Origin of the sequence: Paenibacillus residui, assembly GCF_042677205.1 — a bacterium.
GTDB classification, from domain to species: domain Bacteria; phylum Bacillota; class Bacilli; order Paenibacillales; family NBRC-103111; genus Paenibacillus_L; species Paenibacillus_L residui.
On record NZ_JBHTIU010000008.1, the window covers coordinates 188,109 to 244,850 of the forward strand.

The following is a 56,742-nucleotide window of genomic DNA, read 5'->3' on the forward strand; positions in this document are numbered from 1 at the left end:
AAAGTCCGAGTACCCTATTTTTTTAAAATATAAGAAAGGACGGCGATAGCTGTTTATCTCTGATTCTTGTCAAGGTATAGCTGCCCCTCAATGCTCGTTCTCGGGCTTTATTCCTCCGCTTCCGGTTCCGGCGGCTGCGGAAGAATTCGATGTTCCTTGAGACGACCGGCCCTCATTGCCGCATCACGAAGCAGGAATTCGATGTGTCCATTAACACTGCGAAACTCGTCGGCGGCCCAACGTTCCAGTACTTCGTACAGCTTGGGATCGATCCTGAGCGGGAAGTTTTTCTTGGGTGCCATTTAAGGGCCTGTCAATAAAGGCTTCCTGTGTTGATGACCGGACTTGCGGATCGATCCGACACGATGGCCACCATCAGGTTGTTGATCATTGCCGCCTTTCTTTCCTCATCCAGTGTAACGGCACCGTCGGCCTCCAGCCGGGCTATGGCCATCTGAACCATGCCGACGGCCCCTTCGACAATCTGCTGTCTGGCCGAAATGATGGCCGACGCTTGCTGTCTCTGCAGCATGGCGCTGGCAATTTCGGTAGAGTAGGCGAGGTGGGTCAATCTTGCTTCCAGCACCTCTACTCCCGCTACGGACAAGCGCTCTTGAAGCTCCGCCCCGAGCTCGCCGGCCACCTCTTCGGCATTGCCTCTCAGGGAATAACCGTCGCTAATGAAGTTATCATATGGGTATTTGCTGGCTACGTGCCGAAGAGCCGTTTCGCTCTGGATTTCCACGAATTGCTCATAATGGTCCACATCGAACATCGCTTTCGCCGTATCGACCACTTTGAAGACGATGACCGCGGCGATTTCGATCGGATTGCCTTCCACATCATTCACCTTCAGCTTGGCACTGTTGAAATTGCGGACGCGAAGGGAGATTCTTCTGCGGTTGGAGAAAGGAACGGTAATCCACACTCCGGCCTCGCGGATGGTGCCCATATAAGTCCCGAAGAAGGTGATGATCTTGGCCTGATTAGGCTGAACGACCGTAAATGAAGACATCAGAAAGATTATATCTATGGCTAACAGAAGGAGACCGGATACAATAAACTCCTGGATCAGCAAAAAGATGCTGGCGATAAACATAGCGACCAGAATCACCAATCCCAGATAGGCGTTAAATTTCCAAGCTTTCTTTTCAACCATGGTGTCTCATCCTTTCAAAAGATATTGTTGTCATTTCGTTTTGATACTTAAATGATATCACATTTTGAAATATATGTAAATATTAATATTTTCCATTTTCCTAATAAATAGACTCCTATTGCAAGTGCGGTAAAAGAGGCAGAGACCATCGAGCTTTCACTTAACCTAAGCAAATGGGAGGGTTATGGAGAAGGGATGCCACATAGGCTTCCCGGATCGCAACGATTGTTGTCCTGTGATAAGCATGCTGTGAACCATTTGACATACGGAACGGAGAAGTGCTATAACAAGGAAAATGGTCCGTAGCTCACTGCTGATGCTTTAAGCCATAGGGTGGGAATAGATTCAGTGGCGTATATGAGCGAGGACAATACTAAGGAGGGAACGGCGTTGAACCGAATTCATTCCGAGCAGGAGTTTCAAGAGCAGGTTGGGCAGAATAAACCGACGGTTGCCGTATTTAAGGCCGCATGGTGCAAGGACTGTCATTTTATCGATCCGTTCATGCCGGATGTAGAACAGGCTTATGCAGATAAACTGACCTTCGTGGAGATTGACCGGGACGAGCTGCCCGATCTATGCGAGAAATATAATATTCTTGGTATTCCCAGCTTCATCGTTTTCCGTCAGGGACGGGAAGTGACCCGTTTTGTAAGCAAACTCCGCAAGACAAGGGAAGAAATCGAGCAATTTCTGGACCGTTCCGTAGAGGTGGCCAACGCGCTTCCGTCTTGATCTTCGGGCAGCCTCCGATCTTGGACATTGCCGATAGGAACAGATAGCAGCACCACAAGATAAGAAAGGCCGGGTAAGAGAGTTCTCTTCCCGACCTTTTTTACAATTATAGGCTTTATCTTATCGGCGCCCGGCTGCTTAATGCCCGATAGCACCTTATCCGCGCCTCATCGTCCATTAACTGTTTTTGTAACGCTCATAGGCGGCTTCGTACACTTTCAAATACTTGTCCACACCCATATTCTCGACTTTTTTGACATAGCTGTCCCATTCGCTGAACGGAACGGCTCCGGTAATGAACTTGGCCTCCATTTCCTTGATCAGCGTATGAATATCGCTTCCGGTGGATTGCATAAACTCCGTTTCATCCTGGAGGAAATTGAAGCTGTACCAGAGGTCCTTAATCCGGTCGGGTTCGGCTTTCTGGCCGACGGCTATCGATTCCGGCAGCGTTTCCGAGCCTTTGAAATATTTCTCCTGAACGTATCCCGGGTAGCTGCCGCCCATCCAGGTTACATATTTCGTCAGAGCTTGATCCAGAGTCAATCCTTCCGGGTTGTTCTTGATTTCATCGACGAACTCCAGCTTGCCGTCCGGCGTTTGCGTATAGGAGACGCCTTCTTTCCCCATGAAGTAGAATGTGGCGCCCTCATCTCCGAAGAAATAATCGATCCAGCGAACCGTCGCTTCCGGATGCTTGTTATTGTTCGTTATGACGAAGGCTCCCGGCCAAACCATAGGAACTTTGATATGGGTATACAGCTTATCTCCGTGCGGACCTTCCAAAGCACCCAGCCCGAAGTAATTTTCCCCGTTAAACTGCGTTTTCGGATTCGGATTGATCGTCGCTCCGAGAATATCCTTGCCGCCCTTGGCGTACAGCTCGCTCGATTTTTGCGTAAATATGTCTTTGTCGATCAGACCTTCCGCATACAATTTATGGACATATTCAAGCACTTCCTTGTACTTCGGGTCCAGACGGAAGAAGCGCAGCTTGTTCGTCTCCGGATCCACATCGACGAACTTATGCCCCAGGCCTCTTGTGCCCACTCCCCAAGCTCCTTTCAACTGATCGATCAGAGGCTCGATTCCCGTTCCGCTATAGGGGATTTCATCCATTTGGCCGTTTCCGTTCAAGTCGGTTTCTTTTACCGCTTTTAAGTATTGGTAGAACTCCTCCGTCGTCTTCGGCTCCGAAAGGTTCAGCTTGTCCAGCCAGTCCTGCTTGATCCAGAGAGGGGTGCCGATAAGCATGGGCAGGAACTCGGGGCTGTAGAAAGAAGGAAACGAGTATATATTTCCGTCGGGCATTGTCAACGCTTTTCTCAAATCGGGATACTTGTCCAACAATGCTTTCAAGTTAGGCGCGTGCTGATCGATCAAATCATTCAATTTGAGAAAAACGCCCTGCTCACCGTATTTCGCCAGATCGGATGCAGGCATCCGGGCCGTATAGAATCCATCCGGATAATCCCCGTTGGCCAAGGCGAGATTCCGCTTCTCCGTCAAGCTTTCGAAGGGAACCAATTGAAAGTTGACTTTGATGTTCGACATCTTGGCATATTCTTTCCATACCAACGTTTCTTCGAAGTTATTCGTGTTGGTCGCCGCCTTGCCCGTAAAGAAAGTAAGCTCAATCGGCTCTTTGACGATCGGCATGCCTGTCGGATTGAAGTTGTCCGTTGTCTTGGCTTCAGACTCCCCGCCGGTCGTTGTGCCTCCTGCTGCTTCTTGTCCGCCGCACCCCTGCAGAAGACCCGCGGTCATAACGGAGGACAGCATGATGGTGATCCATTTCTTTCTTTGCATTTTTCGATTCTCCTATCCTTTGTTTAATATTTATGTTTTATATGGAAAACGTACAGTTTAGCCCTTGAGGGCTCCGATCATAACGCCTTTGACAAAATACTTTTGCAGGAACGGATACAATAGAAGGACCGGCAAATTGGCGATGACGACTACCGCATATTTGATCGCCTCCGCCTCCATCAAGGTTCTGGCGTGAGATTCGTCGCCGACATTGATCATCTGCTCCATCTGGCCTTGGATGAGAATTTCCCTAAGGAATAGCTGCAGCGGGTATTTCGCTCTGTCGGTCAAATAAATGAGCGCGTTGAAATAAGCATTCCAATGGCCGACACTGTAAAACAGGATCATGACCGCGATGATCGGCATCGACAAAGGCAGAACGATCTTCCATAAAATTTGCAGATTGGAGCATCCGTCGATAGAGGCCGACTCCTGAATCTCCCCCGGAATGCTTGACTGGAAGAAAGTCCGCATAATAACGATGTTCCACACCGATACGGCATTCGGGATTACGAGCGCCCAGAACGAATTGAGCATTCCCATTTCCTTCACAATGAGGTAGGTCGGAATCAGTCCGCCGCTGAAGAACAGGGTGAAGACCATAATCCCCGTGATCAAATTCTTGCCGGCAAAATTCGGCCTCGACAGCGGGTAAGCGGCCATGACCGTCATCGCCAGATTAATCGCCGTGCCGACCAACGTATACATAATCGTGTTCAGATAACCGGTCAGAATCTCCTGATTCTGAAATATTTTTTCATACCCTGTAAACGAAAGCGAGCTGGGAAATAACCAGATCTCCCCGTTCAGGACATCCTCGGGATTGCTGACCGAAGCGCTCAGGACAAAGACCAGCGGGTAAAGGACGATAACGGAGACGACCGCCAGCAATAGATTGATTATAATTCCGACGATCCTGTCGCCGGTGCTTTGCGCTGTCATGGACAATCCCCCTTTCTACCATAAGCTCGTTTGCTTCATCATTTTGGCTGCGCGGTTAACGAGCACCAACAGAATGAAATTCACTATCGAATTGAATAACCCGACCGCAGCGGAAAAGCTGTATTGTGAACCGAGAATTCCGCTCCGGTACACATAGGTGGAGATGACGTCCGAGCTTTCGTTGTTCAGCGAGTTTTGCATCAGAAACACCTTCTCGAAGCCGACTCCCATAATGGAACCTACATTCAAGATAAGCAGGATAACGATGGTGGGCATAATGCCGGGAAGGTTGATATGCCATATTCTCCGCAGCCTGGAGGCTCCGTCGACCCGTGCTGCCTCATGAAGCTGAGGATCGATGCCGGCCAGAGCGGAGAGATAAATGATCGAGCTCCAGCCCATCTGCTGCCATACTCCCGACAGGACGTAAACCGTCTTGAACCAGGCCGGATCGGTCATGAATGCGATCGGCTCGCCGCCGAACAGCTTGATTATCTGATTGATCACGCCATTCTGCGGGGACAGGAACATGACGACGATTCCGACCAGAACGACGGTGGACAGAAAATGCGGAGCATAAGTGACGGTTTGTACAAAACGTTTATAAAATTTGAACCGCACCTCGTTGATCATTAAAGCCAGTAGAATCGGAACCGGAAAGCCGACCAGCAGCTCGTACAAGCTGATGCCGAGCGTATTTTTGATCAGTCTCCAGAAGAAATAGCTGTCGAAAAACCGTTCGAAATGCTTAAATCCGACCCATGGGCTGCCCCATATCCCTTTGGTGGCGATAAAATCCTTGAAAGCGATCTGCACCCCGTAAATAGGAAGGTAGTGAAAAATAATGAAATAAATGAGGACCGGAGTGATCAGCAAATAGAGGTCCCAATATTGGCGAAACGATTTCAGCAGAAAAGATCGCCGCTTCTTTCTCTTATGGACCGCCGTCAATTCGGTCGAAGCTGCAGTTTCCATATGTGGTATTCACCCCCCTTCGCTCATTTCTCCGACCGGAACAGAGACGGTTGAGAAAATAATGTTTCGTCGGGAAGCGGATTTATACGCTTCCTTATCGCTTCTTTTAGCTTTTCTCGTTGTCTCCATCCGGTATTTCTTCTTTAATTTGCGGATACATGAGCATTACTTAGTTTATAGGCCAATTGTTAGGGCAGAATTAGATCGATGTGAAGGTTTGGTAAATTTCTCGAAAGAGGCGGGCTGTTTTTACAAAGCTTTATTGGAGGGAGCGATTCATTGGTTTGTCACAATTGTGAATGGAATTACAGGGGAATTATCGATATAATTGGACTTGGTATGATGTAACAGCTATCACCATGTGAGACTAAAAAGCGGGTGGCATGTCAATATGAATAAGTGGTTAAATAAAATAGCCGTAGCTTCCGCCATCGGAATGTTTATCGTTCTGTTGATGGGTGCTGTCGTAACCAAGACCGATTCGGGAAGGGGTTGCGGAGACGATTGGCCGTTATGCAACGGCAAGTTCATCCCCAGCTACACGATTGAATCGATGATTGAATACAGCCACCGGTTTGTGAGCGGTGTAGAAGGTATTCTCGTACTGGTCGCGTTCATTGGAGTGGTGAGGCTGGTCAAGCGCAAGGACGCCCGCTGGTATGCCGGCCTGGCTCTTGCTTTCACCGTTGTACAAGCCATTCTGGGGGCCATGGCTGTTAAATGGGAGCAGTCTTCGCTCGTTATGGCGCTTCATTTCGGTATTTCCATGCTGGCCTTCGCCTGTTCACTGCTTCTGGCCATCATTCTGCTTTATTCGGAATCGATTCCTGAACGGGGACCCCGGGGAGGCAACACTACAGTTCTCCCGTCGGCCGGCTTGCGCTACATGATATGGATCACGACGATATATTCTTATATCGTTGTTTATTTGGGAGCTTTCGTCCGCCATACGAAATCATGGGGAGGCTGCTCCGGATGGCCGTTGTGCAACGGACAAGTCATCCCTGAATTATCCGGGGCGACCGGTATTGTCTTCTTGCACCGGGTGGCGGCTTTGCTGCTGTTCGTCGCCATTGCCGTTATGCTGTATATGCTGCGCAGGGAACGGAAATACCCGCAGGAGCTGGTGAAAGCAGGGTATTGGGCATTCGGCTTGATCATTCTGCAAATTCTGAGCGGCGCCTACGTTACTTTTACAATTACATCGGATTGGCATCTGCTCTCCGGGCTTATCCATACTTTGCTTATCGCAGGCCTGTTCAGCATTCTTGTTCATTTAAGCGTCCGGGTGTTTCAGTACAACCGTTAATCCGGATCCCGGCAGACTATCGCATTTATGAATCGTTTATCAGGTGAGGGGGAACACTATGGCTTTCGAAAATTTGCGGGAATTTTTGCAGGTACTGCGCCAGGAGAACGAGTTGGTCGAGATTTCCGCTCCGGTTGACCCGAATTTGGAGCTGGCCGAAATACACCGCCGGGTCATCTCGGAAGAGGGCCCGGCCTTGTTATTTACTAACGTTAAGGGAAGTCCGTTTCCGGTTGTGACGAATTTGTTCGGCACCATTCGGAGGGTGAATCTGGCCTTCGGACCGAAGCCGGAGCAGTTGATGAAGCAAATTATAGGAGCCAAGGATACTTTACTGCCTCCTTCGTTCAAGGCTTTGTGGGACGAGAAGGAACTGCTGTTCGATTTGCTTAAAGTAGGCACACGGACCGTTTCCAAGGATCAGGCGCCCGTGCTTCAGGTGTGCGACAGGGATCAGCCTCTGAACAAGCTTCCGGCACTGACCAGCTGGCAGGGGGATGGGGGGCCGTTCGTTACGCTGCCGCTTGTCTATACCGAGAAGCCCGGCCAAGAGAACGATCATAACCTGGGAATGTACCGGATGCAGCTGTATGACGGAAACACGAGCGGGATGCATTGGCAGATTCAGAAGGGCGGAGGGTTCCATTATCACGAAGCCGAGAAGAATAACCGGGCACTGCCGGTTACTGTCTTCCTCGGAGGTCCGCCGGCGCTTATCGCGTCTGCCATCGCTCCGCTGCCGGAGCATCTGCCGGAATTGCTGCTGACATCGCTGATTATCGGCAAGAAGCTGAAGATGGTCGACAATCCGAACGGCGGACATCGTCTGGTCGCAGATGCCGAGTTTGCCATTTGCGGTGAGGTTCCGCCTCATATTCGGCGGCCGGAGGGCCCCTTCGGCGATCATTTCGGCTATTATTCATTGCAGCACGATTTCCCGGTGTTCAACGTGAGCCACATGTGGCACCGTAAAGACGCCATCTATCCGGCTACCATTGTCGGCAAGCCTCGCCAAGAGGATTATTATATGGGGGATTTCCTGCAGCGGCTGCTGTCCCCGGCCTTTCCGATGGTTATGCCGGCAGTCAAGGATTTGTGGACGTATGCGGAGACCGGATTTCACGCCCTGGCCGCAGCGGTTGTTCGCGAGAGCTATAGCCGGGAGGCGCTTAGCGCCGCTTTCCGGATCTTGGGCGAAGGCCAGTTGATTCTGACGAAGTTTCTGATCGTTACGGATCAGCCTGTAGATTTGTCCAACTTTAAGCTGCTGCTTGAGACGGTGCTGGAAAGATTTCGGCCAAGAACCGACTTATTTATTTTCAACCATACGTCTAACGATACGTTGGACTATACCGGGCATAAGCTTAACGAAGGCAGCAAGGCGGTGCTGGTTGGAGTAGGGGAGCCCGTGCGCACTCTGCCCGTTCAGTATTCGGGAGGAGAGCTTCCCGGTATTCGCGACGCGAGAGCCTATTGCAAAGGCTGTCTCGTCCTCTCGGGAGCATCGTTCGAGGAAGATCCCGAGCTTGCCGCCAGACTGGTCGAAACGAACGGGGACCGCTTGGCGGCATGGCCGCTTGTTATTATAGCGGATGATGCCGGAATAGTAGAGAACCAGACGGCGTTCTTATGGACGGTATTTACCCGTTTCAGCCCGGCCAGTGATATCTATGCCCGTTCCCAGACCGCCAATCACCACATCGGCTATCAATTTCCTATTGTGATCGATGCCAGGATGAAGCCCGGCTACCCGGAGGAGCTGATTCCCCGGGACGATATTGTGAAGCTGGTGGATTCCCGTTGGAAGGAATACTTTCCCGGAAACTGATCGTTCGCAGTAAGCGAGTGGATGTCTGCGGTAAGCGGTAAGTTCTGGTGGATGCAGCAGATTGCATAATAACAGGGGTAGGGAAAGTGACCGTTTAACACGATCCATCGGCAGATAACAGCGAGCGGATTCCGGATTTGCCCAGGAACCCCGGAATCCCGGCGGAATACAAAAATGGACTCGAAGTGTCCGGCACTTCTTACAATATGCAGTTAAGATTAGTTGGAAGTCCCAACAGGCTAGAGCTGCCTATCCCCGGGCTTCCGACGAGCGATCAGGCGGGAGTGACGCTTTATGCTAAGGTATTTGTTCAACCAGCCGCGCAGGCGGGATGAAGGGATTATGGGAGAGGCGATGAAGGCTCTTAACCATTATCTGCATATACAGGAAGGGAGGGTGCTGAAGGAGCGGTCGGCACTTCAGACCCAAGAGACAGATAGAAGCACCCTCTCTCTATTCATTAAAGCGGGCGGCTTCATCCGGGCGTTGGACGAGCTGGAGCAGAGTCAATATGCAGCAGAGCAATTCAGCTTGCTTGTAAACAAGCGCTATATAGAAGAGATGGATGAAGAGGAATTGGATAATTATCACAGGCATCTTTATTTTTACAAAAATGCCCTGCTGCGGATCTTCTCCATTCTGGACAAGCTGGGTTACTTTCTCGATGAACAATTACGCCTTGAAACCGAGAAAGTGAAGCAGCAGTTCTCCTATTTCACCGTCCTGCGCCGGATGCATGAACGAAGGCCTGATCTGCCCATGGATCAGCAGCTGTATCAGATCAAGGAAAGCTTCCAGCCATCGATGACGATATTGCGCAAGGAAAGAAATATGGAGACGCATTTCATGAATACCGAGCTGTTGGACGATCTTCTCAAGGCTAAGATGGAGCTGTTCCCTCCGAACCAAACCGCGATAGAAAATGTAGAGGATAAATTGCGAACGCTGGGCCAGGGGTTCGAGATGGTCTGCCGAACGTTGACGACGGCTTTTAACGGGTTAAGCCAGGAGAACCAAAGTAACGTCCGGGTGCGGAGAAGACGGGCGGAGCTTTATAAGCAATAATCTGGGTCCGGGGCTGCTTAATGGAAAGGAACTATGATAAACTTAGACTGGATGGCAATCAAGAATGGAGGCCGGTCGTTGTAAGCACTGGTCTTGAACAGGAGGTTGCGATGCGGCACGATCGAAAAGTAGCCCTCATTACCGGAAGCGCTAAAGGGTTAGGTAAGATGACTGCGGTTACATTGGCTGAGCAAGGCTGCGATATCGCGATAAATTACGTTCACAGCCGGACGGAGGCTCTGGCCTTGGCCGAGAGGCTGGAAGCGTTCGGTGTCCGTAGTCTGGCCGTTCAGGCTGATGTCTCCAGAACGGAAGATTTACGGAGAATGGTCCGGGAAGTAGAGGAGCAGCTGGGCGGAATCGATATTTTGGTGAACAATGCCGGCCCCTTTGTCAGAGAACGAAGACTCTTTGCCGACTATGATACGGAAGAAATCGATTATTTGGTGCGCGGCAACCTGTTAGGTGTTATGGAATTGGACCATATGGTACTTCCCATGATGAGGAAGCAAGGGTGGGGCCGAATTATCCATTTCGGCTTCGGGAGGGCATCTGAAGGGACCGGATGGCCTCATCGGGCGGTATATGCCGCGGCCAAAGTAGGCCTGGTGTCCTTTACCAAAACGTTGGCCGTCGAAGAAGCTCCTAACGGAATAACGGTCAATATGATCTGTCCGGGGGACATTCGCGGCGAATACAAGGAGAAGTACATTCACGAGGTGGAGCAAATTACGGATGATGAATCGCCTAGGGGAAGGCCAGGAACGGGAGAGGATGTCGCGCGGACGATCGCTTTCCTCTGTCATCCCCGTTCTGACTTTATTACCGGTAATATCATGGACATTTCCGGAGGCCTCGATCCTATCCGGGCGGTTAAAGGCACGGCACCTCTGACGCGAGGACAATAGTCGTGAAGGCTGTGCCTTCATCATTACATGCATATAACGAAAGCAGAGCCCGTTCATTCACGGGCTCTGCTTCGTTACGTATTGGATAACCTCTTCTTATGGGATTAGAATACCTGAACGACCTCTTCTATCCCTTCAACTTCCTCTATCAATGCGCGTTCAATACCGGCCTTCAGCGTGATGGTCGAGCTTGGGCAGCTTCCGCAAGCACCCATCAGCTTCAGCTTAACGATTCCATCCTCAACATCGACGAGTTCGACGTCTCCTCCGTCACGCTGCAGGAAGGGGCGGAGCTTATCTAAAACTTCGAGCACTTCATCGTACTTAGTGCTTTGAGTATTTTCGCTCATTTGCGTCATCTCCTTTCTTTATTCTATTATAATACAACGTGGGGTAAAATAAAATGGTCAGCACATATCTTTCAAAAAAGGGGGCTCCCCATGAGACCGATCATAGAATTCTGCGCAAATAATATGCATCACGGAACGGACGAAGTGATGCAGAAGCTGGAGAGTAATCCCGATTACGATGTGGTCGAATACGGCTGCCTCGGTTATTGCGGCGAATGCTTCTTGAGCCCGTATGCCCTGGTTAACGGCGAGCCGGTCTTTGCCGAAGAGGTGGACGAGCTGTATGATCTCATTCTGAATAAAATAAAAGAACAGGAAGAAATGGACAAGCTTCTCGACGATTTGTAATTGCCGGAGGCTTCATCCATTCCATCTATTCCCGGATTACCCTTTGTGGTGTTTCGATAACCAAAGCACCCCGCTTTTTAGAATCCGGGGAACTTTGCCCAGCATCACTGTCCGTTTACCCATGACGCCGAAGCCTGACTTCTTGCCGAGTGAGCCGAGGACTCCCTTCAGCTTGATTATTCCCAAGTGAGGGTCCTCCCCTTTAGCGATGGCGGCGATCACATCCGCCACTTGCTTGCCTTGGGCTTCCGCGGCCTGCGCGCTGGGGGAGAAGCTCAGGCTGGCGCAGTCTCCCACGACATAGACATCCCGGTATTGCGGGATCTGATGGTACTCGTTCAGCAGAACGCGTCCTTGCTTATCCTTGCCGACGTTTAACTGCCTGACCACCGGACTCGGTTGAATGCCTGCGGTCCATACCGTTGTATCTGTATAAATAAGTTCTCCCTGATTATAGATGACTCCATCCTCCAAACGGGTAACGGCCACCTGGTGAACCATCTCGATATCATGCTTCTCGAACCAGGTGCGGACGAAGGTCTGCAGCTTTACCGGGAAGGCGGACAGAATACTTGTCCCCCGGTCCAAAATCCGGATGTTCAGGTCCGGTCGGCTCTCTCTCAGCTCGGAGGCCATTTCTACGCCGCTCAATCCGCCCCCGACAATAGATACTTGACCATAAGGCTTCACATCGTTGACTCTTTGGTAAGTTATTCTGGTGGAAGACAAGGACTGAATGCTGTTGGAATACCGCTCCGCACCCGGAATATCATGGTACTTGTCTACACATCCCAAGGCGATAACCAGCACGTCATATTCCAGAGGATCCCGGTCCATAAAGAAGATATGCTTATGGTTCAGGTCTACCGATTCCACTACTCCGTACACTTTGTTCAATCTGGGATCGGGCGGAAATTCCACCCGAATGTCGATGTCGGGAACGGTTCCCGCGGCTAAAGCATAATACTCTGTTTTTAGCCCCTGATAAGGCATCCGGTCCACGAGTGTAAGATCGTAGTCCGGCAAGTCTTTCTCAAGCAATTGATGGGCCACTGTCAAGCCCCCGTAGCCTCCGCCAAGGATTACAACATGTTTTCTCATGAACAGAACCTTTCTCTCTTCAGTAATAGTAATGGTACCGCCATTATTTCTAACCATTATGGATAACTAGATAGTCGGTTTATTCTCTTATTGTTCAACGAAGCGGCCGATATCATTCCATAGGTAGATTCATTCCTTGCACCGCTCCGGTCGGGAAGCTTATAACAAAAGCGTTATGAGGACCGGAATGCTGAGGACATTTGAACATCAGTCTTAAAATACTTTAATTTCGTTATAGAAAGTATCCCTCTCGACCGGAATCCTTCCGGCTCCCTTGATAAGCCAGACCAGCTCATCTTTGGTCAGCCCTTCCGGCGAAAGAGCTCCGGCCGCATGGCTGATCCTTTCCTGAATAATCGTTCCGTGAACATCGGATGCCCCGAATGTTAACGCCATCTGAGTCAGCTGGGTTCCCAGATTAATAAAATAGGCTTTGACATGCGGTATGTTGTCCACCATCAGACGGCTGACGGCGATGGTTCTCATATCGTCGAAGGCGGAGACTCTCCGTTTGATCCCCGCTTTCACGCTGGCCGGCTGCACCGCATTTGGAATAAAGACAAGGAATCCGGACGTTTCATCCTGCAGCTCGCGTAAATAAATCATGTGCTGGATTCTTTCCTCCAGGGTCTCGATGGAACCGTAGAGCATTGTCGCATGAGTCTTCATTCCGAGCCGATGCGCTGCCCGTTGGACTTCCAGCCATTGATCCGTCGTTGCCTTGCCTACTCCCATCTTCTTGCGGTATCTCTCGGACAGAATTTCGGCACCGCCGCCCGTTAAGGTATCCAGTCCGGCTTCCATCAGTGTCCGCAATACTTCTTCGTAGGTAAGCCCGCTCAAACGGGAGAAAAATTCGATCTCCGCCGCTGTATGGGCTTTGAGCGTGACGGAAGGGTACTTTTGCTTCAAGGAACGGATGCAGTCGACATAGTACTCGAACGGCACATGGGGATTATGCCCGCCGGTAATATGAAATTCGCGCATTTCCGGATGGATATGCTTGTCGATATAGTCAAACATCTGCTCCCCGGTCAGCGTATACGCTCCTTCTTCCCCTTCGTCGCGGCGGAAATGGCAGAACGCACAGTGCGCTTCGCACACATTCGTAAAATACAGGCTCATATTTTGAATAAAATAGACCTTCTTGCCGTTCTTGCGGAGGTTGGCGAAATTAGCCAATTGCCCGATCGTCAGAAGATCGTCCGATTGATAAAGAAAAAGACCGTCCTCTTTAGTTAAACGTTCTCCGGCTAAAACTTTCTCCTTGATTTCCTCCATCCTCGTATCGTGGGTGGGTGTAACGATATTCACCGATTTCACTCCTTACCATTATCGACCCGTCAATAAACCCGATTTTATCTAGAGTTTCGATCGTATGGATGATAAATTTAGTCCATCTTCATTATAATCCTACATTAATAATAGGGGCAAGACACACTTCGACACTTATAAAACGCATCCAATCATGAAAAAAATACGAATTTCTCCAAAATATGCTTCCAATTATTTGAAATTTGTGTATACTAAATAATTGTGTGATTATTTTTTAAAGGTGATTAAAGGTGAAGAGTTTATTATTGGAAATGGACATCTCCGAAGAGATCGAAGATGCGCGGCAGCACATGGTTCAATTGGGCAGCCAACTGGGCTTGCTGCATCCCCGTGTAGTGGAAAGCAGCGAGAATCTGGACAGGCTTCTTCTTCGCTACTATCATTTGGAAAAGACGAAGAGTAACTGAGCCCGGTATCCGATTCTGGAGGATTATCACTTGAGACTAACCGAAAATATGGGTATACTTAATCTATAAGGGATGGAAACAATACGGTACAGATCCGACATTTTTCTCACCTTTATTTATAGCAAATGCACGTTCGGAAGGTTTGCCGCCCAGCGTAACGGCGGGTGGAATGCTAATACGCAGCAGACCTTTAGAACAGCCTCTAGCAACTAACGCTACTCTTTCCATATAGAGGAGGGACTCATATGATTAGCATCAGTGATTCGGCTGCGGAGAAAATTAAGGAACTGCTCGCGGCGGAAGAAATTCCCAATATGTTTTTGCGCCTCGGTGTCAAAGAAGGCGGCTGCAGCGGTTTTTCCTACAGCATGGGTTTCGATGACGAGCAGAGCGAGACGGACAAGGTTATGGACGTGAATGGATTGAAGGTTGTCGTCGATGAAGATAGCAACAAGTATTTGTACGGAGTTGAGATCGACTACAAGGATGTAGGCATGGGCGGCGGTTTCACCATTCATAATCCCAATGCCGTAGCTACTTGCGGTTGCGGCTCTTCCTTCAAGCATAGGGAAGAGGAAGGCAAGGCAGAGAAGTGTGACGACTGATTTCGGAACCGCCGACTGTGGTTCCAACAGCTTGCCGGCATAGGCAGGTTATGGTCGAAATACTTTGGATAAATGCAAGATGACCATTGTTGAGGAGTCAGGTAATTAACATTAGTGGTCTTAATGAACAATGCCTCTCAGGCTGGCGGGGATAACTCCAAGCTTGAGAGGTTATTTTTTTATATATAGTTGTAACGTCACCGGGACACCAGTTTTCCGCCCAGATAATGCCCGAACCCTACGATAGGAAGCAAGAGAAGCCCGAACGGCAAGCTTGTAATTAAATCGCTCCACTGTATCAAATGCTCCGAAAGCAACCGATAAAAAAGATACAACGTATAAGGCAGTGTAATTAAAACAGCCGTTGTCACACCCGGAACGAGCATTCGAACGAACAGTGCCTGCCCGATATGCATAAAAACATGGAGCAGCAGTACGGCATTGAAGCCGATGAACAGCAAATAATGATTATGTTCGGCTGCTAAATATGTAACGGGAACGAACACCATAAACTCAACACATACGGCAAACGCAAACTGTGCGGTTGTAATTTGTGAAGCGGAGCTGACTATTTTATCAAACGGCTGGGGCACCTTCAGAATAACGGTCCTGCCGGCTTTGCGAAACCAATTTTCCATGCGGATGATTTCCTCGAAATCATGCAGCATGAATGCGGCAAGAAATAACCATATTAACGATTGGATGCTGACGGCTGAATCTATGTATGAAAGCATGGAATTCCCCCTTTATCCTTTACATTACTATATTTTTCAAGCTTTCAAAATAGTTAAGGGCTTCATATGATCTGAAAAGCTGGTATCAGAAGATAACAGTCTGCTGATTTAGGTAATACTTTGGGAAAACATACCAATGAAATGATATATACTCTATGCTATACTAAATATACAGAGTTCGATATACGTCGAAATTCTGTCTTCATAACCTTTTTTTCTTCTCTTCAATTCGCGCTCGATTTTCGAGCGCTTTTTTTGTTTTTCGGCATTATGCCAACATAAGTCCTCTTTTTATTTCCTGGGTAATTGTGACAGGAATATTTTGGCGATTGCAATATGGTAAGTAGAGTGTATCCCGGTTAGGTTATGGAAGGCGGTCTCCTCGCATATATATAGCGAAAAACAGAGGGGACGGAAGCCGATGGAGGAAAAGCTGAAGGCCTATTTCGATTTAAAAGAACAGCAAAGGCAGATTGAACGGGATTTGGAGCGATTAAGAAATGAACTGCTGCGGATTTTCCCGGAGCAGACTGATTCGGACCTAGGGGAATACCGGTTGAAAATCGGGATTCAGGAACGAAGAGAGTATAGAGACGAAGACCTTTATAACCGGTTTAACGATGATGCGCTGTGGAAGCTGATGTCCAAAGCGGATCCAGCGAAAATCACCGGCTTGATCAAGCTCGGGGTGGTTAAGGAAGAAGCTCTGCAAGGAACCTATGAAATCAAGAAGGTCCCGTATGTTCAGGTACAAAGGCTGTAGCCGCTAAAAAAAGTGGATCGCCTCCGTTGGGTAGGAGGCGGTCTTTTTTTGCTCCGGTGTCTCTGCAAAGTATTGTATAAACCACTATCGAAGCAAGACAGGAAGAGCGACCGTGAATGGATGAAGGTTAGGATGCACCAATTCCTGCGATTACAAGGCATGCGTCACTTGGCAGCGTTGTGCTAAGCGTTCATCGCATTAAGCTCAGCCATTTCATCCGCGGTAAGGGTGAGGGAAGCGGCCGCTGCGCTGTCGGTAATCGTGCTTCCGCGGCTTGCGCCGGGGATCGGCAGCATCACAGGGGAGAGCTGCAGCAGCCAAGCCAGTGCCACTCTTTGCGGAGATACCTGATGCCTGTCGGCTATCTGCCGGATCCTCTCATGATCCCCGAGCTTGCCTGCCTGACCCATCCCGGCTAAAGGGCTGTAGGGAAGGAAGGCGATTCCCAATTCCTCGCATCGGCGGAGAACATCCATGGAGGAGCGATCGAACAGGTGCATCCGATTCTGAACGCTGACGACCGTTACGATACTTAAAGCCTCCTCCAATTGCCTAACCGATACATTGGATAAGCCGATATGTACAATTTTGCCCTGCTCCTGCAAGCGGGCCAAAGCACCAACGGATTCGGCATAAGGAACATCGGGATCCGGCGCATGCAGTTGATATAGCATAATTTCTTGCCGGTCCAGCGCCTTCAGGCTTTCTTCGCAGGCAGCCTTCAAATGCTCGGGATGTCCGTTGCGCACCCATCTTCCTTCGGGGCGGACGGTTCCTCCCTTGGTGGCGATAATCGCATGGGATACCCCGTCCAGAGCTTTGGCCAGTAATTTCTCGTTATGTCCGATATCCCGATCGTCCAAACAATACGAATCCGCAGTATCGAATAAAGTCACTCCTTGCTCCAAAGCGGTATGAATCGTCCGTATCGCTTCGGATTCTTCCGGGCGGCCTTGTATGGACAGCGGCATGCATCCCATTCCGATTGCCCCTACTTGCAACCCGGAAGTTCCTAATCGACGAGTAGGCATCTGATTTGCAGCTCCCATAATTCGCACCTCCTAAAAAATGGATCAACTCCCCTTTATTATAATTTAAAGCACAGCGGAATCCTACACTAATGATTTAATGCCTTGCCGGCTTCCCAGAATTCATCTTTTTAAAGGCAGGCGGGATAGAGGGGGGATTGTCGTCAATGAGCGAAGCCTTTGACCCAATACGAGTGCCCGACTTGTCATAAAGATCCTTATCCGGCATGCAAGGGAAATCGAGTCCGGATGGAGAATTATAAAGAGCAGGGAGGGGAGCGGAATGAACATAAAAGTGAATTTGATGGTAGGAGAACACCAAATCGATAAAGTGCTTACGATAGAGGATCACAAGCTTGAGGGCTTCTCCGAGGAGGAGATCGAGGCGGTCATTGAGGTGAAAATACGGAACTGGGCCAACGATTTGATCCGCATTGCTTGGGAGGTCGAAGAGGAATAAGGTAAACGATCTGGCCGGCTTAGGTACCGGCCGGTCTTTCGGGAAGGAAGGCGTAGAAGCTGTGGGAGCAGTGCTCGCAGTGAAAGACATGTACACAGCAATGATTGGCGACATCGGCAAATCCGTTGGTGAGCGATAAATCCTCTATTGGGCGGTAGGGGGAATAAGGTCCCAGGTAATCATTGAAGCGTCCGAAGTCTTCAGCAGTCTTTCCACACAGCGGACAGGACCATTCGGCGGTTTCCAGTCCATTGCAAACCGGGCAATAATAGGACAAAATAATGGGCACCCCTTTCATAGAGGCCGGCGGAAGATAAGCCGGCGATATATGAATAGGGTGCCCATCCTTCTAGCATTCGATGATTAAAATTTCATATTGCTGCTATGTCCGGGGGATAATCTTGCCTTCGGATCTATGTACACTTTAGCGTTGTTTATTGCAGTTGGCGCTTCTCCGAAGCCTACTGCAATCAGCTTTAATTTCCCGGGATAGGTTGTGATGTCCCCCGCGGCGAAAATTCCGGGAATCGAGGTTTCCATACGGGAATCGACGACAATCGAGCCGTTCTCGATGGCCAGCCCCCATTCCGTAATCGGTCCGAGCGAGGACACGAAGCCGAAATTGACAATGACCGCACCCGTTTCCATTTCGGTTAGCTCCCCGGACTGGATATCTTTAAGCGTTACTTTATGGATCCGGTCCTCTCCATGCAGTTGTACGATTTCCTTCGGAGTGACGACATTCACTCTGGATTGCATAAGGGTCTCCACACTGTGCTCATGCGCCCTGAATTTGTCCCGGCGATGAACCAGTGTAACCTGTTCAGCTACAGGCTCCAGCATTAAGGCCCAGTCTACGGCGGAATCCCCGCCTCCGGTAATGACGACTTTCTGTCCGGCGAAGGCTTGCAGATCCTTAACAAAATAATGCAGATTGGCATTCTCATACCGGGAGGCTTCCGGCAAATCAAGCTTTCTGGGCTGGAAGGCCCCGATTCCGCCCGTAATGACAACCGCGCGGCTGTAATGAACGCCTTTGTTAGTTGTCACCTCGAACAGACGCTCTTCTTTCTTCTCTACCTTCACAACTTTTTCTTCCAGACAAACTTCCGTCGGGAACAGGTTCATCTGCTGAGACAGATTATCAATCAGCTCTTGCGCACGCACTTTCGGAAACCCGGCCACATCGTATATGTACTTTTCCGGATATAAAGCAGATAATTGGCCTCCGAGCTGCGGCATGCTTTCAATAATTTTAGCGGATGCCTGTCTCATTCCCGCATAGAACGCCGCGAACATTCCGGCGGGACCTCCCCCGATGATCAGAATATCTACTGGACCTTGACCATTAGCTGACACTATGAAGAACACCTCCGTGGGTTAATACCTGCCGATTATAATTATAAGCTTTGCCCGGCGGGAAAGGAACCCGAATCCGGGCTAAAAGGGCAGAAAGAGAAAAAAGCCGGCCCAAAAACAACCGGCCTAAAAATAATTAAATTTATCATGTAAAGAATTCGTACCGTCCGGGAGTGCAATCGATGATTACAGGCTCAAATTTAATGCTTGCTATTTGGACAGGTTCGGTTTATCCTGTCTAAGGAATGGGTAAATAGATGGCAGAGGACATACTTTTTTCATAGCTTAAGAATAGGGCTTTAGGTTATTTTCCCATCATCGGTGTTAAACTATAATAATAGGAAACCATTAATAGACTTGTGTAATTTTTCACAATATGATACTGACTCCAAAGATCCTTTAATTCCATAAGTTGGAACCCGGGTTTGACTCGGAATGGTTTTGACAGCGAGAGGGATACGCAAGGATTATATATAAATGAATAATTAAACATAAAAATTATGGAGTGGGTAAGAGAGATGGGCAGAATACCAAGAATCGTGATACTTGGGGCCGGATACGGCGGCATAGTAACGGCGATTCGATTGCAGAAGGAGCTTAATTATAACGAAGCCGATGTAACCCTGGTCAACAAGCACGACTATCATTACATCACGACGCATTTGCATATGCCGGCGGCCGGTACGGATAAACCGGAGAACGCCCGGGTAGACATTACGAAGCTGATTGACGAGTACAAGATTGATTTTGTAAAATCAACGGTCACCCAGATTAAATTGGATGATCAGAAGATTATTCTCGAAGACAGTGCGATATCCTATGATTACCTGGTCATTGGATTGGGCGGTGAACCCGAAACCTTCGGTATTCCGGGATTGCAGGAATATGCGATGAACATTCGCAGCATTAACAGCGTCCGCCTCATTCGCGAGCATATCGAGTATCAGTTTGCCAAGTACAAGCGTGAACCGCACCGCCTCGATTATTTAACTTTCGTAGTCGGAGGGGCCGGGTTTACAGGAATAGAATTCATAGGAGAGCTGGCCGACCGTATACCGAGGCTGTGCGCGGAATTTGATGTCGATCCTTCTCTTGTTCGAATCTACAATATTGAAGCGGCTCCTACCGTCCTGCCCGGATTCGATTCCGAGCTTGTGGAGTACGCGATGAAGGTGCTGGAGGATAAGGGAGTTACATTTAAAATAGCGACCGCCATCCAGGAATGTACCCCGCAGGGTGTAATTTTGGCAACGGGGGAAGAAATCAGATCCTCGACCGTCATCTGGACCGGAGGGATTCGGGGCAATCGTATGCTGGCCGAGGCCGGTCTGGAAACGATGCGCGGACGAGTAGTCGTCGATCCTTATTTGCGCACCAAGGAATACGAGAATGTGTATGTGATCGGAGACTGTTCCATCGTTATGAATCCGGAAGGAAGGCCTTACCCGCCGACGGCGCAGATAGCTACCCAGCAAGGGCAAACCTGCTCCTATAATCTGGTCGCCTCCATCCGCAATGCCCCGCTTAAGGAATTCAAGTTCCAGAACAAGGGGGTTGTAGCCTCGCTGGGTAAAGGCGAAGCGATCGGGGTTGTCGGCAAGTATAAAATGAAAGGCGCAACCGCTGCGTTCATGAAGAAGCTGGTTGACATGCGCTATCTCTTTATCATTGGAGGAATACCGCTCGTATTGAGAAAAGGCCGATTATAGCCTTATAGTATAACCGGCTTGGGAGGGTCCGTTAATGAGACATTGCAGTGTGCAGGTCAGAGGGCTGTTGACCCGGGAGGAATTGGACCGCTACAATGCCCTGATGGAGGTCGGCCAATTTCTGGAATCCCACAACCGATATGACCTGGCTTATCCCGTGCAGAAGGAAATAGACCTTCTGATTATGCCTGCCATTGAGCGGCTTAAGGAGAAAGGCCGGCAGAGGGACAGGGCGACCGAAGAATATTTGAAGAGCAAGGAAATGGCACGGGAATCCGGGGAGGCAAGGGAGTCCTAGAAACTCCGTGAATTGCGAAAGTCCGCTATACAATCAAAATAAAGGCTGTCCAGCTATTATGCGGACAGCCTTCGTTTAAAATATAAGAAAGTATAAGTTTTCATCTATACCTGTTCTTACCACATTAGAAAGTTTAAGTTCATTAAAGCATTAAAATGGAACAAACTTTCTAATTGGCATAAAAAGCTTCCTCTAATACCGGGTTATTCATCTTCGAGATGGCTCCGTTAGGAGCTTTTTTTACCACAATCAGAATTTATAAGTTATTGCGTCATGAATAACTTCAAATTCTATTTGGCGATAAAAACATCCTTTAAACGCGGTCGCTCATCCATGAAATACTCCGTTAGGAGTTTTTCTCATATTTCATTGTAAACGCGCCCGTCCTAAGGACGGGCGCGTTTATCCTTGTTTAGTTAACCTCAACCCGGTTTATTCTTCTTCGAAACGGCTTCGTCGGGAGCCTCTTACTTGTCCGAAGGCAGTGCCAGCATGGCTTCCGCTTTCGCGGGATCCAGCAGGTTGCCTACATAAAATTCGCCGAATTCCCCGAATCTCGCACTGGCCTCGTCGAATCTCATCTCATAGACAAGCTTCTTGAACGTAAGAGCATCGTCGGAGAATAAAGTAACTCCCCATTCCCAGTCGTCCAATCCGACGGAACCGGTAATGATTTGCTTAACCCGTCCGGCGTAGCTGCGCCCGATCATTCCATGACTGCGCATAAATTCGCGGCGCTCTTCCATGCTCAGCATGTACCAGTTGTCGTTGCCTTCCCTCCGCTTGTTCATAGGGTAGAAGCAGATATGTTTCGTTTTAGGCAGTATCGGCTTTAGCCGGGCAACCACTTCGGGATTCTGCATCGGATCAGAGCCGGGCTTGGCCATATAGCTGCTCAGCTCCACGACGGAAACATACGAATAGGCCGGCAGCAAATGCTGGGCGAATGCCGTCTTGTTAAAGGCAGTCTCCAGCTCATTCAATTCTTCCATCGTTTCCCGCAGGTGCATGAAGACAAGATCGGCTTTCTGGCCTACAATGCTGTATACGGCCGTGCTGCCCAGCTTATCATTCTCGACGGACTGCCAATCCTGCATGAACTGCTGGAGTTCTTCGATGGCTTCCTTCCTCTCTTCCTTGCTCACATATCTCCAGGATGCCCAGTTGATGGACCGGAAATCGTGCAGAGCATACCAACCTTCCAATGTTTGTACCGCTTCGCTCACTATATATTCACTCCTTCAATGAAAAACATGGTATGACGGAAAGTGGATTGCCAAAAGCAGCAGCTTGTCCCGGGGGAGAAGGTCCTGTTGGCCGATGGCCGAAGGGGATCGTTACGGCCGGTATCATTTCCGTTTCATTCATTGTAGCCAATTCAACGGGCGAGGGCAAACGGCTAAGCCGTTACAAAGATGGCAATTTATTGACTTCTTTATAGTGGCCGGACTATTTGCCGTTTTGGAATTTCGTTCTCCCTTTACTTTTACTTTTCGGTTGGGCTACAATATTATCAAGACAATATTTAATCCGCTGGCACGGAATGAACATAGGGGATGAGTCAGAATGATTATAATCGACTTGGTGCAGTTGGTCGTGCTCATTTTATTGGGCTTCTGCATGTTCTTCGGACTGGGCTTCATCATCAATATGCTTCTGAAGACAACATGGCTTCCCATTTACGTTTATATTATTTTTGTGATCGGGATTGTCTACTGGTCCTGGGGCGCCGCTTCGTTAATTGAAAACATCAAGGGATACACCCTGGCGGATTATCTTCCCATCATCAGCGGCTTGGTTGGAGCGGTCATGAGCGGATATACGATCAAGATGCTGCGCGTGAAGGGCTACAAGATGTTCTAGATGCCGCCCAACAGGAAAAACCTCTCCTCGGCAGAGGTTTTTTCTTTTTTTTGTTAAGTTTATTAGGAGGACGCTTGAAGAAGATTCTGGGTCTTCCGTTTTTGGCCTTTTAATCTCTTTTTGAGGGATGGAGGATATGATAGAATGAAGAAATACAAGATTACAGGCGGATGGAGTCGGGTAGTATGCGTATAACGAACATGCTTCATTTTACAGAGAATCACAGGTTTTGCATATGCCGCGATTTCTCGTTGAGCGGGCTGGATTACAGACTGCTCGGCAGCCTTTATCAGCCGATGGTCGGGGCGTTTGCCGTCAGTGTATACTTGACGTTATACCAACAGCTTTCGGGGGACCGGGTAGGCTATTCCGAGCTGGAGCAGCAGCGCAAGCTGTTCTTAACCCTGGAGCTGGACCCGGGTGAGCGGGGCCGTTCCGTATTTATCGAGCAGACCTCCAAGCTGGAGGCCGTAGGACTCCTGCAGACATCCCGCCGTTATCTCACTTCCAATGAGGACTACATTTACGAGTATCAGCTGTCGAGGCCTTTGCCGCCGGCAGAGTTTTTCCAGAACCAGCATTTGCTTCTTCTGCTCAGGGATAAGGTAGGCAAATATATGCTCCTGTCGCTGAAGGATGAATTTATAGCGGAACAGCCGATAGAGCTAGGTGAATCGCAAGCGGAAAATCTGTCCGTACCGTTCTATGATCTGTTTCAGCTTAATACGCAGATTATTGATTATGAGCTGGAGCAGGCGTTCTACCAGACAGCTTCCGGGCGAGCGGAGGCAGCCTCGGGTCCGGATGTAATGACCAAGGGCTACGGATATGCCGATATCATTCGCCGTTTCCCGCGCCAGTCCATTAATAGGCAGCATGTTGAGGGGCTTAAATTCCGGCCGGATCAGTTGGCGGCGATCAATATGATTGCCAAGAAATACCGGCTGACACTGCTGGAAACGTGCCGCCTGCTGGACGAGGACGATGTTTTCACCGAAGAGGGCATGCTCCAGGATGAAGTGCTGAGCTACAGAGCCAATCTGTATTACCGCCAGAGCAAAAAACGGGAGGAGCAGATGGTACGCCAACTGGGCGGACAGGCGGAGAAGGAAACCGCACCGCAGGATCAGGCTTCCGCGGAGAAGCCGGTGGAGATGGCTTATTATTTGGAAGTCCCGGCCTTGTTTCAAGGCCAGTGCGATATTCATCAATATAATATCATTCTCCGCAACGAGCCTTATACGCTTGTGCTGGAACGTTTTTTCCCGCAGGGGACCGTACCGGACGGCGTTCTGGATATTTTTCAGAAGATCGATCTTAACTATAAATTGAACGAAGAAGTAATTAATGTCCTTATTCATTACATTCACGTCGATCGCCGGTCATGGGCGAAATCATCGATCGAGGCGGTCGCTTCGGATATGCTGGGCAAGCAGGTCTCCACATATGAGCAGGCGGTCGAATACATAAGAGAGATGCGGCGCTATAAGCAGGAGGCGGCCGCCAAGGCAGCACTCCGGAGCAGTGGGGGAAAGGGAAGAGGCGGCAAGACCGGCAAGCCGAAGATTCCGATTATTACAGACAAGCCTCAGAGCGTCAAACGGTTGACCGAGGCGGAAATCGAAGCCATGCGCCGCAAAGCATTGAAGCTGGACGGCAAGCTGTAATCCTTGGGCAGATTTCCTTGGAAGGAGGGGAGACAGATGGAATCGCTGGCTGATTTACTAAAACAATTTTCCGGCACACCGCTTTGGAAGAACCGGGAAGAGATTCGTAAGCAAGTAGCGACTGATCCGGCCGTGCGCGAATGGCGTCTCCTGCATCCGGAAGTAACGGATGAAGAGATTAGCCTTAATCTGAATAAATTTTATCAATTCGTTAAGGAACGGAATAACTGCAGCCAGTGTCCGGGGCTGGAGCGATGTCCGAATGATTTCGAGGGTCATTATACGGTACTCTCGGTCGAGACGACTCAGGACCGCTGCTATATTTATGACCGCAAGGCAAGCTGCGACAAATTTATTACAAAGCAGAATCAGGATTCCATCCGCAGCCGGATACGCAGCTTTTATGTGGATGAACGCTCCTTGAACCAGGGATATTCGGCGGATGAAATTCTTAGCAAGGACTGGGAGAGGGCTGCGGCCGTCGATCAAATCATGGATTACATCTTGAAGACCAAGGAGCAAGGTCTGCAGCGGCAAGGCTTGTATTTGGCCGGACCTTTCGGAACGGGCAAGACGTTTCTCATGTGCTATATGCTGTATGAATTGGCGAAGGTCGGATTAACCGGCGCGATTGTCTATATGCCTGATTTCTCCGAGGATCTGAAATCGATGTTTCAGGATCCGCAGAAGCTGAAGGAAACTATCGATCTGTTGAAGGAAACCGATCTGCTCGTTCTTGACGATATCGGGGCGGAGAATATGAACCCGTGGCTAAGGGACCATGTCCTCGGGACCATCCTCAACTATCGGATGAACCGGAAGCCGACCTTCTTCACCTCCAACTATGAGCTGGATGATCTCGAGAAGCACTTCAGCTTCACAAGTAAAGACGGCGAAGAAGAATTCAAGGGACAACGGATCATGGACCGCATCCGTCATTTTGTCGAGGTGGTTCATGTGACGGGGTATAATAAACGCAGCAAGGCCGGAGAGACGGAATAATCCGCACCCGGCCGATAAATAGAAAAAGTCTGAAGGGACATGGTCCTTTCAGACTTTTCTCAAAATATAAGATTCCTGATCTTATATTTCATCGGTAAACGCGCCTGTCCTAAGGACGGCGATAGCCGTTTATCCTTGATAAATCCATTATTATTTCATAGCCACTTCGATAATCGTTGCAATAACCGCTATAAGGAGCATTACTCCGGCTGTGACGCCAAATCCCACCGCGACATCCATGAAGTCATTCCTCGGTTCCTCGTTCACATGATGACCGGGATGATTAGGTTCTAGCATTGCAATTCCCTCCTGTATCAATGCGCTGAATGCTGACAGGTCCAATTCGGTTCACAATAACAGCTAAGCGCAGGTTCGCATATTAGTCTCCTATCAGTATACCCAACCGGGTGGAAAGTTGTAAACCCTCCCTGGCCGCGTTCCCCTGCATTTGAGGTTGATCGTAACAAGTTGGCCATAAATTGTTCATAAATGGGTATTGCTTATGAGGGAGAGCCGTCATTTTCTAGTCTGTGATTCCCTGCAGAGGATTATTCCCGCTGGCCATCCCAAGAGGCCATACCTATACCCCGGCAAAGAGGGGTTATGAAAACAGGGGGGATTGTGGTATACTTTACATGTTGACGTAGAAGTCACATGATCCACAAATATATAGTACAATTAAGGGAGGATTCCATAAAATGGCTATAGTAAACGTATCTGATCAGTCTTTTAACGAAGAAGTGGAAAGCACAGGAACCGTTCTGGTCGATTTCTGGGCGCCATGGTGCGGACCTTGTAAAATGATCGCTCCTGTACTGGAAGAGCTTGACGGTGAAATCGGCGATCAAGTGAAAATCGCTAAATTAAACGTAGATGAAAATCCGGAGTCTGCGTCCCGTTTCGGAGTCATGAGCATTCCGACTTTAATCCTGTTCAAGGACGGTAAGCCGGTAGATAAGGTTGTCGGTTTTCAATCCAAGGATGCTCTGAAGGGTGTTATCTCCCGTCATCAATAATCTGCCAAATAACAGGCATGTAAAAAAGCTCTTTTTCTGCTATGCTGAAAAGGAGCTTTTTTTTGACGTTCGTTCTGCAAAAATATCGTTTCATACTCGTTAGAAGAAACCTGAAATTATATAATTGAAACTTTGTTAAAGCGGTTTTAGTATCATCAACCTCAAAATTATGGGAAGGAGGATGGCGAAATGGAAGAACGCTCCGGACAGATTCAGGAGAACATTCGCCGTAAATTGGCCTTGCTGCCGGATAAACCGGGCTGTTACTTAATGAAGAACCGGGAAGGGACCGTCATTTACGTAGGTAAAGCCAAGGTATTGAAGAATCGTGTCCGGTCTTACTTCACCGGCAGCCACAGCGCCAAAACCCAGCGTCTGGTCAGCGAAATTCGGGACTTCGAATATATTGTGACGGCGAATAATGTGGAAGCCCTTATTCTCGAGTGCAACTTGATCAAGCAGTATTATCCCAGGTATAACGTCCTGCTGAAAGACGATAAGTCTTTTCCATATATTAAAATAACCAATGAAGAGCATCCCCGGCTGGAGGTTACCCGCAAGGTCGTTAAGGATAAGGGGAAGTATTTCGGCCCCTATCCGAATGCCTATTCCGCCCAGGAAACGAAGAAGCTGCTGGACCGCCTGTATCCGCTGCGCAAATGCCGGAAGCTTCCCGACCGTGTTTGCCTTTATTATCATATCGGACAATGCGTCGCGCCCTGTGAATATGAGGTGGCGCCCGAGGAATACGAGCGGATGATCCAGGAGATTACCCGTTTCTTAAGCGGGGGGCATAAACAAATCCGCCAGGAGCTTGAACGCAAGATGCTCGAGGCTGCGGAAGAGCTGCAGTTCGAACGGGCCAAGGAGCTGCGCGACCAAATTGCGCATATCGATGCGGTGATGGAGAAGCAAAATATTACCGTCGCCGATCAGGTCGACCGGGATGTCTTCGGCTTCGCGGTGGACAAAGGCTGGATGTGCGTGCAAATATTGTACATGCGCCAAGGGAAAATGATCGAGCGGCATGTTACGGTGTTCCCGTACTATGGGGAGCCCTATGATGATTTCTTGACCTTCGTCACCCAATATTACAGTGAGAATCCGGCTCTGCCCAAGGAAATTCATCTGCCGGCCAACCCTCATCAGACCAATGAGGAGGAGAATGCCGAGGCGACTAACCCCCAGACGGCGGCAGGTTCCGAAGCACAGCTTTCCGCGGCAAATGATGAAGCTGTCCGTGAAGAGTCAGAGGGATCGTTTAGTCCTGCTGAAAGGGCTGAACCGGCGGAGGGTAAGGCTGAAGAAGACGAGGACGCGTTCCACGCAGGCGGAGCAGACAAGGAAGTTATTAAAGAAGCTCTGGAGTCGTGGCTGCATGTGAAGGTTCATTTTCCTCAAAGGGGAGTCAAGAAGCATGCGGTAGATATGGCATCGGATAACGCGCGAGTGGCTCTCGAAGAGAAATTCCGGATGATTGAAAGAGACGAGGAGCGGACGATCAAAGCGGTGGAGAATTTGGGGGAACGGCTCGGAACGGGCACCCTTCACCGGATCGAGGCCTTCGATAACTCGAACATCCAGGGAACCGACCCGGTGTCCGCGATGGTTGTATTCGTGGATGGCAAGCCGGATCGCAAGGAATACCGCAAGTATAAAATCCGCACCGTCCAAGGACCGGATGATTACGAGACGATGCGGGAGGTTATCCGGCGGCGCTACGAAAGAGTGCTGAAAGAAGGGCTGCCGCTCCCGGATATGATTGTCGTCGACGGGGGCAGAGGTCAGATATCGGCGGCCGTGGATGTGCTTGAGAATGAGCTGGGGCTGTTCCTGCCGGTTTGCGGGCTGGTCAAGGACGCCAAGCATAAAACGGCCCAGCTTATGACCGGAGATCCTCCGGAGGTTGTTCCGCTTCCGCGCGACAGTCATGAATTTTATTTGCTCCAGCGCATACAGGATGAGGTTCACCGGTTTGCCATTACCTTCCACCGCGAACAACGGGGCAAATCGATGGTGGCCTCCCAATTGGATGCCATTCCCGGTATTGGCGAGAAGCGGCGGAAGCTGCTGCTGAAGCATTTCGGCTCCCTGAAAAAAATAAGAGAAGCGGCCGTTGAGGATTTTCGCCCGTTAGGCATCGGTGAGAAGCTGGCGGAAACTATTCTTTCATCCCTCCGCGAGGACAAGAAGACCGAGGAGGAGGGCGACTCAGTCGTCTTTGATTAAACGGCTTAATGCATATAAAAAGTGCACCTTTAATGATCCCTGTAAAACAGGGTTTAAGGTGCACTTTTTTTTGAAATATAAGAAAGATAAGTTTCACCTAAACGCGTCTGTCCAAAGGACGGAATAGCCGTTTATCGTTGACCGGCCTTCCGGGATCCGGGAATTCTCTCGGCCGATTCCGGTTATACCGTAGACGCGGGGCCCGATCGTTTACGGAACAGGCTGTGGATCCACATCAATATATATCCGGTTATAGCCGGCATCAGGATATACCCAACCCCGATCAGAATATTCGATGTGCTGGGTGTAGTCGTCATCAGTGACAAAGCCATCAGAATAATATCCATCGTGACATGGGTAAAGATGGCGGTCATCAAGCCGTATTTCAGGAAAATGTATCCAAAGATGATCCCCAGCACGGCCACCTCGAACAACCTTGTGTAGCTAGGATAAATCGTGTAGCCGGTATGGCCCAAGGCCCAAATGATGCTCGGCACCAGGACTGCCAGGAAGCGGAGGCGGAACCACTTCTGAAACAAGGCGATGCCGAAGAGCCGATACATAATTTCTTCGGAGGTTCCCGCCATCCACGCAAGAAGCGGGAATAAGGCGGGCCAATACATGTTGAGCACGGATTGGGTCGGATCGTTGACTGCGAATGAATCGAAGGCTTCGCCGGCAATGAAGAACAGAACCTGCTGTACCCCGAGAATAAACAAACAGAGCAAATATCCTCGGCCCATTCCGTAAAACATATCCTCCCCAAAGTTGGAATCTCGCCATCTTGGCCAAGGATTCCAGCCCTGCGCTCTCCATAATTGGTCACCGGATATGGCTGCAAAATATTGTGCGCCCGCCAGCAGCGCAATAATTAGAAAGGTAAACACAATATAGACTACGTTGAAGATAGCGGCATCCTCCGGAGGAATTTGTGTGCTTGCTCCCGGCCAGCTATTTATCGTGTGAAGGCCGTATAGCCCGGCGAAAATAAGAGCAAAGAGGATTCCCCGCGAGAACCGGACCTTCTTCCGGTTAATAATAACGAGGATCAAGGCCGCAATACTCAAAAGAAACATGCCGCCCAGTCCGATATAAGACATCAGGCCGGCAGACCGCTCCTGCCCGGCAAGCCATTGGCGGAAGCTTTCCGGAACCGAGAAGGAAGGAACGAAGCCTACAACTTCCTCTCCTCTTACGGCCACTCCGAGCTGCAGCCTGGATTCGCCGATGCTCTCCTTGGCACTTTCGTACATGAGCAGGCTGCTTCGGGACCCTTGCATCAGCTGCAAATCCGCCGGATCATATCCGTTCTCGGCCAGGAAGCTTTCGGCCAGCAAGCGCCGGCTTTCTTGAGAGCCTGAGGAGGCAGGGGCCGCTTGCTTCTGATTCCATGCCGTCACCTTGGGTTCATTCAATCCGACAAAAATGATCCAATTCAGACGATTTCTCGAATCGAACATTTGAACTTCCCAATAATCGAGAGGATAATTGTCTCCATACCGGGTGCTGTATTCCTCGGTCAGCTTCGCTTTTTGCAAATAACCGCTCAAGCCTTTGTCCGACTGATAAATAATATTGATCTTGTTAGGGGTGTAGTCCGGTTGTTTGGTGTGGACGAATTGCCGGGCCAGGTCGGCCGCTTGCTCTTCAGTCACCTTCGGCCCGGACAATTCTTCCTCTACGCCGTTAACGCCGGGAAGCAGGTTGATCAGGATGACGCCGAAGTATAACACTATGCCGATAATGGCCAGCCAAATAAGAGGACGGTTTATTCTGTGTGGAACCACGGGCATTCTCCTCCGCAATAATCTTCTTCATTCCAAAGTACCATAGATAACGGCCTGTTTCCAGTGATTACCTCTGCTTGGGCCGTGTCTCTTCACCGTTATCGAAAATACGGAAACCGCTTGATAGCTTCAAGAAACGACTCGTCTTATTCAATGCAAGGCAAGGAAATCGCGTGAAAATAAAATGAAATCTTGCATTGCCTGACCATTTTGCCCGAATACTTCCTTACAGCATGATTTTTTCCTAAAATACAGACTTTGTATACCGACCAAAAGCAGGATATAATCGTTATCAATTAAATAGAAGCCGAATTTCTTTTAGAAAGCGGGGGAACCATTTAACTGGGGTGAATTTTGCTAGTTCCAATGCAAATAGGGTGCCTGCACACCCGAATCCGTCAGCTAACCTCGTAGGCTTGCTGTCAGGATACCATACGCCTAAAGCATTGGTTTTCCAGTGCTTTTTTTGTTTCCAGAGGAGAATGAACGTTGCTGAAACGATTGTTTACGAAAATGCATCCGCCGCAAATTTTGGCTTCCGGATTTATCATCATTATACTGATAGGAACCATCCTGCTGACGACTCCGATGGCGTCGGTTGACGGCCGTTCCGTGCCCTTCGTGGATGCATTGTTCACGGCTACTTCAGCCATGTGTCTGACGGGGCTCGTAGTTGTGGATACGGCGACGACCTATTCCGTCTTCGGCCAGATGGTCATTATGCTGCTTATCCAGATTGGCGGCCTGGGCTTTATGACGATGTCGACGCTTTTTGCCCTGGTGCTCAAAAAAAGAATATCGCTCCGTGAGCGGCTTATTCTTCAAGAGGCGCTCAATCAGAACAGCATGGAAGGAATCGTCCGCCTCATCCGCAAAATCATTATTTACTCGCTGAGTATAGAGTTCGTGGCCTTCGTCCTGCTTACTTTGCGCTGGTCCGTTGATTTTCCGTTCGCGGAAGCTGTCTACTTCGGAATGTTTCATGCCATTTCGTTGTTTAATAATGCCGGCTTCGATTTATTCGGGGGAGTCAGCGGCCGATTCAGCGGGCTCGCGCTGTTTACGAACGACCCGATCGTCAGCATTATAGCTATGGCCCTGATTATTCTGGGCGGAATCGGATTTATCGTGATGTCCGACTTGATGGAATATAAGAAGCGGAAGAGGCTTCTGCTGCATACGAAAGTAGTTCTGTTCACATCGGCGGTTCTTATAGTCGGAGGGGCGGTGGTCATCTTCACCTTCGAATTTACTAATCCGGCTACGCTCGGGCCTCTTAATGGAGGAAGCAAGGTGTTAGCCTCCTTCTTCCACGCGGTTTCCCCGCGCTCGGGTGGAGTGAGCACGCTCGATGTCGGCTCGTTCAGACAGGCCACTCAATTCTTCCTGATTATTCTGATGTTCATCGGGGCTTCGCCCGGTTCGACCGGGGGAGGTATCAAGACAACGACCTTCGCTATCCTGATCGGGGCCATGATAGCGATGGTTCGAGGCAAGGACGACATCGTCATGTTTCGCCATCGGCTGGCCAAGGACCGGATTTATAAAGCCATTACGCTAACATTGTTCGCCCTGGTTATCGTTATCATTTCGGCCATGGTGTTGTCTACTACGGAGAACCATCAATTCTTGATGATCCTGTTCGAAGTTACTTCAGCCTTCGGTACGGTTGGATTGTCTATGGGGTTGACTCCGGAGCTGTCGACGATCGGAAAAATCATCATTTCCTTTCTAATGTTTCTTGGCCGGCTTGGACCTCTAACATTAGCCTATGCACTAAATCCGAAGAAAGAGAAAGAATTGTTCCGGTACCCGGAAGGCAAAATTACGATTGGATAGGAGCTTGAAACCATGGAAGGAAATCAGTATGTGGTAATCGGACTGGGCCGATTCGGATCCAGCTTGGCTAAAGAGCTGGTGAAACTGGGATACGAGGTACTGGGGATCGACAAGTGCGAGGAAATCGTTAATGAAATGAGCGGAGAGCTGACCTATACCGTTGAAGCCGATTCTACGGATGAAGATATGCTCAGGTCGCTGGGCATCCGAAATTTCGATTGTGCGGTCGTGGCGATAGGCGACGATATACAGGCCAGCATTCTGACAGCCATTGTACTGAAGGACCTCGGGATCAAGAAGGTGGTGGCCAAGGCTCTCTCCGATCTGCACGGTAAAGTGCTGGAGCGGATTGGAGTGGACCGGATCATCTTCCCCGAGAGGGATATGGGGGCAAGAGTTGCTCACCAGTTGGTGTCGCCTAATCTGCTCGATTATATCGAGCTCTCTGAGGAATACACGCTCGCGGAACTGTCGGTTCCGGCCAAGATGTCCGGCCAGACGTTAAAGCAGCTTGATCTTAGAGCGACCTATGGCTGCAGTATAGTGGCTATTAACAAGAAGAGCGGAATGGTTATCGCTCCTACCGCCGATGACATCGTAGAATCCAACGATATTATGGTAGTCATCGGCACCAATGAGCAGATTGAGTCATTCGAAAGATCAGCTTATAAATAAATAGCCTTCTTCAAATCATTCGCCGGCCTGCAAGGTTCATCCCCTGCAGGCCGGTTGTTTGTTGGCTCCCGATTATGGAGAGAATGAGCCTAGCAGGCAAATATTTTCGGCGAGAACCGGGCAGCGCTGCAGAACTAACCGTAGCTGCCCGACTATTGGAAATCGCTCCGAGCGGGTCTTTCCCGTGTGAAGAATTCCCTGGCAAGATCGATAAAGGAGCGGATGACGGGATCCTGCGGCGCGTCCGTTGTAAACAGGAGAGAGGTCGTTCTTTTCTTCTCCTCCAGTTCGGGAATCGAACGTACGGTCAGCTCGTTATTCTCCAGCAGCTGCCGGTGCAGATAAGATTTGGGCAGCAGCGTTGCGGCCTGGATTGTAGACAAAAGGCGGATGATCGCTTCGAAAGAGTCAATCTCCATTTTTACATTTGGAAAGACCGCGTAGTGATGGAATAATTCATCCATCAGGACCCGGTACCAAGTTCCTTTGGAAAAAAGAATCATCGGCAGGTCATGAATCTCCCTCATCGTGATCGTCTTCAGATGCAGATAAGGATGGCCTGCGGGCAGCACGAGACAAAGATGGTCATCGAACAAAGGAAGGCAGGTAAGCCCCGGGCTCTCCGTTCGCGATGCGACCAATCCGATATCGACCTTCTGTTCTTTCACCATCGTGACCACTTCGTGAGTTTTTCCGGTTAATGCTTTGATGTCCGTATGCGGAAAGTCCTTAGTATAGAAGGAGATCAGATCCGGAAGGGTAGACTGGAGAGTCGTCAAGCTGGCGCCTACCGTCAGGCTGACCGCTTCATGACCGGACCGGAACTGGTTCAAGGTATGCCGCATCTCTCTTTGCAGCCGCCGCATCTCCACCGCGGTTTCGTAGCAAATTTGGCCTGCCCGGGTCAACTCCAGCCGCTTGCCTTTGCGTTCGAACAGATGGACGCCGAGCTCGGTTTCCAGCTTCATGATTTTACGGGAAAGGGCAGGTTGAGAAATATTCAGCACGGAGGAAGCGCGATTCAAGCTCTTTTGTTCCACGACGACAGCGAAAGCATCGAGATTTTCCACTTCAAACCCTCCTGGATAGTTATATCCTTATGCATGATAGGTATAATCATATATAAATAATAAGCACTTCCATTATAAGCGCTAAAGGCTTACAATGAAAGATGTCACTTAATGTTCACAAAATTTCTCCCGGAAGACAAGGATGTATATTGCATTGGCAAGCTAAGGTAAACTAAGCTTTACCGATTGATTTCCGGGAAACTCCTGCCGATCCTCGAAAAATGTTACAAATTGTTGACGCTTAGTAAGGGTGGGAGTACAATTGGTATTGGTTTGGATTGACAAGCTTCATATTTTTGAAAGGGGAACTCTTACAGATGGCAGGAAATTCTTATTATTACCGCAAGCTGCATTCACTGCTTGGCGTCATCCCGGTCGGATTCTTCCTGGTCGAGCATCTGCTGATGAACTACTCGGCCTTTAACGAAGGCCACCAAGGGTTTATCGACAAGGTAGAGTGGATCAACAGTTTGCCGTTTATTTTCGGCCTTGAGCTGATCGGCATCTGGCTTCCGCTTCTTTACCATGGTGTTTACGGCTTGTACGTGGCCTATACGGCGCGGAATAACGTTTCTAACTACGGGTATTTCCGAAACGTAATGTTCATGCTGCAGAGAGTAACCGGAGTGATCACGCTCCTGTTCGTTTCCTGGCACGTATTTGAAACCCGGGTGCAAGTGGCGTTGGGGAACGTTACTCATGAAGAGCTGGGTGTCAGAATGCATGAAATTGCCACGCAGCCTTGGGCTTTCGTGCTCTACATTATCGGTATCGTAGCGGCAGTTTTCCACTTCAGCAACGGGATGTGGTCTTTCCTGGTAAGCTGGGGAATTACCGTCGGTCCGCGTGCCCAGCGGGTTTCCAGCTATATCTGGATGGCGGTATTCGTACTCGTTTCGCTTATGGGCATTCTTGCACTGGTCGGATTCTTGGATCCGGAATTTAAAGACACGACTGTCTTGACAAAACTGTAAGAGGTGAACGGCAATGGCTAATTCAAAGGTTATCGTAGTAGGCGGAGGCTTGGCTGGACTAATGGCGACGATTAAGGCCGCCGAAGCGGGGGTACATGTAGACCTGTTTTCCTTGGTGCCGGTCAAGCGTTCACACTCCGTTTGCGCTCAAGGCGGTATTAACGGCGCTGTAAATACGAAAGGGGAAGGCGACTCTCCCTGGGAGCACTTTGACGATACCGTATACGGAGGAGACTTTCTGGCTAACCAGCCGCCGGTTAAAGCGATGTGTGAAGCGGCTCCGGGCATTATTCATCTAATGGACCGGATGGGAGTCATGTTTAACCGGACACCGGAAGGCTTGCTTGATTTCCGCCGGTTCGGAGGAACGAAGCATCACCGTACGGCTTTTGCGGGAGCAACTACCGGCCAGCAGCTTCTGTACGCTTTGGACGAACAGGTCCGGCGCTGGGAAACGGCCGGTTTGGTCAAGAAATTCGAGCACTGGGAGTTTACTTCCGCTGTCATTGACGATGAAGGAGTGTGCCGCGGGATTACCGCCCAGGATTTGCGCAGCATGGAAGTTCGGAGCTTCCGCGCCGATGCGGTCATCATGGCTACCGGAGGTCCCGGAATTATTTTCGGTAAAACGACCAACTCCGTCATCAACACCGGAACGGCAGCCAGCGCATTGTATCAGCAGGGAGTTCATTATGCCAACGGCGAGTTTATTCAAATTCACCCGACGGCTATTCCCGGTGACGACAAGCTGCGTCTGATGTCTGAATCCGCACGTGGAGAAGGTGGACGGATATGGACTTATAAAGACGGCAAGCCGTGGTACTTCCTGGAGGAGAAATATCCGGCTTACGGAAACCTCGTTCCCAGGGATATTGCCACTCGGGAAATTTTCCACGTGTGCGTAGATATGAAGCTTGGAATCAACGGGGAGAATATGGTCTATCTGGATCTGTCTCATAAAGATCCGAAGGAATTGGATGTTAAGCTCGGCGGAATCATTGAGATTTATGAGAAATTCGTAGGGGACGACCCGCGCAAGCTTCCGATGAAAATCTTCCCGGCCGTTCACTACTCGATGGGCGGCTTGTGGGTCGACTATAATCAAATGACGAATATTCCAGGCTTGTTTGCCGCCGGAGAGTGCGACTATTCGATTCACGGTGCTAACCGCCTCGGTGCGAACTCGCTGGTTTCCGCTATTTTCGGAGGAATGGTTGCAGGTCCTAAAGCGATCGAGTACATCAAGGGATTGAACAAACATGCCGAAGATGTCTCCTCGACCGTATTCGACCGTGAATGCAAGAAGCAGGAAGAAAAATATGAAAGCTTGCTATCCATGGATGGAACGGAAAATGCCTATGCTCTTCACAAAGAGCTTGGAGAATTGATGACAGCCAATATGACCGTTGTTCGTTACAACAAGCGGCTGCAGGAAACAGACGACAAAATTCAGGAACTGATGGAACGTTACAAAAACCTGAGCATGACCGACACGTCCCGCTGGAATAACCAGGGCGTAAGCTTTGCCCGTCAGTTGTGGAACATGTTCGAACTGGCCCGCGCCATGACGATCGGCGCCTTGATGCGTAACGAAAGCCGCGGGGCGCATTACAAGCCGGAATTCCCGGAGCGCGATGACGAGAACTTCCTGAAAACAACGATTGCATCCTACTCGAAAGAAGGTCCGCAAATTTCGTATCAGGATGTCGATGTTTCCCTCATCCCTCCACGCAAGCGGGATTATACGACTGATAAGAAAGGAGGAGCATGAGCATGGCTGAAGCAACAGCAACAAACCAAAAAACAATTAAACTGCATATTACCCGGCAGGACACCGCAGATTCGAGTCCATACACCGAAGAGTTCGAAATTCCATACCGCCCGAATATGAACGTAATCGGCGCATTAATGGAGATTCAAAGAAATCCTGTAAATTCCAAGGGTCAGAAGACGACTCCGGTATGCTGGGAATCCAACTGTTTGGAGGAAGTTTGCGGCGCTTGTTCCATGATCATTAACGGCAAGCCCCGCCAGGCTTGTTCGGCGCTATTGGATAAGCTTGAGCAGCCGATCCGCATTGCTCCGATGAAAACTTTCCCCGTCGTACGCGACTTGGTTATCAACCGGGAGCGCATGTTCTCCGCTTTGAAACGGGTGAAGGCCTGGATTCCGATCGACGGTACTTATGATCTCGGTCCCGGTCCTAGAATGGCCGAAACCAAACGTCAATGGGCTTACGAATTGTCCAAGTGCATGACCTGCGGAGTATGTCTGGAGTCTTGTCCGAACGTAAACGACAAGTCGAGCTTCATTGGACCGGCCGCTATTTCTCAAGTCCGCTTGTTCAATGCTCACCCTACCGGCGAGATGAACAAGGAGGAGCGTCTGGAAGCACTTATGCAGGATGGCGGAATTGAAGGCTGCGGTAACTCGCAGAACTGTGTCCGCTCCTGTCCGAAAGGAATTCCGCTCACGACATCCATTGCGGCGATTAATAAAGATACGACGAAGCATTTGTTCAAGAAATGGCTCGGAATGTAATAATAGTTTGATAGCTAAGCAGGCCGTTAATCCTTGCAATAGGATTGTTGGGCCTGCTTTTTTCACCACATTAGAAAGTTTAAGTTCATTAAAGCATTAAAAATGGAACAACTTTCTAATTGGCATAAAAAGTTACCTTTAAAACCGGGTTATTCTTCTTCGAAGAGGCTCCGTTAAGAGCTTTTTTTATAATTTTTTTGGCATCGGCAAACAATAAAGCATAACTTAGGCTTCCTGAAGCTTGCCTTATGCAGTTCTAGGCTTGAGACGAGCAACCTCATGGCTTGTTGTTTATGTGAAGATTTACGGTCACTTGATGAAGTGAAGCCTCGCTTCATTCTTCAATTTACGTCAAGGAGAATGATAGATGATCAAACAACGGATGAACAAACGGTTTCTTCTCCTGATGCTGGTTTGCTGTCTGGCTGTGCCGGGCGCAAATGCTGCCGCTTCACCATCTTCCCCCTCCGCTGCCGAAGCTGCAGAAGCAAGGCTGAGCTTTTTCGTATTAAGTGATATTCATGTACAGTCGTGGGACATGGACTCCAAGCGCAAATTCAAGTCGGCCCTGGAAGATTTGCACAGAATTAATGCTGCCGCGGATGCGTTAATTATCAATGGAGATTTAGGAAACGGGGCTCCGGCAGACTATGAGGAAATCAAACATATTCTAAACCGGACTCCTCATCCTCATAAGATTCTGTTTTCGATAGGCAACCATGAATTTTATCAGGCCTGGATCAATAAGTGGGGACGATGGGATCAGGCAGGCTTTCCCAATGGGGAGCGGGACCAATCGTCGATCAGCCGCTTCCTATCTTTTGCTAAACGGGAGAAAGTATATGAGGATTATTGGATCAAGGGCTTCCACTTTATCGTTCTCGGATCCGAAAAGTACAGACAGAGCGACCCCGATTTCAAGGAAGACGCGTATTTATCATCGGATCAGCTTCAGTGGCTGTCTGACAAGCTTGCGGAAGACGCGGAATCCGGGCGTCCGATCTTTGTGTTCCTTCATCAACCGCTGCCCGGCACCGTATCGGGAAGTGAAGAGCGGGGAGTGGTACAGCATAAATCGTTGAAGCGATTGCTTCAACGTTATCCTCAAGTGGTCTTGTTCACGGGCCATACCCATTGGGAATTGTCTCATAGGGGAATGATTCGGAGGGATGGCTTCTGGATGGTCAACAGCTCGTCTGTCTATGAACCATGGAAGGATAACAATCGCCCGGCTGGCAAGGGGCGCAGCGAAGGGCTTTATATCGAAGTTAACGGCAGCACGGTGAAGATAAGGGGAAGGGACCTCTCGGAAAGCAAATGGATCCCGGAAGCCGGATTTATTTTCAATACGAGCCTTAATAAAGGTTAAGAGAACAATTTTTTGAAAAAAATCCATTTTTTCATTACAGACAATACTCTAAATGGGTATAAAATAGTATAATTACTTTTGGAAATAGATGTTAACGTGGGAGCTTCACACACTTGGTTCAAGAGTGGAGTTGAATAACATGAGGCGGGAGCCAGGGGGAAGTCAATCTTTCGAATGGAAAGGCAGGTTTCCAGACCAGCAGTTATGGTTGAAAGAAGCTCGTGCTCTATTTGCGGAAATATTCGACAACGTCAGTGAAGGCATAATGTTACTGGAAGTCGATTGGAAAGGCCGGCCATCCCGTATTTGTTTGGCAAATGACGTCATTTGCCGGCAATCGGGATACAGCCGGCAGGAGATGGTGAAGCTCTCGCGACAAGAACTAACGGCAGCCGGCCTGGTCGGACCCGACCCGGAATCACTTGAATGGCTGCCGGCTCAAGGAGGGGATTTATGTGAATGGACGTTAGTCCATAAACAAGGGAATGCCGTTCAGGTTCGTCTGTACAGGAAGGTCCTGGAGTGGAATCTGCACAAGATGCTGCTTATCATTGTGCATGATATGACAGAACGGAGACGGATGGAGGATTCCTTGAAGGAAAGAGACCGGCGCTACCAGCAAATGATCAAAATGTCGCCGGAACCGATTATTTTTCACAGTGAAGAAATTATAGTCTATGCGAATGACGCAGCTCTTCGGCTGTTCGGGGTCAAAGAGGAGTCAGAACTGCTGGGACAATCATTATATCAGTTCACTCATCCGGAGGATCATGAGCGCGTGAAGAATGGGGCGGCCGGCGTCGTTCAAGCGAATGAAGAGTCTTTCCAGTACGCGGAATTCCGGATGATTCGCAAGGATGGTACGGTCATCGAAATCGAATCTTCCAGCACCGGTGTTTTCCAATACCTGGATCGGCCCGTTTTTCAATCGGTGCTTAGAGACGTTACGGAGCGAAAGCATAAAGAGAGGCTGCTTCGGCAATCGGACAAGCTGTCGGCGGTAGGCCAACTGGCCGCCGGTTTTGCCCATGAAATCCGAAATCCTCTCACCGCTTTGAAAGGGTTCGTGCAATTATTGAAATCCAAGTCCGCGGAGAACCAGAATTATTACGACATTATGCTATCCGAGCTGGAGAGGATGAATTACATCGTTGGAGAATTTATCCTGATTGCCAAGCCGCCACAGGACAAAGAATTTGAATATCGCAGCCTGACCGCCATGATTACGGATATCGTCACGGTTCTTGATTCTCAGGCGATTCTGAACAATGTGGAAATCAACTGTCATTTCCCCCAGGAACTGCCCAAGGTTCTGTGCGATGAGCATCAATTGAAGCAGGTCTTCGTCAATTTGGTCAAGAATGCTATTGAAGCAATGCCGGAGGGCGGCCTTTTGTTAATTACCGGGGAATTGGCGGAACAGGGCATCCGGATCCGATTTTCCGATTCGGGGAAAGGAATAGCGGAGGACCAGCTGCCCCGGCTGGGGGAACCCTTCTACACGACCAAAGAGAAGGGAAACGGACTCGGGCTGATGATCTGCCATCAAATTATTGAAAATCATAAAGGGAAGATTCATATAGAAAGCACCCTGGGAGCAGGTACGACGGTAGAAATCGTACTTCCAACGAATGGCTGACGATTTGTCCATTTCTCTCATGCAAGTTAATTGAGCACTCCGAAGGGAGTGTGTTTTTTTTAATATAAGAGGCTCAACCTGGAAATCAGTGCCTGATTTTCTACCTGCGGAATAACTAACTGGTCATCTGCCCGGCTCCCGTCCGGTTTCAATCTCGCTAACGAATCTGGGTAACGTTATTGCCTTAAAAACGATGCCACTGCAAATATAACGAAACTCACAATCGTTATTTGGGCGAAATCCTGCTCCATAGCCTTCTTTTTTGGTCAATAGCGATATGGAGTTTAGTAAGAAAATGGAAAAGAGCCGTTTTGCCCGAATAACGTTTCCAGGTTTCGTAACAAAATGCATTTTGTTTATCCCATACTCCGCCGCACACGTTGGAGTGAAATGTTACCCCGCCACATCCTGCTTCATAAAGAGCAGTGCATGATCGGATGGCCCAGCAGTGTCTAGTACGATTTATATTTCATTGAAAATCGATTATCGGATAATTTTCATAAAAATATTTTCAAAAAGAAAAAGGATGCTTTGGTTGTGGATAAGATTATTCACATTACTAACAGTGAGATATTGTCGGATGTTGGCGATTATTAACAAATTATCTACAGGTTGCCCACAGGTTGATGTGGATAACGGAACGGTTGTTCTAATTTTTGAACAGTGGTACGATGGAACAAATGAAAGAAAGGGTGAGACCAATGACTCTATTGAATGACGACATGCTTGTGGAAACTTATCAAAAAGCGGTGGAGTTAAAACTGGATAGGGAATTTATCTCGCTCCTTCTTGAGGAGATTCATCGTAGAAATTTATCGCTGCCTATTTCCCGAGGAGAGTATGCTGAGCCTCAGCAAAATTATTAATGTTAGCAAGATCGGCGCAAGTGGGGATGAAGGGAAAATTGTCCACAGGTGTAGAGAGAGCATTCGAATTAGCTGTCATAAGAACGGACTGGACGGGCTGCGGAGGCAAATTTGTAATCTAATTGAAATATTTCTGTTATGGTATGTTAACATCATTCGGTTAATATAAACACATGACCCCCTTTTTAAAATATATTCCCTTAAGAACCTGGCCCCGTTGGCAGGTTCTCTTTTTTGCTTTGACATAGGGCCAAGAGGGCTTCCGGAATGAATGATGACAATACCGACGAAGTACGCACAAAATGTTTCGGATAAAAAATTACCCTCGGCGGTATTCTTTTTATACATAATGTAAAGGAACATCAAATTAATGATGCTCCTCTTTTTTTGCGTGCAAATAAAGACTTAGAATAAATAAGCTACCTCTAATACCCAGTGGGTTGGGTAGTTATAGTGCTCCGTTAGGAGCTTTTTTTATAATGAAATGTTCATTCTCACTTACGACTTTGTCATAAAAAGGAGAATCTTTAGGGATAACTTTACCTGCATCGACCATTTTCTGAATCTCCTCTTTAGGAATGATACTAATGGTGGAACGATCCAGCCTCCACTGGCCGTCTTCAAGTACAACATCATAAGGAATAACAGGAAGTAGTTTGTTATCATGTGTCAGGTTGGCGACATATACTTGATATTTGGTAGAGTTGATCTTTTCAGCTTTTACAATTTCGTAATCGATTTTAATTCCGTCAAGCTGTGAGGCAAAATATTGTTGCGCAGGGCTGTCGGCATTGGCTACCGAGGATAAATATAAATTACTGTCTCTTTCGTATATGCTTCTATAATAATTATGCACAGTTCTTTCAACCAATTGTTTTTCAGGTAATTCCATATTGTTCGAGGCATTACTTGACTTAGCCCCAGTTAAGGTTAACGCAGCGATTATTACTAGAATCAATAAACCTACAATGGATAAACGATACGAATTTTTCTTTGATCCGATCATATTCATTCTCCTTTTTAAATCATTTTTATTCCCTGATAGGTAGACAGCTTTGGACAAAGGGATAGGGCTGCTCCAGTGCTCCAGCAATTTGATTAAGGTCAGGCCATATTTTCGTCTCTCTTCCTGACTTACCTTGGTTAAAGCCAAAGAATCACAGGCCATTTCCTGGTCTTTGCGCATTAGATTAAAGGCGATCCAAACACAAGGATTAAACCAATGGATGAGAAGTAGAACATTCATAATTCCGTTGATCAATATGTCTTTTCGTTTGATATGGGATACTTCGTGAAGAAAAACATATTTCCATTCCTGTTCGTCAAGTGTTTCTAAGAGCGTTCTCGGAATCAACAGCTTCGGTTTGAAAAGGCCATACAAAGTTGGCGTAGTGACAAGATCTGATTCAAACAAAACAACATTAGCTTTAATCTTCAGAGATTCCCTGCAACTTTCTAAGATGCTAGGCAGGAAACTGTTACGGCATTTACGGGCTTCTTTCTGCAAGCTTATTGCAAATTGTCGATTGACCCAAAACATATATATTCCTGTTAATAAGATTCCAACCCCCCACAATAGAGCTAACGCATTCCAAAGGTTGGATTGGCTGTCAGGAAGCTGCTTAATGGTTTGATCAATGTTTTGCACGCTTTGAGTTGTTCCATTATCGATGAATATCGGGTCGGTAGGAGTCTGCACAGTGAGCAGGTCGGATGCTTGGTTACGATTGTCTTGAGCCTGAATAACAATGTCTGAAGAAAAGAGGTTAAACAAGCTATAAGAGCTTTCTGGTGACCAAGGCAATGCAAGACGGACTATGAGAAGTGTCCAAAGCAAATAATTCCAACGCGGGCTTAACTGATTCTTGAGAAGAAGCTTGGTAAGTATGATAAGAATAAACACGACTACGGCCATAAAAGAGACGTTTAGTATAGAAACAAACAAAGAGGTGAAATTGTGCATTACTCCTCCTCCTTTTTTTCGAGGAGGTTCTTTAATTCCATAATATCTTCCTTAGATAACTTTTGCTCGTCCAAAAAATGAACCAAAATGGGCTTTATAGAAATTCCTCGCATTTTAGCTAAAAAGCTGTGGGTCTCTAATTTCGTACCTTCTTCTTCTGTAACTAACGGATAATATTTGTATGATGGGCCAGTGTGGTCTATGCCGATAACGTTTTTTTGGACGAGCCTTCCAATCAATGTTCTTACTGTTTTGGGACTCCAGTTTGTTTGAACCTTCAAGGACTGAATAATTTCATTAGCCGTAAGAGGCTTCTTGGCATTCCAAAGATTTTTCATAATTTCCCATTCAGATGAGGATATACGTGAAATGATAAGACACTCCCTTCATAACATGATTACATTTGTGGTCTGAAATTAATATTACACATGTAATCTAATGGGGTCAAGGGTTATTTAGCTTATAAGATCAGTGTAAATTGTTAGTGAGAAAAATACGCCCATGTCTTAAGCATTAGTCATACCCTATCGTAAAAATTAAAAATATACTATATTTAATGAAGGTGCGTAAAGCCATATGCAGAGGTTACAGAATATCGGAAGGATCAATGGAGGAATCTTTACCGATGGATGATGACAGTACGTTGGAGGGAGGACGGAAGGCGTATGACGAAGATACTGTCTTTCTTGAAGCCGTATCGGATAGCTGTCACTGTTGCGCTGCTCTTGATGTTCACCGAATTGATGGTGGAGCTGCTGCAGCCCTTTCTGATTTCCAAAATTATTGACGACGGGATCAGCCAGCAAAATTTATCGGTTGTTATCCAATGGGGTGGGGTACTGGTCGGCTGCTCCATTCTTGCTTTTGTTAGCGGAATTATCAATTCCTTCTATGCCTCGCATGTGAGCCAAAGCTTTGGCTTCGACGTACGGGAGAAGCTGTATGAAAAAGTGCAATCGTTTTCTTTCGCCAATTTTAACCGGTTCCCGGCCTCTTCCTTGATTACCAGATTGACCAACGATGTGACCCAGGTGCAGAATACGGTGTTTATGTGCTTGCGGATCATGCTGCGCTCACCTCTGCTGGTTGTGGGCGGGCTTATCATGTCGTTTATTGTCCATGCCCGGCTTGCGCTGTTGCTTTTGTTGGCGGTCCCGGTTTTGCTTGTTTTTTTGTTCTGGGCAATGAATAAAGCAGGGAAGCTGTTCCGTTCGGTGCAGCAGAAGCTGGACGCAGTAAACAGCGTCATTCAGGAAAATTTGGCCGGGATGAGGCTGATTAAAGCGTTTCTTCGGCAAAACCACGAAATTAAACGATTTGCAGGCACAAGCCAGGAGCTGAAGGATAAGACGATGTCCGTGCTTCGGTTCACGGAAGCAACGATGCCTTTCGTGCTGCTGCTTATGAATGTTTGTATAATGGCCATTCTATGGGTGGGCAGTATGCAGGTTCAAACCTCGGGCGCCAGTGTGGGTGAAGTGGTCGCTATTATTAACTATGCCACAAGAATGACGATGGCGTTGTCGATGTTTACTATGATCATTATGAATTTTTCCCGGGCCAAGGCATCCGCCTCTCGGATTACCGAGGTGCTGGACAGCGATGGCGACCTGGTCGATGGAGAAGGCAGCCATTCCTTTGGCCAAATTGGAGAAGGCAGGGTTGTCTTTGATTCCGTCTCGTTTCAGTATCCGGAGTCGGCCGCTCCGACTTTACATAACATTTCGTTTGAGGTCAAGCCGGGGGAGACCGTGGCGATCATGGGAGCAACCGGTTCCGGTAAATCGTCTTTGTTTCAGCTGATTCCCAGGCTTTATGACGTTACCGGGGGAGCTATCTACATAGATGACACGGATATACGCCGTTTGACCATGGAGCAGCTGCGGCAGCAAATAGGCTTTGTTCCACAGGAAGCGCTGTTGTTTACCGGTACCGTTAAGGAAAATATAGCATGGGGCAAGGCAGATGCCACTATGGATGAGATAGTGGAGGCGGCGAGAAGAGCCCAAATTCATGAGACGATTATGAGGCTCCCCAATCAATACGATACGATGCTGGGGCAAAAAGGAGTCAACCTGTCCGGTGGACAGAGACAGCGTCTGTCGATTGCCAGAGCATTGGTGCGCAAGCCGAAAATCGTCATGCTCGATGACAGTACGAGCGCTCTGGATACCAAGACAGAGGCAAAGCTGCTGGCTGCGTTACGAGAGTATCCGTGCACACTGTTCATGATCACCCAGAAAATGACGGCGGCATTGTCAGCAGATACGATCATGCTCCTGGAAGACGGGAAGCTGCTGGCCAAGGGCAGCCATGAGGAGCTGTGGGAACATTCCTCCCTGTACCGGCGTATCTATCAATCCCAATTCGGAGAGGAGCGGTCGAAGCATGCTCAAGGAATTGATTAGGCCCTTCCAGTATCCAAGAACAGCCATGGGTCGGGAAGCAAGTCCCAACCAGCCCGTCTCTTCCAAAGTTAAACCAAGAGCGAGGAACTGGTCCGCTACATTGCGAAGAATATGGGGTTATTTGTCCCGCAGCAAGGCGAAATTGTATCTTGTGCTTCTAATGGTCATAGCCAGCTCGGGGCTGACCTTGCTGGGTCCTTTTCTGGTAGGCAGAACGGTGGATAACTACATCGTGCTGCAGAACTCCAGCGGACTCCTGTACAGTTTGCTGGGATTGGCCTGTGTCTACGTCCTGCAATCCGTTACGGTATGGCTCCAGAACTATTGGATGATCGGGATCGCGCAATCGACCGTTTTCTCTATGCGTTCCCAACTGTTTGAACATCTACACAAGCTGCCCATATCTTTCTTTGACAAGAGACAGCACGGCGAGCTGATGAGCCGGGTAACCAACGATATAGAAAATGTAAGCTCCACCCTGAACAGCTCGTTCATCCAGATTTGTTCCAGTTTATTGACGTTAATCGGAGCGGTTTCCGTTATGTTGTGGCTCAGTCCGCTGCTGACTTTACTTACGTTCCTGGTCGTTCCCGCCATGGTTTACGGAACGAAATGGATCACGAAGAGAACGGGCAGGCTTTTCAAGGAACAGCAGAAGAATCTCGGCGATCTTAACGGTCACATCGAGGAAACCATCTCCGGCCAGCGGATTGTCAAGATGTTCTCGCAGGAGAAGAGAGTCATTGCCGAATTCAAGGAGAAGAATGAACGTATACGCAGATCGGCTTTCTGGGCGCAGACCTTCACCGGGTTCATCCCGAAGGTGATGAACGTACTGAATAATTTGAGCTTTGCGATGATTGCCGGAGTGGGGGGCATTCTGGCTCTTAAAAATTTGATCACGATCGGGGCCATTATCGTATTCGTGGAGTACTCCAGGCAGTTCACCCGGCCGCTTAACGATCTGGCGAACCAATTCAATACCCTTCTGTCTGCCGTTGCCGGGGCGGAAAGAGTCTTCGATATTCTGGACGAAGAGGCGGAGGAGAAGGAGACGGCCGGGTCCGTGCGGCTCACCGAGCTTCGGGGAGAGGTGAATTTCTCGAACGTATCCTTTGCCTATGACAAGGGCGGGGAAACCATCTCTAACGTCAGCTTTCATGCGGCCCCCGGGGAGACGATCGCTCTGGTCGGCCCTACCGGTGCGGGCAAAACGACTCTTATCAACCTGCTGTCCCGGTTTTACGATACGGATAGCGGGGTTATAACGGTGGATGGGATTGATATCAAGAAAGTTCATCGGGCCGACCTGCGGAAGCAGATGGCCTTCGTCCTTCAGGATTCTTTCCTTTTCCAGGGAACGATTCGCGAGAATATCCGCTACGGAAGGCTGGATGCGACCGACGAGGAAGTGGAGGAAGCGGCCAAAATGGCTGACGCCCACTCCTTTATTATGAAAATGCGAAATCAATACGATACGGTCCTTAAGCCGGGCGGCGGCGGAATCAGCCAAGGGCAGAAGCAGCTTCTGTCCATTGCGCGCGCTATTCTGGCAAATCCGGTCATTCTCATCCTGGATGAGGCTACGAGCAGTATAGATACGGTTACGGAAGTCAAAATTCAAGATGCTCTGCAGAGGCTGATGAAGGGGAGAACAAGCTTCGTCATTGCGCATAGGCTGAATACGATTCAGAAGGCGGACCGGATTCTGGTGCTGCAGGACGGTAAAATTACAGAAGCCGGATCGCATGAAGAGCTTCTCCGGCGTCGAGGGTTTTATTATGAGCTGCATAACCGGCTGGTCACCTTCGGCAGCGATGAATAGCGAGCAGAGGTGCCCAAGTGTAATCAGGCAGCCGGCTGGAAATGATAGCGCCGGGGAAAACGGGGAAACGGTTTATGGCTAAGGAACGGTTCGGGAAGAATTGAACGAATAGGGGGAGGCTTACCAAGTGATTTTGGCGGTCCTGCCCCAAAGAAGAGCAAAAGTGCAGGTCTTTTAGCGGAGATTCGGCAAATCACGGGAAAGACGGATAAATCTGCAGTTTCTTTCTCCAGCAAAAGCGGAAAATCGGCAAAATCGCCAATTCACCTGCACTTTTGCATGTCTTTTGCCGACTTCAGCTTAAATCCTTCTAAAGACCTGCACATCTGCAGGTCTTCGTTCTTTTGGTAGCGGGACCTCTAGAAGTCCAAATGTTATGGCATCAATCAGTCCGATCAACCGTCATACAGCGCCGCAACGCACGCGTTCTCACAGCGGGACCGAGACCGGCTGCTTCTGACGGAAGAAGACCCATTCCTTATAACCGATTTCCCGGAGCTTTCTCTGAACCAGCTCCCATTCATCGCCTATGCGCGACGGGATATGAGCATCGGAACCGAAGGTGACCGGAACACCATAATATAGCGCCCGTTCCAGAATGTCGTCGGAAGGGTACCATCCTCCGCAATCTTTCGTTTTGCCGGAAGTATTAATTTCGATAGCGACTCCGACATCCCCGATGACCTTCAAGGTTTCCTCTACAGCCTTGGTCGGAAGCTGGGAAAACTGCGGATAAAAACCTTTCATGGCATCGATATGTCCCAGAATCTGAAACATGCCGCTTCGGGCGGATTGCAGGATCAGACGGTAGTATTCTTCCTTAGCCTTAATTTTCTGCACATCGTCAAGCTTCTTCCACCGGTTGCGGTTGAAAATGCTGACCCCTCCGGTTTGATGCACGCTTCCTATAATATAATCGAACGGATACTGCTCATAGATTTGCCGGTAAAGGTCGGCGTGCTCCGGGAAGAAGTCGGACTCAACTCCGAGCAGAATTTCAATCCGGTCTTTATATTCCTCCTTCAGCCTGAGCACCTCGGAGATATAATGGGAGAACTCGCTTTTGGCCATGGCAATGTAAGGCTCCGCATGATCCTCCTCTCTGCCGAAATAAGGAGAGTGGTCGGAAATGCCTATGACGTTCAGTCCTCCTTCTATAGCCGCTTCAATGTAATCGCGAATAGAGCCTTCCGCATGTCCGCATCTTTCGTGGTGGGTATGCAAATCGAATTTCATGTCGCGCCTCCTTCGGTCTACATTTAGAATTTATAAGTTCGGGGTCCCGCCAAGTACTCGGAATGTAGGGTTAATGATTGTCATGGAGATGGTTTATTCCGAGCCGATGAAATGAGTTTCCGGCATCCCTTTTAAATCGTTCAAGAATTGTTTGATGGCTGAGCTTAAGTAGCGTCCGGATTTATAGATGACTCCGACCGGATGAGGAGTCTCCAGCTCGCTGATATTAACCATTTTAAGTGTGCCCAGCCGAATTTCGTTGGAAATCGACATTTTGGAAATAATCGCCGCTCCCAGATTCAATTCCACCATCCGCTTAACCTCTTCGCTGCTGGACAGCTCCATAACAATCTGCGGATGAATATTCAGCTTTCGGATCAGCTGGTCCACAAATCTGCGAACGGCAGTGTCTGGAGACAGCATAATAAAAGGCAGTCGGTCAAGAGATTCGACAGAGGCATGAGAAGATTTAGCCAATGGGTGATCTGGGGATACCACTAATTCGAAAGTATCGTAATAGAGGATGGAAGTTTCCAGCCCGGGGTTTTTGTCAAACAGATAAGCGATACCTATATCTATGGCGCCGCTTTCGACACTGGACAATATTTGCGAGGTGGGCATGGAATGAATAGTTGTTTTGATAAGCGGATATTGGTCCTGGAAGTAGGAGAGCACCCTCGGCAGGATTTGCACAGCTATGGAGGTGGTCGTCCCCAAATTAATATGACCTTGGGGCTTATGCTCCAAATCCGACAGCTTCTGCTTAAGCTCCTCGACGGTTCGTAAAATTTTATAAGCATGCTCGAGAAAAACCTGGCCGCTGTCCGTTAAGGTGACCGGTTGATTCCGGTCGATCAGCACCGTCTTAAACTCGTCCTCCAAACTCTTGATCTGAGCGGAAACAGCAGGCTGGGTCAAATTCAGCATTTCTCCAGCTTTGCGAAAACTCATCGTCTGCGAAATAGTAATTAAAGTTTCCAATTGATTGATATTCATTCCGCTCTTCGTCCTCCTGTCCAAAGTTAGCGTTCCAAAGAGTCGAGGGGATCATTCAATAATTGTTTATTATCGTTATTATCTGATAAATAAATATTATTTTTCAACAATTTTATTATAAAGGAGAATGAAAAGGTCATCAATCTTTTTAAATATCTGTAGAACAAAAACTCATTTGCAGAGGGAATTCCTTACAGCAGAGGGGGGAACAGTAGGAGGATTTAAAAAAACGAACCGTTCCAAGGCGAAAATTAAACAGCCCCAGTCCCGTAGATTTCAGGACCGAGGCTGTTAATCGATTTTTATCTTTTTTTACTTGGTAGTGGGCGTTGCTTGCGGGGGAGTTCCTCCCCTTGTTTCACGATATATTACCAACCGTCGTTCTGATAAACCTTCCCTGCACCGTCGATTTTTTGCGGCAAGTCGGAATCCACCCAAACGGTAAAAAAGAAGTCTCCGTCACCTACGTCACTCCATTTTCCTACATAAACAGTCTGTGTGCCAAACGGATATTTAAGCTTACCTTTCGTATCGCTACCGAACCATCTTTTTTTCCATAACTCAATATAATAATCCCCGCTTGCATAGTTGTAATTATCTGCATCAGCTTGGGAATTTATTTGGATGTTTTTGCCAGTTGAAGAAAATGTTTTGGATTGAAGTCCGGAGTAAGTAACCCCGGTGAAAGTAAAGCTATAAATCTCTTTTTCGTTAACTGGAGACATTATACGAAATTGAGAATCTGCAAGAGGTTCAGCAACACCTATTGGAGCCCCGGAAGATTTGCTGACTGTCATAGGATTCTGAGTCTCATTAAGTCTATCAACCTTTGCCTCAGAAATAGAAGGAGTTGCATTCACTGAAGCGACGGAGCCTGTAACTAGCGCTAAACACAGGGATGATGACAAAACATACTTGCGAAGTTTCAAATTTTCCACAACCTATCATTTTTTATTCCGTAAATGGAATATTATGGTATAATGATTATATCATAATGGAGGGATTATATGGAAGCAAAAAAACAAAAAAGTATTTTATTGGTAGTAGTATTATTTTTAATTGCTGTAGCAACTGTCTCTATTTATTATTTTTCATCTGCAGGAAAATCTAATGATGAATCATCCTTAGTCTCAATTGAGCAAACTCTATCGAGTTATTTAGAGGGAGTGAAAAACGAAGATATCGATCAAGTAGTGGCAAATCTTCGAGATGTCACATTCAGTGATCGGGAGTCCTTGGTATCGTTTTACAAAAGAAACATACATGAAGTTAAACTCGTCGATTATAAAATATTAAAGGTTAAACTAGTGGATTCTACCAACGCAGAGGCACAAATTAAATTAAACATCGAAAACGAGGGAGAAATAGAACGAAAATTCAATTTGATAAAAGAGAACGACGACAAGTGGTATGTATATTTTAATTTTCAAATCTAAATAGTAAGTTTTGGCGATCATTGGGAACGAAAAATAATTTACAAGCGGAAAACACCGGACAGGGAACAGCCTGTTTTACGGTGGCTTTCCGCTTGTTTTAGCTTTCTAATGTTCCATTGGAATTCCATGATGCTGCAAGGGATGTTTGGATAATGTTAAGATAGGCATGGCAGTCAATCTTACGATACTACGCGATTGAGGTGGTCAAATAAATGAAATTTGGTTTATGTATTGTATTGGATTATCCCCGGCAAGGGAACTCCGAGGCGGGAGGGATGAAGGAATGGATGGCCCGGCTGCAGGCCAAATTGGAGGAGGCCGCCGGCTACGGCTTGGATAGGGTGGAACTGCCGTTAAGCCCGCTCGCCGCACTGGCGGAGCCGGAGTTTGAAGAAGCGGTTTCTCTGGTGAAAACCTCCGGTCTTTCTTGTCCGGTAGTGAATTCTATGATCAGACCCGGCCTGCCGCTTACGGGACCGGAGGTGAACCCGGAGCTGACGGAAGCCTATCTGGAGTCCGCCTTTCTTCGGGCTGCGCGATTAGGAGCCGGAACGGTGATTCTGGGCGCGGGGCAAGCCCGGAATATCCCGCAAGGCTTCGATAAAGAAACCGCAGCGGAGCAATTCGAAGCCTTCCTTCATCAATGTGAAGCTCACGCGGCGAAGCATGAGTTAATCGTGGCGATTGAACCGCTTAATCGTAAGGAATGCAATTGGATCAAATGGGTGGAGGAAGCGATCGAACTGGCCGCCGGTCTCTATTTGCCCCATATTCGTGTCGCGGCGGATTCCTACCATATGCTGATGCAGAGAGAGGAATACGACATCCTGGAAGAAGCCGTGGAGATGGGGCTGCTGGCGCATGTTCATCTCGCCGATCGGGACCGGAGACTGCCGGGCTGTCCTCTTGTGGAGAAAGGCGCCGATTTCAAACAATTGCTGGGAACACTTAAACGGTCCGGTTACGCAGGAGAAGCTTCGTTGGAATGTGCACCGGAACAGAATTCTTCATTGACCATCCCGCAATCCCTTGAGTATTTAAACAAACTATGGGATGAACTATGAGCAAGGGGCTGTCTCTTTAGGCGGTTTCCGATTTTTCAAGCACCACCTGGGAGTCTGATGCATATCAGGCTATAAGGTTGGCTGGGTGCACTGCAAAGCCTGCGACAGTACATCTTTTTGCTTCTTGAAATAGGGATTCAGCCATTCGGCAAGAGAATTCCTGTATTTTCGCAGCAATTTAGGTTCGCCCAATCGCCAAGGGAAGGGAAACTCATCAGCACTCACCAAGTCGGGCTGGCAGCTAAAAAAGGACCCCATTTCCGCTCCATAGTGGGATTTGAGGTCCTTTTTGGCTTCATTTCTTTATAGGATGTTCCGTTTTATGCGAATTTGAGACAGTCCTTGAAATACATCATTAACTGTCAATCAGTTCAAGGCGAACGCAGAAGCGGATCTCGCGGCCTACGGTTTCGGCCCAGATTTTGCCGTCATGGTTTTCCACAATGCTCTTGGCGATGGCCAGTCCGAGTCCCGAGCCTCCGGTCGAGGACGTTCTCGAAGCGTCAATGCGGTAGAATCTTTCGAACAGCTTGTCCAGCTCATCTTCCGGAATGGGGTCTCCATTATTGATGACACATATATGAGCATATCCTTCTTCTCTGGTCAAACGGACAGACACCACACCGGGCTTGGAGCTGTATTTAATGGCGTTGGTCAGTAAATTTTCGAACACCCGGATGATTTTGTCCGCGTCGATATGCGCCATAAGCTTCTCAGCGGGAAGATGACGTTCCAGCACAAGCTCGTTCTCTTCCGCATAGCTGACCGTTTCTTCCAGAAGCTGTTCGATCAATTCATTCAGGCAGACCCTTTCCTTGGCGAGGCTGACTCCGTGATTGGACAGCTTCGTGTATTCAAACAGGTCGTCAATCAGTCCCTTTAACTTTTCCGATTTGCTGGCGGCGATATTCAGATAAGTCTCCGCTTGCCTTTCGTTCTCATAATTTTTATCTTTAAGCAGCCGCAAATAGCCGATAATGAGAGTGAGGGGAGTGCGCAGATCATGGGAGACATTCGTAATGAGTTCGTTCTTGGTGCGCTCCGCCAGCCTTTCTTCCTCAATCGTTCGCTGCAGTTCCTTCGCCATGTGGTTGATGTTGTCCGCCAGCGAGCCCAGTTCATCGGAGGACTTATGCGGGACCCTGTAATCCAGATTGCCCTTGGAGATTTCCAGCAGCCCCTGGGCAAGCTCCTCCACGTCCTTCATCTTTCGTTTCGTCAGCCAGTAGAACAAACCTATGAATGCGGCAACTGCGGCTATTAGCGGAATCGGACTGGAACCCGGGTCATATTCAATTTGCGGGCGCGGAATCCCGCTTACTACCAGATAAGCCTTCTCGCTAACCAAATCAATCGGAAAAAAGGAGATGAATTCCTTCGAAGTATTATCGTTATAAATACGTTCATTCATCGCATTGGAGATGAGGTGGTGAACGTCGACTTGAGTTTCCGTTGTATTGGGGGTCTTATACAGCACTTTCCCGTCAAGAGATAGGATCAGCATTTTATAGGAGCTGTATTGGACCATATCCTCTATAATGGGCTTGACTTCATCCTCAGATATTCCCGAAAGCTTATATTGCAGCCGGGTAACGATACTTCTTGCCTCTCTTTCAATCTCTGCCTTGCCCTCGGTATAATCAATCCGGGCAACTTTATTATACTGGTCGAAAAAGGTAGCGCTCAGGCTGTAAGTGAGCATCGAGACGAGAAGACAAATGACGAAGGTGACGATCAACTGCAGCCGGATGCTCTCCTGAACTTTATTGACGCCCTGGATCAGCATTTTAAAGGAGAAGCGGAAGATGTCCCCGATCCAATTAAAAGGAAAAATCCGGCCAAGCCATTTGAACGGCGTGAATTTAATTTTCAATTTTATAGCCGACCCCCCACACTGTCTTTATAAATCGGGGCTTTCGGGGATTGTCCTCGATTTTCTCCCTTATTTTTCGAATATGCACCATCACCGTATTTTCCGATTCGAAGAAAGCTTCCTTCCAAACCCGCTCGTATATTTTCTCAATACTGAAGACCATGCCCCGGTTTCTGGCCAGCAGCTCCAGAATGGAAAATTCCCGCGGAGTAAGCTTGACCTCACGTCCGTCGACTTTGACCTCATGGGTAGCTACATTGATGGTAAGATCATCGATCTCTATCTCCTCTGCCTTGGCATCGGAGGGGGTGTTCAGCCTTTTGTAGCGTCTGAGCTGGGATTTGACCCGCGCCATAAGCTCAAGCGGATTGAACGGCTTCGTCACATAATCGTCCGCTCCCATGCTGAGGCCCGTGATCTTGTCCATGTCCTGGCTCTTCGCCGACAACATGATAATCGGCATGTTCCTCTGCTCGCGGATTTTCAGACAGGCCTGAATGCCATCCATCTTGGGCATCATGATATCCAGAATAATGAGATCGACAACATGGGACTCTAATATGTTCAATGCTTCCAGGCCGTTATAGGCTTTAAGAAGCTGATAACCGTCATTTTTTAAATAAATTTCCAGCAGATCAACTATTTCTTTTTCATCGTCGACAAGGAGTATTGTTTCTTTTGCCATACATGCTTGCTCCTTCCGTTCAGGACCTGCTGAATGATGGCCTGGCTCAGGACGAAAGCCAATTCACCCAGCAGAATGCCTGCGAACACATCCAATATTACATGCTGTTTAATAAACAGCGTCGATAAAATAATAAGCACCGCGGTAACGATAGTAAACAGCCGCAACCCGAAGCCCCGAATCGAGCTTGCCAGCAATCCCCTCATGACCAGATAGCTCGTCAGCACATGAATGCTTGGAAGACAGTTGAACGGCTGATCCGACCAATAGATGAACCGGACCAAAGCGGTTAACCAATCATCTCCGGTTAGCTCCGGGCGGGGGGCCGCCGTTTGGTAGAAATAAAAAATAATATAGCAAACGATAAGTCCGATATGAAAGGAACCCAGCGTCCGGAAATAGGTCATCCGGTCCTTCGCACATAATAATACAAGGACGAAAATAATAAAAGCATACCACGCGATATAAGGCAACACGAATATTTTCAAGAATGGAATGCGATGGTCCAATGCCGTTGTCAAATAAGTCACTCCGCGCCCAGGATGATTAAGCAGCGGGTAGACGATGTTCAACAGCGGAATGGTCAGCAGCAGCAGAAGCGGCTTGAAGTTGCTGCGAAGCCATCCTTGCTGCCGGCGAGCCGAAGGCCTTTCCAATGGAAGCTGCAAATTCAGGTCCCCCTTTATTTTTTTATTTTGGATCTCCTTGTTCATTATAGGAATCATTTCTTAAGACAGAATAGGGAATAGTCTTAAAAAAACCTTAATAGTGTCTATGTGCTTTGAACGAGAGTTATTTGGTATACAGGGGCTTGACTCAGCGTAAATACGCTTCCCGAAGAATGTCCCGGGCTGCTGTCCCCGCCGATCTTAACCTCATTCGATTCATCTTATGCCGCCGTCGGCGCTTAATAAAACCGGCAACCGGCACATTTCGATCAGTCATTGCTTGCATCCCTCAATGACTCCTACTCTGTTAGACGATTCTTCCCGACAATTAGTTTCCATTATTTGAAGAAAGCAGTCTCTATATCGAGACTAACTTCCGCCTGGCCGAGACGATCATCCGGAAACGAACCGTTCGATTCGAGCACTTATCATTTGATTCTGGACGACAGCGGGAAGGTGACCTACGGCGATGCTGGCCAAATATCCCGAGGTTGTCTATTTTTCCGGCCATACTCATTTACAACTCTCTTGCCCGAATATATATTATGAAGAGATCAATGTCTTCGTCGGCTCTTCATCGGTCCGTAATCCTTTCGATCAAGAATCGGTACCGCTGTCCGGAAGCATCAGCGAAAGTCTCTTCATTGAAGCGGACGATCAGCAGGTACGCATTCGAGGGAGAAGGCATGATTTGCGCCGCTGGGCGGACGGAGTTGATTTCATCCGAACCGCGGAGCAGTGGCGCCAAGGATAGATAGGAGCTATTCCTGTAATGAATTAATTTGCGGTTTGAAAAGAAAGAGCGCCTCCTGTATGCTGGGTCT

The 56,742-nt window shown here is 48.5% G+C and carries 54 protein-coding genes and 1 riboswitch; of the genes, 30 read left to right on the forward strand and 24 right to left on the reverse strand.

Annotated features, from left to right (window positions below):
• Positions 1-107: 107 nt before the first annotated feature.
• Entirely contained in the window at positions 108-302 is a 195-nt protein-coding gene (locus ACFQ03_RS02880) for a hypothetical protein (RefSeq protein WP_144932334.1), read from the reverse strand.
• Positions 303-313: 11 nt separating this feature from the next.
• On the reverse strand, positions 314-1,159 hold the full coding sequence (locus ACFQ03_RS02885) for an SPFH domain-containing protein (protein ID WP_144932332.1): 846 nt from the start codon (positions 1,157-1,159) through the stop codon (positions 314-316).
• 390 nt (positions 1,160-1,549) lie between these two features.
• On the opposite strand from ACFQ03_RS02885, the gene ACFQ03_RS02890 reads away from it, so the two are divergent.
• Positions 1,550-1,894, forward strand: a complete 345-nt coding sequence (locus tag ACFQ03_RS02890) for a thioredoxin family protein (RefSeq protein WP_144932330.1) — start codon at positions 1,550-1,552, stop codon at positions 1,892-1,894.
• Between the two features lie 177 nt (positions 1,895-2,071).
• Here the strand turns inward: ACFQ03_RS02890 and ACFQ03_RS02895 are convergent, their stop codons facing one another.
• The 3 genes from ACFQ03_RS02895 to ACFQ03_RS02905 are packed head-to-tail and all read right to left on the reverse strand — an operon-like array spanning position 2,072 to position 5,620.
• Complete coding sequence (locus ACFQ03_RS02895; protein ID WP_144932328.1) at positions 2,072-3,703, reverse strand: extracellular solute-binding protein; 1,632 nt, start codon at positions 3,701-3,703, stop codon at positions 2,072-2,074.
• A 57-nt stretch (positions 3,704-3,760) separates the two neighbouring features.
• On the reverse strand, positions 3,761-4,645 hold the full coding sequence (locus ACFQ03_RS02900; protein ID WP_144932326.1) for a carbohydrate ABC transporter permease: 885 nt from the start codon (positions 4,643-4,645) through the stop codon (positions 3,761-3,763).
• A 15-nt stretch (positions 4,646-4,660) separates the two neighbouring features.
• Positions 4,661-5,620, reverse strand: coding sequence for an ABC transporter permease (locus tag ACFQ03_RS02905; protein WP_150960140.1), 960 nt, complete (start codon positions 5,618-5,620; stop codon positions 4,661-4,663).
• A gap of 391 nt (positions 5,621-6,011) precedes the next feature.
• Here ACFQ03_RS02905 and ACFQ03_RS02910 point away from each other — a divergent pair, with 391 nt between their 5' ends.
• The 4 genes from ACFQ03_RS02910 (at position 6,012) to ACFQ03_RS02925 (ending at position 10,730) form a co-directional block, all read left to right on the forward strand.
• The gene (locus tag ACFQ03_RS02910; RefSeq protein ID WP_144932322.1) at positions 6,012-6,929 is read left to right on the forward strand and encodes a COX15/CtaA family protein; all 918 of its coding nucleotides are present in this window, start codon (positions 6,012-6,014) and stop codon (positions 6,927-6,929) included.
• 58 nt (positions 6,930-6,987) lie between these two features.
• Complete coding sequence (locus tag ACFQ03_RS02915; RefSeq protein ID WP_144932320.1) at positions 6,988-8,757, forward strand: UbiD family decarboxylase; 1,770 nt, start codon at positions 6,988-6,990, stop codon at positions 8,755-8,757.
• A 294-nt stretch (positions 8,758-9,051) separates the two neighbouring features.
• Positions 9,052-9,822: a Cthe_2314 family HEPN domain-containing protein gene (locus ACFQ03_RS02920; protein ID WP_144932318.1), complete on the forward strand. Its 771-nt coding sequence runs from the start codon at positions 9,052-9,054 to the stop codon at positions 9,820-9,822.
• Positions 9,823-9,932: 110 nt separating this feature from the next.
• Entirely contained in the window at positions 9,933-10,730 is a 798-nt protein-coding gene (locus ACFQ03_RS02925) for an SDR family oxidoreductase (protein ID WP_144932316.1), read from the forward strand.
• Between the two features lie 104 nt (positions 10,731-10,834).
• Here ACFQ03_RS02925 and ACFQ03_RS02930 read toward each other — a convergent pair whose 3' ends face one another.
• Positions 10,835-11,080 carry a NifU family protein gene (locus ACFQ03_RS02930; RefSeq protein WP_144932314.1) on the reverse strand — a complete coding sequence of 82 codons (246 nt, stop codon included), beginning with the start codon at positions 11,078-11,080 and terminating at the stop codon, positions 10,835-10,837.
• 90 nt (positions 11,081-11,170) lie between these two features.
• On the opposite strand from ACFQ03_RS02930, the gene ACFQ03_RS02935 reads away from it, so the two are divergent.
• Positions 11,171-11,428 (forward strand): YuzB family protein, encoded by a 258-nt coding sequence (locus ACFQ03_RS02935; protein WP_144932312.1) that lies wholly within the window; start codon positions 11,171-11,173, stop codon positions 11,426-11,428.
• A gap of 36 nt (positions 11,429-11,464) precedes the next feature.
• Here the strand turns inward: ACFQ03_RS02935 and ACFQ03_RS02940 are convergent, their stop codons facing one another.
• On the reverse strand, positions 11,465-12,529 hold the full coding sequence (locus ACFQ03_RS02940; protein WP_144932310.1) for an NAD(P)/FAD-dependent oxidoreductase: 1,065 nt from the start codon (positions 12,527-12,529) through the stop codon (positions 11,465-11,467).
• Positions 12,530-12,742: 213 nt separating this feature from the next.
• Positions 12,743-13,810, reverse strand: a complete 1,068-nt coding sequence (mqnE, locus tag ACFQ03_RS02945; RefSeq protein ID WP_144932537.1) for an aminofutalosine synthase MqnE — start codon at positions 13,808-13,810, stop codon at positions 12,743-12,745.
• Between the two features lie 284 nt (positions 13,811-14,094).
• Here mqnE and ACFQ03_RS02950 point away from each other — a divergent pair, with 284 nt between their 5' ends.
• Positions 14,095-14,271 carry an aspartyl-phosphate phosphatase Spo0E family protein gene (locus ACFQ03_RS02950; protein WP_225312741.1) on the forward strand — a complete coding sequence of 59 codons (177 nt, stop codon included), beginning with the start codon at positions 14,095-14,097 and terminating at the stop codon, positions 14,269-14,271.
• A gap of 245 nt (positions 14,272-14,516) precedes the next feature.
• Positions 14,517-14,876, forward strand: a complete 360-nt coding sequence (locus ACFQ03_RS02955; RefSeq protein WP_144932308.1) for a HesB/IscA family protein — start codon at positions 14,517-14,519, stop codon at positions 14,874-14,876.
• A 197-nt stretch (positions 14,877-15,073) separates the two neighbouring features.
• Here the strand turns inward: ACFQ03_RS02955 and ACFQ03_RS02960 are convergent, their stop codons facing one another.
• Entirely contained in the window at positions 15,074-15,610 is a 537-nt protein-coding gene (locus ACFQ03_RS02960) for an HXXEE domain-containing protein (RefSeq protein WP_150960137.1), read from the reverse strand.
• Positions 15,611-16,031: 421 nt separating this feature from the next.
• Here ACFQ03_RS02960 and ACFQ03_RS02965 point away from each other — a divergent pair, with 421 nt between their 5' ends.
• Positions 16,032-16,373 (forward strand): hypothetical protein, encoded by a 342-nt coding sequence (locus ACFQ03_RS02965; protein ID WP_144932302.1) that lies wholly within the window; start codon positions 16,032-16,034, stop codon positions 16,371-16,373.
• Positions 16,374-16,555: 182 nt separating this feature from the next.
• On the opposite strand, the gene ACFQ03_RS02970 is transcribed toward ACFQ03_RS02965, so the two are convergent.
• Positions 16,556-17,422, reverse strand: coding sequence for an aldo/keto reductase (locus ACFQ03_RS02970; protein WP_379285941.1), 867 nt, complete (start codon positions 17,420-17,422; stop codon positions 16,556-16,558).
• 262 nt (positions 17,423-17,684) lie between these two features.
• Between ACFQ03_RS02970 and ACFQ03_RS02975 the strand changes: the two genes are divergently transcribed.
• Complete coding sequence (locus ACFQ03_RS02975) at positions 17,685-17,861, forward strand: hypothetical protein (RefSeq protein WP_379285943.1); 177 nt, start codon at positions 17,685-17,687, stop codon at positions 17,859-17,861.
• 19 nt (positions 17,862-17,880) lie between these two features.
• On the opposite strand, the gene ACFQ03_RS02980 is transcribed toward ACFQ03_RS02975, so the two are convergent.
• Complete coding sequence (locus ACFQ03_RS02980; protein ID WP_144932300.1) at positions 17,881-18,138, reverse strand: hypothetical protein; 258 nt, start codon at positions 18,136-18,138, stop codon at positions 17,881-17,883.
• Positions 18,139-18,224: 86 nt separating this feature from the next.
• Positions 18,225-19,220, reverse strand: coding sequence for an NAD(P)/FAD-dependent oxidoreductase (locus tag ACFQ03_RS02985; protein ID WP_379285945.1), 996 nt, complete (start codon positions 19,218-19,220; stop codon positions 18,225-18,227).
• Positions 19,221-19,738: 518 nt separating this feature from the next.
• On the opposite strand from ACFQ03_RS02985, the gene ACFQ03_RS02990 reads away from it, so the two are divergent.
• Together ACFQ03_RS02990 and ACFQ03_RS02995 are read left to right on the forward strand one after the other, a co-directional pair.
• On the forward strand, positions 19,739-20,929 hold the full coding sequence (locus ACFQ03_RS02990; protein ID WP_144932298.1) for an NAD(P)/FAD-dependent oxidoreductase: 1,191 nt from the start codon (positions 19,739-19,741) through the stop codon (positions 20,927-20,929).
• Between the two features lie 34 nt (positions 20,930-20,963).
• A complete protein-coding gene (locus ACFQ03_RS02995; protein ID WP_144932296.1) occupies positions 20,964-21,227 on the forward strand; it encodes a hypothetical protein in 264 nt (87 codons plus the stop codon).
• Positions 21,228-21,694: 467 nt separating this feature from the next.
• Here ACFQ03_RS02995 and hemQ read toward each other — a convergent pair whose 3' ends face one another.
• A complete protein-coding gene (gene hemQ, locus ACFQ03_RS03000) occupies positions 21,695-22,453 on the reverse strand; it encodes a hydrogen peroxide-dependent heme synthase (RefSeq protein WP_144932294.1) in 759 nt (252 codons plus the stop codon).
• A 340-nt stretch (positions 22,454-22,793) separates the two neighbouring features.
• On the opposite strand from hemQ, the gene ACFQ03_RS03005 reads away from it, so the two are divergent.
• From ACFQ03_RS03005 to dnaI, 3 genes are all read left to right on the forward strand, one after another.
• On the forward strand, positions 22,794-23,090 hold the full coding sequence (locus ACFQ03_RS03005; protein WP_186328147.1) for a YuiB family protein: 297 nt from the start codon (positions 22,794-22,796) through the stop codon (positions 23,088-23,090).
• 185 nt (positions 23,091-23,275) lie between these two features.
• Positions 23,276-24,757: a DnaD domain protein gene (locus ACFQ03_RS03010; RefSeq protein WP_144932292.1), complete on the forward strand. Its 1,482-nt coding sequence runs from the start codon at positions 23,276-23,278 to the stop codon at positions 24,755-24,757.
• 36 nt (positions 24,758-24,793) lie between these two features.
• Entirely contained in the window at positions 24,794-25,759 is a 966-nt protein-coding gene (dnaI, locus tag ACFQ03_RS03015; RefSeq protein ID WP_379285949.1) for a primosomal protein DnaI, read from the forward strand.
• Positions 25,760-25,909: 150 nt separating this feature from the next.
• Here dnaI and ACFQ03_RS03020 read toward each other — a convergent pair whose 3' ends face one another.
• Positions 25,910-26,056, reverse strand: a complete 147-nt coding sequence (locus ACFQ03_RS03020; protein WP_144932289.1) for a YqzM family protein — start codon at positions 26,054-26,056, stop codon at positions 25,910-25,912.
• Positions 26,057-26,457: 401 nt separating this feature from the next.
• Between ACFQ03_RS03020 and trxA the strand changes: the two genes are divergently transcribed.
• Together trxA and uvrC are read left to right on the forward strand one after the other, a co-directional pair.
• The gene (gene trxA / locus ACFQ03_RS03025) at positions 26,458-26,775 is read left to right on the forward strand and encodes a thioredoxin (RefSeq protein ID WP_144932287.1); all 318 of its coding nucleotides are present in this window, start codon (positions 26,458-26,460) and stop codon (positions 26,773-26,775) included.
• A 189-nt stretch (positions 26,776-26,964) separates the two neighbouring features.
• Positions 26,965-29,004: an excinuclease ABC subunit UvrC gene (uvrC, locus tag ACFQ03_RS03030; protein WP_379285952.1), complete on the forward strand. Its 2,040-nt coding sequence runs from the start codon at positions 26,965-26,967 to the stop codon at positions 29,002-29,004.
• Positions 29,005-29,186: 182 nt separating this feature from the next.
• On the opposite strand, the gene ACFQ03_RS03035 is transcribed toward uvrC, so the two are convergent.
• Entirely contained in the window at positions 29,187-30,791 is a 1,605-nt protein-coding gene (locus ACFQ03_RS03035; protein ID WP_379285954.1) for a CPBP family intramembrane glutamic endopeptidase, read from the reverse strand.
• 295 nt (positions 30,792-31,086) lie between these two features.
• A riboswitch (cyclic di-AMP (ydaO/yuaA leader) is annotated at positions 31,087-31,222 on the forward strand.
• 82 nt (positions 31,223-31,304) lie between these two features.
• Between ACFQ03_RS03035 and ACFQ03_RS03040 the strand changes: the two genes are divergently transcribed.
• Positions 31,305-32,630 (forward strand): TrkH family potassium uptake protein, encoded by a 1,326-nt coding sequence (locus tag ACFQ03_RS03040; RefSeq protein ID WP_144932527.1) that lies wholly within the window; start codon positions 31,305-31,307, stop codon positions 32,628-32,630.
• 12 nt (positions 32,631-32,642) lie between these two features.
• Complete coding sequence (locus ACFQ03_RS03045; RefSeq protein ID WP_144932281.1) at positions 32,643-33,305, forward strand: potassium channel family protein; 663 nt, start codon at positions 32,643-32,645, stop codon at positions 33,303-33,305.
• Between the two features lie 152 nt (positions 33,306-33,457).
• Here the strand turns inward: ACFQ03_RS03045 and ACFQ03_RS03050 are convergent, their stop codons facing one another.
• Positions 33,458-34,375, reverse strand: a complete 918-nt coding sequence (locus ACFQ03_RS03050) for a LysR family transcriptional regulator (protein ID WP_150960135.1) — start codon at positions 34,373-34,375, stop codon at positions 33,458-33,460.
• Positions 34,376-34,692: 317 nt separating this feature from the next.
• On the opposite strand from ACFQ03_RS03050, the gene ACFQ03_RS03055 reads away from it, so the two are divergent.
• The 6 genes from ACFQ03_RS03055 to sda all read left to right on the forward strand — a co-directional run bounded on the left by ACFQ03_RS03055 (position 34,693) and on the right by sda (position 41,764).
• Positions 34,693-35,349: a succinate dehydrogenase cytochrome b558 subunit gene (locus tag ACFQ03_RS03055; RefSeq protein ID WP_144932277.1), complete on the forward strand. Its 657-nt coding sequence runs from the start codon at positions 34,693-34,695 to the stop codon at positions 35,347-35,349.
• Positions 35,350-35,362: 13 nt separating this feature from the next.
• On the forward strand, positions 35,363-37,120 hold the full coding sequence (sdhA, locus tag ACFQ03_RS03060) for a succinate dehydrogenase flavoprotein subunit (protein WP_379285957.1): 1,758 nt from the start codon (positions 35,363-35,365) through the stop codon (positions 37,118-37,120).
• Positions 37,121-37,122: 2 nt separating this feature from the next.
• The gene (gene sdhB / locus ACFQ03_RS03065; RefSeq protein WP_379285959.1) at positions 37,123-37,890 is read left to right on the forward strand and encodes a succinate dehydrogenase iron-sulfur subunit; all 768 of its coding nucleotides are present in this window, start codon (positions 37,123-37,125) and stop codon (positions 37,888-37,890) included.
• Positions 37,891-38,257: 367 nt separating this feature from the next.
• Positions 38,258-39,259, forward strand: a complete 1,002-nt coding sequence (locus tag ACFQ03_RS03070; protein WP_379285961.1) for a metallophosphoesterase family protein — start codon at positions 38,258-38,260, stop codon at positions 39,257-39,259.
• 139 nt (positions 39,260-39,398) lie between these two features.
• Positions 39,399-40,898, forward strand: coding sequence for a PAS domain-containing sensor histidine kinase (locus tag ACFQ03_RS03075; RefSeq protein ID WP_379285963.1), 1,500 nt, complete (start codon positions 39,399-39,401; stop codon positions 40,896-40,898).
• Between the two features lie 701 nt (positions 40,899-41,599).
• Positions 41,600-41,764: a sporulation histidine kinase inhibitor Sda gene (gene sda / locus ACFQ03_RS03080; RefSeq protein ID WP_144932268.1), complete on the forward strand. Its 165-nt coding sequence runs from the start codon at positions 41,600-41,602 to the stop codon at positions 41,762-41,764.
• Between the two features lie 448 nt (positions 41,765-42,212).
• Here the strand turns inward: sda and ACFQ03_RS03085 are convergent, their stop codons facing one another.
• The gene (locus tag ACFQ03_RS03085; RefSeq protein WP_379285965.1) at positions 42,213-43,727 is read right to left on the reverse strand and encodes a M56 family metallopeptidase; all 1,515 of its coding nucleotides are present in this window, start codon (positions 43,725-43,727) and stop codon (positions 42,213-42,215) included.
• Positions 43,727-44,101 carry a BlaI/MecI/CopY family transcriptional regulator gene (locus tag ACFQ03_RS03090; protein ID WP_379285990.1) on the reverse strand — a complete coding sequence of 125 codons (375 nt, stop codon included), beginning with the start codon at positions 44,099-44,101 and terminating at the stop codon, positions 43,727-43,729. The genes ACFQ03_RS03085 and ACFQ03_RS03090 overlap by 1 nt, the downstream gene beginning before the upstream one ends.
• A gap of 291 nt (positions 44,102-44,392) precedes the next feature.
• On the opposite strand from ACFQ03_RS03090, the gene ACFQ03_RS03095 reads away from it, so the two are divergent.
• Positions 44,393-46,135, forward strand: coding sequence for an ABC transporter ATP-binding protein (locus ACFQ03_RS03095; RefSeq protein ID WP_379285968.1), 1,743 nt, complete (start codon positions 44,393-44,395; stop codon positions 46,133-46,135).
• Positions 46,116-47,960, forward strand: coding sequence for an ABC transporter ATP-binding protein (locus tag ACFQ03_RS03100; protein WP_379285970.1), 1,845 nt, complete (start codon positions 46,116-46,118; stop codon positions 47,958-47,960). The genes ACFQ03_RS03095 and ACFQ03_RS03100 overlap by 20 nt, the downstream gene beginning before the upstream one ends.
• Before the next feature lie 429 nt (positions 47,961-48,389).
• Here the strand turns inward: ACFQ03_RS03100 and ACFQ03_RS03105 are convergent, their stop codons facing one another.
• From ACFQ03_RS03105 to ACFQ03_RS03115, 3 genes are all read right to left on the reverse strand, one after another.
• A complete protein-coding gene (locus ACFQ03_RS03105) occupies positions 48,390-49,196 on the reverse strand; it encodes a histidinol-phosphatase (protein ID WP_144940513.1) in 807 nt (268 codons plus the stop codon).
• A gap of 93 nt (positions 49,197-49,289) precedes the next feature.
• Positions 49,290-50,192, reverse strand: a complete 903-nt coding sequence (locus tag ACFQ03_RS03110) for a LysR family transcriptional regulator (RefSeq protein WP_379285972.1) — start codon at positions 50,190-50,192, stop codon at positions 49,290-49,292.
• 368 nt (positions 50,193-50,560) lie between these two features.
• Positions 50,561-51,121, reverse strand: a complete 561-nt coding sequence (locus ACFQ03_RS03115) for a hypothetical protein (protein ID WP_379285974.1) — start codon at positions 51,119-51,121, stop codon at positions 50,561-50,563.
• Between the two features lie 78 nt (positions 51,122-51,199).
• On the opposite strand from ACFQ03_RS03115, the gene ACFQ03_RS03120 reads away from it, so the two are divergent.
• Together ACFQ03_RS03120 and ACFQ03_RS03125 are read left to right on the forward strand one after the other, a co-directional pair.
• Positions 51,200-51,628, forward strand: coding sequence for a hypothetical protein (locus ACFQ03_RS03120; RefSeq protein ID WP_379285976.1), 429 nt, complete (start codon positions 51,200-51,202; stop codon positions 51,626-51,628).
• A 212-nt stretch (positions 51,629-51,840) separates the two neighbouring features.
• The gene (locus ACFQ03_RS03125) at positions 51,841-52,692 is read left to right on the forward strand and encodes a sugar phosphate isomerase/epimerase family protein (RefSeq protein WP_379285978.1); all 852 of its coding nucleotides are present in this window, start codon (positions 51,841-51,843) and stop codon (positions 52,690-52,692) included.
• Positions 52,693-53,047: 355 nt separating this feature from the next.
• On the opposite strand, the gene ACFQ03_RS03130 is transcribed toward ACFQ03_RS03125, so the two are convergent.
• The 3 genes from ACFQ03_RS03130 to ACFQ03_RS03140 are packed head-to-tail and all read right to left on the reverse strand — an operon-like array spanning position 53,048 to position 55,918.
• Positions 53,048-54,565, reverse strand: coding sequence for a sensor histidine kinase (locus ACFQ03_RS03130; protein WP_260982203.1), 1,518 nt, complete (start codon positions 54,563-54,565; stop codon positions 53,048-53,050).
• Entirely contained in the window at positions 54,555-55,250 is a 696-nt protein-coding gene (locus ACFQ03_RS03135) for a response regulator transcription factor (RefSeq protein ID WP_379285980.1), read from the reverse strand. The genes ACFQ03_RS03130 and ACFQ03_RS03135 overlap by 11 nt, the downstream gene beginning before the upstream one ends.
• Positions 55,205-55,918 carry a phosphatase PAP2 family protein gene (locus ACFQ03_RS03140; RefSeq protein WP_186328469.1) on the reverse strand — a complete coding sequence of 238 codons (714 nt, stop codon included), beginning with the start codon at positions 55,916-55,918 and terminating at the stop codon, positions 55,205-55,207. The genes ACFQ03_RS03135 and ACFQ03_RS03140 overlap by 46 nt, the downstream gene beginning before the upstream one ends.
• A 469-nt stretch (positions 55,919-56,387) precedes the next feature.
• On the opposite strand from ACFQ03_RS03140, the gene ACFQ03_RS03145 reads away from it, so the two are divergent.
• Entirely contained in the window at positions 56,388-56,672 is a 285-nt protein-coding gene (locus tag ACFQ03_RS03145; protein ID WP_379285983.1) for a hypothetical protein, read from the forward strand.
• Positions 56,673-56,742: the final 70 nt, after the last annotated feature.

Bases quoted from the DNA above. Each gene is read 5' to 3' on its own strand.
- sdhA (WP_379285957.1), top strand. From the start codon at position 35,363: ATGGCTAATTCAAAGGTTATCGTAGTAGGCGGAGGCTTGGCTGGACTA.
- ACFQ03_RS03055 (WP_144932277.1), top strand. From the start codon at position 34,693: ATGGCAGGAAATTCTTATTATTACCGCAAGCTGCATTCACTGCTTGGC.
- trxA (WP_144932287.1), top strand. From the start codon at position 26,458: ATGGCTATAGTAAACGTATCTGATCAGTCTTTTAACGAAGAAGTGGAA.
- ACFQ03_RS02930 (WP_144932314.1), bottom strand. From the start codon at position 11,080: ATGAGCGAAAATACTCAAAGCACTAAGTACGATGAAGTGCTCGAAGTT.
- ACFQ03_RS02975 (WP_379285943.1), top strand. From the start codon at position 17,685: ATGAACATAAAAGTGAATTTGATGGTAGGAGAACACCAAATCGATAAA.
- ACFQ03_RS02990 (WP_144932298.1), top strand. From the start codon at position 19,739: ATGGGCAGAATACCAAGAATCGTGATACTTGGGGCCGGATACGGCGGC.
- ACFQ03_RS03075 (WP_379285963.1), top strand. From the start codon at position 39,399: ATGAGGCGGGAGCCAGGGGGAAGTCAATCTTTCGAATGGAAAGGCAGG.
- sdhB (WP_379285959.1), top strand. From the start codon at position 37,123: ATGGCTGAAGCAACAGCAACAAACCAAAAAACAATTAAACTGCATATT.
- ACFQ03_RS02910 (WP_144932322.1), top strand. From the start codon at position 6,012: ATGAATAAGTGGTTAAATAAAATAGCCGTAGCTTCCGCCATCGGAATG.
- ACFQ03_RS02925 (WP_144932316.1), top strand. From the start codon at position 9,933: ATGCGGCACGATCGAAAAGTAGCCCTCATTACCGGAAGCGCTAAAGGG.
- ACFQ03_RS02915 (WP_144932320.1), top strand. From the start codon at position 6,988: ATGGCTTTCGAAAATTTGCGGGAATTTTTGCAGGTACTGCGCCAGGAG.
- ACFQ03_RS03100 (WP_379285970.1), top strand. From the start codon at position 46,116: ATGCTCAAGGAATTGATTAGGCCCTTCCAGTATCCAAGAACAGCCATG.
- ACFQ03_RS03125 (WP_379285978.1), top strand. From the start codon at position 51,841: ATGAAATTTGGTTTATGTATTGTATTGGATTATCCCCGGCAAGGGAAC.
- ACFQ03_RS02935 (WP_144932312.1), top strand. From the start codon at position 11,171: ATGAGACCGATCATAGAATTCTGCGCAAATAATATGCATCACGGAACG.
- mqnE (WP_144932537.1), bottom strand. From the start codon at position 13,810: ATGGAGGAAATCAAGGAGAAAGTTTTAGCCGGAGAACGTTTAACTAAA.
- ACFQ03_RS03095 (WP_379285968.1), top strand. From the start codon at position 44,393: ATGACGAAGATACTGTCTTTCTTGAAGCCGTATCGGATAGCTGTCACT.
- ACFQ03_RS03040 (WP_144932527.1), top strand. From the start codon at position 31,305: ATGCATCCGCCGCAAATTTTGGCTTCCGGATTTATCATCATTATACTG.
- ACFQ03_RS03085 (WP_379285965.1), bottom strand. From the start codon at position 43,727: ATGCACAATTTCACCTCTTTGTTTGTTTCTATACTAAACGTCTCTTTT.
- ACFQ03_RS02905 (WP_150960140.1), bottom strand. From the start codon at position 5,620: ATGGAAACTGCAGCTTCGACCGAATTGACGGCGGTCCATAAGAGAAAG.
- ACFQ03_RS02940 (WP_144932310.1), bottom strand. From the start codon at position 12,529: ATGAGAAAACATGTTGTAATCCTTGGCGGAGGCTACGGGGGCTTGACA.
- ACFQ03_RS03110 (WP_379285972.1), bottom strand. From the start codon at position 50,192: ATGAATATCAATCAATTGGAAACTTTAATTACTATTTCGCAGACGATG.
- ACFQ03_RS02900 (WP_144932326.1), bottom strand. From the start codon at position 4,645: ATGACAGCGCAAAGCACCGGCGACAGGATCGTCGGAATTATAATCAAT.
- ACFQ03_RS03105 (WP_144940513.1), bottom strand. From the start codon at position 49,196: ATGAAATTCGATTTGCATACCCACCACGAAAGATGCGGACATGCGGAA.
- ACFQ03_RS03010 (WP_144932292.1), top strand. From the start codon at position 23,276: ATGCGTATAACGAACATGCTTCATTTTACAGAGAATCACAGGTTTTGC.
- ACFQ03_RS03120 (WP_379285976.1), top strand. From the start codon at position 51,200: ATGGAAGCAAAAAAACAAAAAAGTATTTTATTGGTAGTAGTATTATTT.
- uvrC (WP_379285952.1), top strand. From the start codon at position 26,965: ATGGAAGAACGCTCCGGACAGATTCAGGAGAACATTCGCCGTAAATTG.
- ACFQ03_RS02970 (WP_379285941.1), bottom strand. From the start codon at position 17,422: ATGGGAGCTGCAAATCAGATGCCTACTCGTCGATTAGGAACTTCCGGG.
- ACFQ03_RS03070 (WP_379285961.1), top strand. From the start codon at position 38,258: ATGATCAAACAACGGATGAACAAACGGTTTCTTCTCCTGATGCTGGTT.
- ACFQ03_RS03020 (WP_144932289.1), bottom strand. From the start codon at position 26,056: ATGCTAGAACCTAATCATCCCGGTCATCATGTGAACGAGGAACCGAGG.
- ACFQ03_RS03135 (WP_379285980.1), bottom strand. From the start codon at position 55,250: ATGGCAAAAGAAACAATACTCCTTGTCGACGATGAAAAAGAAATAGTT.
- ACFQ03_RS02960 (WP_150960137.1), bottom strand. From the start codon at position 15,610: ATGCTTTCATACATAGATTCAGCCGTCAGCATCCAATCGTTAATATGG.
- dnaI (WP_379285949.1), top strand. From the start codon at position 24,794: ATGGAATCGCTGGCTGATTTACTAAAACAATTTTCCGGCACACCGCTT.
- ACFQ03_RS02895 (WP_144932328.1), bottom strand. From the start codon at position 3,703: ATGCAAAGAAAGAAATGGATCACCATCATGCTGTCCTCCGTTATGACC.
- ACFQ03_RS02995 (WP_144932296.1), top strand. From the start codon at position 20,964: ATGAGACATTGCAGTGTGCAGGTCAGAGGGCTGTTGACCCGGGAGGAA.
- ACFQ03_RS02920 (WP_144932318.1), top strand. From the start codon at position 9,052: ATGCTAAGGTATTTGTTCAACCAGCCGCGCAGGCGGGATGAAGGGATT.
- ACFQ03_RS02965 (WP_144932302.1), top strand. From the start codon at position 16,032: ATGGAGGAAAAGCTGAAGGCCTATTTCGATTTAAAAGAACAGCAAAGG.
- ACFQ03_RS03045 (WP_144932281.1), top strand. From the start codon at position 32,643: ATGGAAGGAAATCAGTATGTGGTAATCGGACTGGGCCGATTCGGATCC.
- ACFQ03_RS02880 (WP_144932334.1), bottom strand. From the start codon at position 302: ATGGCACCCAAGAAAAACTTCCCGCTCAGGATCGATCCCAAGCTGTAC.
- sda (WP_144932268.1), top strand. From the start codon at position 41,600: ATGACTCTATTGAATGACGACATGCTTGTGGAAACTTATCAAAAAGCG.
- ACFQ03_RS03005 (WP_186328147.1), top strand. From the start codon at position 22,794: ATGATTATAATCGACTTGGTGCAGTTGGTCGTGCTCATTTTATTGGGC.
- ACFQ03_RS03145 (WP_379285983.1), top strand. From the start codon at position 56,388: ATGCTGGCCAAATATCCCGAGGTTGTCTATTTTTCCGGCCATACTCAT.
- ACFQ03_RS02885 (WP_144932332.1), bottom strand. From the start codon at position 1,159: ATGGTTGAAAAGAAAGCTTGGAAATTTAACGCCTATCTGGGATTGGTG.
- ACFQ03_RS02955 (WP_144932308.1), top strand. From the start codon at position 14,517: ATGATTAGCATCAGTGATTCGGCTGCGGAGAAAATTAAGGAACTGCTC.